Consider the following 54,170-nt stretch of genomic DNA (forward strand, 5'->3'; position numbering starts at 1 on the left):
CCTTTTCCAGGCTGCGCACGTTGATCTCGGTGTAAGGCGTTGCATTTATGCGTCGCAGCGGGCCCGTCCAGACCTCCACCGCGCGCAGCTTCGTATCCAGCGTGGCGCCTGCCTTGCTGATCGGGTCTGTCCAGGTGCCGCCGGTGGCCGACACCATCACGACCGTCTCCGCCGTGATCGATGCGGTGAAGGCGTACCCGCCGTCGGTACCGCTGCGCACCTCCTGCAACAGCGTCGTGCGTCCTTGGTTGTCCACGCTGAGCAACTGGACGGCGGCGCCGTTGACCGGGCCGGGCGCGATGTTGCCGGTGACGGTGGTTGTCGCGACGGGCGGGCTGGGCGTGCCGGGCGTCGAGTCACCACCGCCTCCGCCACCGCCGCCGCAGGCACTCAGCAGAACCGCCAGCGCGATGCCGGCACATTGTTTGATCGATCGCATTGTCTTTTCTCCCTGGCGTCGCAGTCGGGCCTGTTGGCTTGCCGCGCGGGAGCGAGTTTAAGGAAGGGGCATGCCGGGCGCGTTACGCTGCCGTGTCATCGAACCTGGAGCGCAGTGTGGGCATCGTGGTGTATTGGCTGGAAGGCGAGGGCGAAGAGGCCGCGCCCGTCTGCCAGCTGTTCGACAGCAAAGAGCTGACGCAGGCCCTGGCCTGGGCCGAGGACAGGCGCAGGCAGGGCCATCGCCATGTCAGCATCTCCACGGAGCTGGACGGCAGCATCGGCCGACCGGGTGTGTCGGCGGTGGAGGGCGGGCGCACGCCCGACGGCGAGGCCTACGAGTGGTCCAAGGCCGGCCGGGCCGGCAAGGTGCGCAGGCGCTGAAGCAGCGGTCTTCGGGCCGAGCGCCGGGCCGCTCCCGAACCGGCCCGCCGGGCGAGGGGCTTAAAACTTGTAGCCGAAGCCGACGGTCAGCAGGTTGTCGGTCTTCTTGGTGCCCGTCGGCACGCGGTCGCTGTAGCGGCTGGACAGGCCGGCGTTGAGCGTCCAGGCGCCGCTGATCGTCGTGGCCAGGCCGGCGTCGAAGGTGGCGCGGTCGCCGAGGTCACCGCCGCCGGGGTAGTAGACGAGACGCTGCTTCAGCGTGGTGGTCTCGCTGAGCTTGTGGCTGGATTCCTCGCCGAGCAGCACCTGCACGCCGTTGGCGTTGCTGCCGTCGGTGAGCTTGCTGGCGGTGTAGCCGAGACCGCCGAACACGTCCCAGCTGTTGGCCTCGTTCTTCACCAGGTGGTAGCCCACACCGCCCGTCAGGTTGTAGCGGTCGCGCACGCCGCCGGCCTTGTTGGTCTCGCCTTCGGCGGCGCCGAATGAGAACAACTGCGGGCCGAGATTGAAGTCGTAGCGGCCGCCCACGCGCAGCAGGTCGGCCGTGGTGGCGTTGATGCCGTCGACCTTGTTGCGACCGTAGTTGGCGAGGCCGTAGAGGCTGATCTTGTCCCGCGCGGTCGCGAGACTGGCGTTCGCGTTGGCGGACAGCGTGCGGCTGCTGCTGTTGCCGCTGGCGAAGGCGCCAGCGACGCTGAGCCCGCCGTGCCATTGGCCGTCGGGTGTGTCCTGGGCCAGGGTGGCCTGTGCGGTCAGGGCGAGCGTGAGGGTGAGGGTCAGGCGTTGCATGGGAGCGGGTGCGGGGAAAAACCGAAGTATCGCCAGCGACAGGCCGTGGCCCTCGCCTGGCGCTGATGGGTGTGCCGGGGTGCTTACCTAGAATGCCGGCATGAATTCCTTCCCTGTCGGCCCGGCGGTCGACGCTGCTCCCAGCCCCCTCCTGAAGAACCTCAACCCCGAGCAGCTTGCCGCCGTCACCGCCGCTGCGGAGCCCGCGCTGATCCTGGCCGGTGCCGGCTCGGGCAAGACGCGGGTGCTGACCACCCGCATCGCCTGGCTGTTGAACACGGGCCAGGTCAGCCCCGGCGGCATCATGGCCGTGACCTTCACGAACAAGGCCGCCAAGGAAATGCTGACGCGGCTGTCCACGATGCTGCCGTTCAATGTGCGCGGCATGTGGATAGGCACCTTCCACGGCCTGTGCAACCGCTTCCTGCGCGCGCACTGGAAGCAGGCCAACCTGCCGCAGGCCTTCCAGATCCTGGATGCCAGCGACACGGTGTCGGCCATCAAGCGCGTCATCAAGGCGATGAAGCTGGATGAAGAGCGCTTTGTCCCGAAGCAGGTCGGCTGGTTCATCGCCGGCTGCAAGGAAGACGCCCAACGCCCCGGTGACGTGGAGGTGCGCGACGACCAGACCAAGACGCTGGTCGAGATCTACGCCAACTACGAGGACCAGTGCCAGCGCGAAGGCGTCGTCGACTTTGCCGAGCTGATGCTGCGCAGCTACGAGCTGCTGCGCGACAACGCGGCCATCCGCGAGCACTACCAGCGGCGCTTCCGCCACCTGCTGGTGGACGAGTTCCAGGACACCAACAAGCTGCAGTACGCGTGGCTGAAGATGTTCGCCCCGCCCGGTGTGGACAACGGCCAGAGCCTGCTGGCCGTGGGCGACGACGACCAAAGCATCTACGCCTTCCGCGGTGCGCGCGTCGGCAACATGGCGGACTTCGAGCGCGAGTACCGCGTCAGAAAAGTCATCAAGCTGGAGCAGAACTACCGCAGCTTCGGCCACATCCTGGACGCCGCCAACGAACTGATCAGCCGCAACAGCCAGCGCCTGGGCAAGACGCTGCGCACCGACGCCGGCCTGGGCGACCCCATCCGCGTGCAGGAGGCGCCCAGCGACTTCGCCGAGGCGCAGTGGCTGATCGAGGAGATCCAGGGCCTGGTGCGCGGCGGGTTGGACCGGCAGCAGATCGCCATCCTCTACCGCAGCAACGCGCAGTCGCGGGTCATCGAGTCGGCGCTGTTCAATTCGGGCATCCCGTATCGGGTCTATGGCGGCCTGCGCTTCTTCGAGCGCGCCGAGGTGAAGCATGCGCTGGCCTATCTGCGGCTGCTGGAGAACCCGAACGACGACACCAGCTTCCTGCGCGTCGTCAACTTCCCGACCCGCGGCATCGGCGCCAAGACGCTGGAGAACCTGCAGGACGCGGCCAAGGCCTCGGGCCGCAGCCTGTACCAGAGCGTCAGCGCCATGAGCGGCAAGGGCGGCGCCAACCTGCTGGCCTTCACCAACCTCATCGACTCCACGCGCAACCTGACCCAGGGCATGACGCTGCGCGAGATCATCGAGCAGGTGCTGGAGACCTCGGGCCTGGCGGACTTCTACCGCACCGACAAGGACGGCGCCGAGCGGCTGGAGAACCTGGACGAACTGGTCAACGCGGCGGAGGCCTTCGTCATGCAGGAGGGCTTCGGCAAGAACGCGGTGGGCCTGCCGGTGGACGAGGTGGCCGAGTCAGGCACACCCGGCGCCGTGCCGGACGCCGAGACCGGCGAGATCATGTCGCCGCTGGTGGCCTTCCTGACCCACGCCTCGCTGGAGGCCGGCGACAACCAGGCCCAGGCCGGCCAGGACGCGGTGCAGTTGATGACCGTGCATTCGGCAAAGGGCCTGGAGTTCGATGCCGTGTTCATCACGGGCCTGGAAGAAGGCCTGTTCCCGCACGAGAACGCGATGTCCGACCACAACGGGCTGGAGGAAGAACGTCGCCTGATGTACGTGGCCATCACGCGGGCGCGCCAGAAGCTCTCCTTGAGCTTCTGCCAGACGCGCATGCTGCACGGCCAGACGCGCTACAACGTCAAGAGCCGCTTCTTCGACGAGCTGCCGGAAGCCGCGCTGAAGTGGCTGACACCGCGCAACCAGGGCTTCGGCTCGGGCTTTGCGCGTGAGTACCAGCAGGCCTGGGACCGTGGCTCGGGCCTCAAGGGCATGGTGGGCGCGGGCCGCGTCGAGAAGGCTGCCTGGGTGGAGCCGCCGGTGCCGGCCAGCATGAAGCAGAAGGTGTCGAACGAACACGGCGGCCTGCGCGTGGGCAAGGGCGTGTTCCACACCAAGTTCGGCGAAGGCGTGCTGCTGACGCTGGAAGGCGTGGGCACGGATGCCCGGGCGCAGGTGAACTTCGGCCGGCATGGCACGAAGTGGCTGGCGCTGTCTGTGGCGAAGCTGACGCCGATTGATTGATCAGATGCGGCCGGCGCCGTGCGATGGGTCGCGGTGCTGGTGTCGCACGACCAGAATGCGCAGGCCATTGCCTTTCATCGTGTAGATGACCGAGTACGGGAAATCGTGCAGCGGATAGCTGCGCCGCCCGTCGTCGGTCGGAGTGCCGAGGTCGGGCTGGCGCTCAATCAGTCGGGCGATGCGCTCGAACTCGTCGAGAAACCGCTCGGCGAGCCGCGCGCCGGCTTCGCGTCGATAAAAGCGGAACGCCGTCGCCAGCTCCGCTCGAGGGAGCCGATGAAGGGAGCGGTTCACCCGCGCTCGTTGCGCAACCCCGCCAGCGCGTCGTCAAGGGACTCGAACTCGGTGTCCGGGTCGGCGTCCCGCCTGGCGGCAACGGCATCCCAGGCGGCATCGCGCACGAGATCCGCATCCAGGCTGGCCACCACGCGGTCCAGCAGTTTTGCGCGCTGGGCCGGTGGCAGTTTCAGCACCTGGGCTTCCAAGGTTTCAAAGGTGGTGTCCATGGCGACTCCGGCAATTGCGACTGCGGGTGCTAGCTTGCCATAAGCTGCGGCCACCCGATCCCGGAGTGCGCTGTGACCCCATCTCTCACCGTCAACCAGCAGGCTTTGGCCGCCTTCCTGGCCACCGAATTTCCGCAGACCCGCTGCACGCTGGAGGCGCTGGACGAGGACGGCAGCGTGGTCGTTGCTCACGCCGTGAGCGAGTCGGAGCTGCGGCCGGGCGGCACGGTGTCGGGCCCGGTCATGATGGCGCTGGCCGACGTGGCGCTCTACGTGGCCATCCTGGCGCGCATCGGCATCGTGCCGCTGGCGGTGACGACGAACCTGTCCATCAACTTCCTGCGCAAGCCGCGCGCCGACCGGCGTGTCGTGGCCCGCTGCCGGCTGATGAAGTTGGGCAAGACGCTCGCCGTGGGCGAGGTGTGGATCTACTCGGAAGGCGAGGAAGAGCCGGTGGCTCACGCCACCGGCACCTACGCGCTCCCGAGGGAGCGCTAGCCCCTCACATTCAGCTGCCGATGCGGCCGCCGTCGTTCTTGGTGATCATCACCGTGGCCGAGCGCGGGCGGGCCGTGGCGCCACCGGCGCCGTAGCCGCTGTTGCCGGGCCAGTGGCTGGTGAACTTGCTCGGGTCGGACAGGGCCGACACGGGCGTGTCGTCACCCGGGTGCTGCACGTTGACGAACATCACCTTGCCGTCCGGCGACTCGCACATGCCGGTGATCTCGTTGTTGTTGGGGCCCACCAGGAAGCGCTTGAGCGTGGCGTCCGTCGGCTTCTTGCCCACCGGCGTCGTCACCGAGACCGTGCCGTAGTTCAGCGTCTGTGTGGCGCCGTCGCCCACCGTGCCGGGCAGTGCGGCCAGCATCATGCAGTTGGTGGTGTCGGTGAAGGCACCGTCGTCGGTCTGTATCCAGCAGATGCCGGTGCTGGGGCTGAACACCAGGCCGTCGGGGCTGGAGAAGTCCTGGTCGGCGGTCAGGCCGGACAGGTTGACGAAGCCGGGCGAGGCGGTGGACTCGGCGCCGAACAGGTAGACGTCCCAGTTGAAGCTGGCGGCACCGGGCTCGCCGCCGGTTTCCTTGATGCGCACGATGTGGCCGTTGACATTGCCCTGCTGGGTGGTCGAGACGTCCTTGATGTCGGAGTAGGCACGCGGGTTGGCGGCGTCGACCCGGGTCTGCGTGCCGGTCGGCGCGACGCGGCGGCTGCTGTTGTTGGTCATCGTCAGATAGACCTCGCCGCTGGTGGGATGGGTGCTGCACCACTCGGGGCGGTCCATCTTGGTGGCGCCCACGGCATCGGCGGCCAGGCGGGCGTGCATCAGCACGTCGCCATCGTTGGCGAACGCGTAGGTCGTGTAGCCGGCCACCGTGGGGTTGGCCATGCTCAGCTCGATCCAGTTGCCCGTGCCGTCGGCGTTGAACTTGGCAACAAACAGCTTGCCGCTGTCCAGGTATTTGTCGCCCGTGGCGACGCGGTCGGCGGGCGTGGCGTCGGCGGCCACCCAGTTGGCGCTGGAGACGAACTTGTAGACGTACTCACCCTGGGCGTCGTCGCCCATGTAGACGGCCAGCGGCTTGCCAGCCACCGGCTTGCTGAAGGCGGCGCTCTCGTGGGCATAACGGCCCAGTGCCGTGCGCTTCTTGATGACGGAGGCGGCGTTGTAGGGGTCGATCTCGGTGATGTAGCCCTGGCCGTTGATCTCGTGGCGGTAGTCGTCGCTGCCGTCGGCCGACACGCCGGTCACGCTGGTGTTCCAGCGCGCGTACTTGTCGGCGCTGCCGGCCGTCTCCCAGCCGTAGCGGCTGGCGGCGGCCGCCGTGGCGGTGGCGTTGCGGCCGTAGCGGGCCAGCGCCACGTTGGCGTTGGCGCTGCGGCGGGCGTTGTCGCCCATGGCGCGGAAGAAGTAGCCGGTCCAGTTCTCTTCGCCGGTCAGCAGCGTGCCCCAAGGCGTCTTGCCGGTGCCGCAGTTGTTCAGCGTGCCGCGGGTCTTGGTGGCCGCGGGCGAGAACTTGGTGACCAGCAGCGCATGGCCGCGCGCGGGGCCGGAGATTTCGATCTCGGTCAGGCCGGTGATGCGGCGGTTGAAGGCCGAATCCACCACCGAGGCGAACTTGCCGCCGGTCTTGCGGAACTCGACGATGGCCACGCCGTGGGCGTCCACCTCGATGTCAGCCTCGCTGGCCGGGCGCGGCAGGGCGGTCGGGCCCTTGGCGTGCAGGAACTGCGGCGTGATGTATTCGAAGTTCATGCCCAGCAGCGCGCGGTCGCTGCTGTTGGCGTCCGGCGTGCCGGTGGCCGACAGGCCGAAGTACTCCATGCCGTCATGGCAGTCGCCGGCGCGCTTGTCGAAGCCGCTGTCGGTGCCGTCGTTCTTGTAGGCCGACACGCCGGCGGCCATCGGGTCGCCGGTGGCGAACACGACGCTGGCCGTGTAGCCGGCCGGCACCGTGATGGTGTCGTTGAGGTTCTTGCTGACCGCCGCGAAGGACAGCAGTGTCTCGGTGGGCTTGGCTGGCTGGGCGGGCGCGGGGTTGTCGTCGCCGCCGCCACAGGCGGTCAGCGCCGTGGCGCCGAAGGCGGCGGTCATCGCGGTGCCGAAGCCGCCGCGCAGGATGTTGCGGCGGCTCAGGCGTGCCTGCAGCACGCTGTCAAAGCTGGGATTGGCGGAGCGGTTGGAATCTTCGTCGTCAAACGAGGCAGCGAGGGGCAGAACGGACGTGCCAGAAGAGCGGGACATGGATGTGACATCACGAGGGTTGGAACACAGCCGAACAGACTATGTGGCCTTCGTGAAATCACGATGAAACGCCCGTTGCAGGCGTCACCCTTCGCCGTTCAGTGGTCGAGCACGTCTTGCGGTGCGCCGAACATGAAGCAGTCGACGAAGCTGAAGTACAGCGACGCGTAGAACACCGCCCACAGCAGCATGCCGGCCACCATCATGAACATGGGTGCGGCCTGCAGCAGGCCGAGGATGGAGAACACCAGCGTGATCAGGCCGGACAGCGCCAGCAGCATGGCCACCCACAGCAGGCCGTTAAGCGCAAACGCGCCCTTGTTGCGCCACAGCGCCAGCGTGCTTGAGAACAGCGCCTGACCGACGCCGTGGCCGCCCCAGTGGATCAGCGCCGGTGCATGCCAGTAGGGAATGGACAGCAGCGTCAGGCCGCCGAAGCGCAGCAGTGCACCCCACAGGATGCGTGAGTCCCCGGCCGCCTTGGCGAACTCCTCGGGCGTGCCCTTGTTGGCCATCAGCTCCAGCACGGCCTGCGTCGCTTCGCCGTCCACGGCATTGGCCGCCAGGATGACACCCAGCGCCATCACCGCGAAGCTGGCGGCCAGCGTCAGCTGACGGTTGCGGCGCTCGGGCGTCAGCCGCAGCGGCGCGAGGAAGACGGCCGCCGTCGGCCGCTGTTTCTGCAGCACCAGGTGGGTCGCCAGCATGAAGCCCAGCGAGCACAGCGGGATGGCCATCAGCCCGAGCACCGGGCCGACGAAGGGCAGGGCGGACAACACCAGCGAGGCGAGCAGCGCCATGCCCATCAGCCCCAGGAAGACCAGTGGCTGGCGCTGGAAGACCTTGAAGCCGTGGCGTATCCACACCCTGCCGTTGCCCGCCGGCACCTGCTGCAGATGGAGCTGCATGGTCATTTGAGGGCCTCGTCGTGCAAGGCATGCCAGGGTTTGGCGATGCGTTCGCGCAGCACGCGCTCGAAATGGCTGGGGTCGTGCGCCTTCAGCAGCGAGGCCTCGCGCGGCAGGTGCAGGTCGAACAGGCGCGACACCCAGAAGCGCAGCGCGGCCGCGCGCAGCAGGGCCGGCAGCAGGCGGTGCTCGGCGCCGGACAGCGGCCGCACGCTCTCGTAGGCCGACACGAACACGGCGGCGCGCTCCTCGATGAGGCGGCCGCTGGTCAGGTCGATGCACCAGTCGTTCAGGCAGACGGCGATGTCAAACAGCCAGGTGTCGACACCGGCGAAGTAGAAGTCGAAGAAGCCGGTCAGCCGCTCGCGGCCCGGGCCCTCGCCGGGCTCGAACATGACGTTGTCGCGGAACAGGTCGGCGTGGATGGGCCCGGTGGGCAGATCGCCGTAGCGGGCCGATGCGGCAAGCTGCTCCTGGTAGGCCAGCTCGCTGTGCAGCAGCTCGGCCTGGTCGGCGGCCAGGAAGGGCAGCAGCTGCGGCACCACCTCACGCCACCAGGCCAGGCCGCGCAGGTTGGGTTGGTGCAGCGGGTAGTCCTTGCCCGCCAGGTGCATCCGGGCCAGCATGGCGCCGACCTGCTGGCAGTGGAAGGCGTCCGGCGCCATCTGGTGGCCGCCGTGCAGGCGGTCGACGATGGCTGCCGGCTTGCCGGCGACCTCGAAGAGGATCTCGCCGCTGCTGTCCGCATGGGGTGAGGGCACCAGCACGCCGCGCTGCGCCAGGTGCTGCATCAGCCGCAGGTAGAAGGGCAGTTGCTCGGCCGTCAGGCGCTCGAACAGCGTCAGCACATAGCGGTGCAGATGGCCGTCGGCCTGTGTGCAGTCGACAAAGTAGTTGGTGTTCTCGATGCCGGCACCAATGCCGCGCAGCGAGCTCAGGCTGCCGAGTTGGAGGTGGTCCAGCAGGGCTTGGGCCTGCTCGGCGCTGACTTCGGTGAAAACGGCCATGGGTCTGGAGAATTGGCGACCCGGGGGCCGCGCGCAATCAGAATTTGAGGACTTGCCAGACCCGCGTGCCCGAGCCGCTCTTGGGCAGGCCGGTGCCGGTGCCGCCGGCGGACTCGCGGCCCGCGTCGTTGACGACGATCTCGTAGTCCGGGGCCTTGGGCAGCTTGTTCTTCACCGTGACCTTCTTGGCCTCGCCGCGCACCTTCAGCTCCTCGATGCGCACCTGGTCGTCCTCGGCCACGGTCTTCTCGACCTTGGGCTCGGGCGGCGGGTCGGCGAGGGCTGCGGCGCTGAAGGCGGCGAGCAGGAGGAGTACGGCGGGGCGAAGCATGCGGGCGATTCTAGGTGGCCGAGAATCGCCGCCATGAGCAAACCCATCCTGCTGCTGGTCGACGGTTCCAGCTACCTCTATCGCGCCTTCCATGCCATGCCCGACCTGCGCGGGCCGGAAGGCCAGCCCACCGGCGCGGTGCGCGGCATGGTGGCCATGTTGAAGAAGCTGCAGACCGACATCGGCGCCGAGCACGCTGTCTGCGTGTTCGATGCCTCGGGCCCGACCTTCCGCGACGAGTGGTACCCCGAGTACAAGGCCCAGCGCTCGCCAATGCCGCCGGAGCTGCGCGCGCAGATCGAGCCCATCCACGAGGTCGTCAAGCTGCTGGGTTGGCCCACGCTGACGGTGCCGGGCGTGGAGGCGGACGACGTCATCGGCACGCTGTGCTGCATCGCGACCACGCAAGGACACCGCGTCATCGTGTCCACAGGCGACAAGGACTTGTCCCAGCTCGTCAACCCGGACGTGGAACTCATCAACACGATGAGCAACGAGCGGCTGGACGAGGCCGGCGTGCTGGCCAAGTTCGGCGTTCCGCCGAATCGCATCATCGATTACCTGACGCTGATGGGCGACACGGTGGACAACGTGCCGGGCGTGACCGGCGTCGGCCCCAAGACGGCGGCGAAGTGGATTGCCGAGTACGGCTCGCTGGACGGCGTCATCGCCGCCGCGCCGGCGATCAAGGGCAAGGCCGGCGAGAACCTGCGCGCCGCGCTGGACTGGCTGCCCATGGGCCGCAAGCTGGTGACCGTGAAGCTGGACTGCGAACTGGCCGAGCATGTGGTGGGCTGGCCGGCGCTGGAGGAGCTGGCCTTCCGCGATCCGGCCAAGGCCGAGCTGGCCGCGTTTTATACGCGCAATGGCTTCAAGGCCTGGCTGGAGGAGCTGACCGGCGAAGCGCCTGCGGCCAAGGCCAAGGCAACGCCGTCCGCCAACCCCGGCCTGTTCGACGAGCCCGAGCTGCCCGCCGGCGCCGCCGACGTGGCCCGCCAGTACGACACCATCCTGACCTTCGACCAGCTCGACGCCTGGATCGCCCGCCTGCGCGCAGCGCCCTTGTGCGCGCTGGACACCGAGACCGATTCGCTCGACCCCATGGCCGCGCGCATCGTCGGCATCTCGTTTGCCGACAAGCCCGGCGAGGCCGCCTACATCCCGCTGCACCACAGCGGCCCGGATGCGCCGGAGCAACTGCCCTTCGACGAGGTGCTGGCGCGGCTGAAGCCCTGGCTGGAGGACGAGTCCGCCAAGAAGATCGGCCAGAACCTCAAGTACGACCGCCACGTGCTGACCAACGCCGGCATCCACCTGGCCGGCGTGCAGCACGACACGTTGCTGCAGAGCTATGTGCTCGAAGCCCACAAGACCCACAACCTCGAAGCGCTGGCCGAGCGCCACCTCGGCCGCAAGGGCCTGAGCTACGAGGACTTGTGCGGCAAGGGTGCGCACCAGATCCCGTTCGCGCAGGTGAGCGTCGACAAGGCGACGACTTACTCGGGTGAGGACTCCGAGATGTGCCTGCAACTACACGGCGTGCTGTGGCCGCAGATCGAGGCCGACGCAGGCTTGCTGCGCATCTATCGCGACATCGAGATGCCCACGGCCGACCTGCTCGCCCGCGTGGAGCGCACCGGCGTGCTGATCGACGCCGGGCGGCTGCAGGCGCAAAGCCACGAGATCGGCCAGCGCCTGGTGCTGCTGGAGCAGCAGTGCTACGACATCGCCGGCCAGCCCTTCAACATCGGCAGCCCGAAGCAGATCGGCGACATCCTCTTCACCAAGCTGGGTCTGCCGGTCGTCAAGAAGACGGCCACCGGCGCGCCGTCCACCGACGAAGAAGTGCTGACCGAGCTGGCCGCCGACTTCCCGCTGCCGGCCAAGATCCTGGAGTACCGCGGCCTGTCCAAGCTCAAGAGCACCTACACCGACAAGCTGCCGCTGCAGATCAACGCCCAGACCGGCCGCGTGCACACCAACTACGCGCAGGCCGTGGCCATCACGGGGCGGTTGTCCAGCAACGAGCCCAACCTGCAGAACATCCCCATCCGCACGGCCGAGGGCCGGCGCGTGCGCGAGGCCTTCATCGCGCCCGAGGGCTGCCGCATCGTCAGCGCCGACTATTCGCAGATCGAGCTGCGCATCATGGCTCACATCAGCGAGGACCCGGGCCTGCTCAAGGCCTTCCAGGAAGGCCAGGACGTGCACAAGGCGACTGCCAGCGAGGTCTTCGGCGTGCCGCTGGCCGAGGTGTCCAGCGAGCAGCGCCGTTACGCCAAGACCATCAACTTCGGCCTCATCTACGGCATGGGCGCCTTCGGCCTGGCCTCGGCGTTAGGCATCGAGCAGAAGGCGGCCAAGGACTACATCGACCGCTACTTCACCCGTTTTGCCGGCGTGAAGACCTACATGGACGAGACCAAGGCCAGCGCGGCCGAGCTGGGCTACGTGTCGACCTTGTTTGGCCGCCGCATCTACCTGCCCGAGATCCGCGGCGGCAACGGCCAGCGCCGCGCGGGTGCCGAGCGCCAGGCCATCAATGCGCCCATGCAGGGCACGGCGGCCGACCTCATCAAGCTGGCCATGCTGGCCGTGCAGGCCGAGCTGGAGCGCACGGGCAAGCAGTCGCGCATCGTTATGCAGGTGCACGACGAACTGGTGTTCGAGGTGCCCGACGCCGAGCTGGACTGGATGCGTACCGAGGTGCCGCGCCTGATGGCTGGCGTGGCGGCGCTGAAGGTGCCGTTGCTGGCCGAGGTGGGCGTGGGCAGCAACTGGGAAGAAGCGCATTGATTTCCCATGTTCCCCAAAATGGGCAAAATACAGACATTGCCTATTCCGGAGGTCCCATGTCCGCCGTCCTCGAACAAGCCATTGCCGACCAGCTGCCCAGCGTTTCTGCCACGCAGCTCGTGGCCGGCATCCAGAAGGTCGGCCGCACGGTGGACACCCATGGCGCGGTGCTCATCACCAAGCATGACCAGCCGGCCTATGTGCTGATGTCGGTGGAGCGCTACCGCGAATTGCAGCGTGCCGCCGAGCCCGATCTGGGTGCTTTGAATGCCGAGTTCGACGCTTTGCTGGCGGGCATGCAAGGCAAGGCTGCCGCAATGGCCGAGGCCTTTGCGATGACGCCCGAGGCCCTCGGGGCGGCTGCGGTGCTTGCTGCCAAACCTCGCCGCAAGCGCGCCTGAGCCTTGCCGATTTTCGTGTTGGCCGGCGTCAACGGGGCCGGCAAGAGTTCAGTGGGCGGTGCGGCGCTCGCAGCCGCTGGCTCGCCATTTTTCAACCCCGACGTCGTGGCGGCGCGGTTGCGCCAGGAGCGCCCGGGCCTCTCCACCGAACAAGTGAACGGGCTGGCATGGGCGGCAGGGCGGCGCGGCCTGGAGAAGGCGCTGGCTGACGGCCTGACCTATGCCTTCGAGACGACGCTGGGCGGTACCAGCATCGCCAAACTGCTGCTGGAAGGCGCCCGCAGCGGCGCTGAGATCCACGTCTGGTTCGCCGGCCTGGCCACGCCCGAGCTGCATCTGCGCCGCATCGCGGCCCGCGTGGCGGCGGGCGGCCACAACATCCCCGAGGCCAAGGTGCGCGAGCGCTTCGACGCCAGCCGCAGCAACCTCGTCAAGCTGATGCCTCACCTGGCCAGCCTGCGCGTCTACGACAACAGCTTCGAGGCCGACCCGCGTGCCGGCAAGCGGCCCCGGCCGGTGCTGTTGCTGCAGATGCAGGCCGGCCGTGTCGTCGCCCACGCGGCGCTGGCCGTCATCCCCGCGTGGGCCAAGCCCCTGCTCGCGGCCGCGCTGCGTTGACTATCATCGGCGCCGACTAAGGGGGCGGGCGCGATGAGGGTTCTCCTGGTCGATGCGTTTCCGATGGTGCATGCCGCGAACGCCGGCATGCTCGTTCAGCAGTTCGGAGGCGCGCAGGTGCATGGTGTCGACAACGGCGCCGCTGCGTGGGCCGCGCTGGCCCAGGACCGGCCCGACGTCGTGCTGCTGGACCTGCGTGTGCCGGGCGGCATGGAGCTGCTGCAGCGCGCCACCGCGAGCAGCTGGTGACGCCCGTGATCGTCATCTCGGGTGGCGACGACGTGGCCGAGGCCTTGCGCATCATCAGTGCCGGCGCCATGGGCTATGTGCCCGAGCGCAGCGACCTGGACACGCTGGCGTATGCGCTGCGCCTGGTGCTGGCCGGCGGTACCTATGTGCCGCCGTTGCCGGCCACGCAGAAGGGCGCGCATGCGGCCGTGGTGACCGTGCCCGACTGGACCACACTGCCGCTGACGCCGCGCCAGAAGGATGTGCTGCGCCTGTTGACGCAGGGCCTGTCCAACAAGCTCATTGCGCGCGAACTGGGCGTCAGCGTCGAGACGGTCAAGGACCATGTCGCCGCGGTGCTGAAGGCGATGGGCGTCAGCTCGCGCACCCAGGCAGTCGTCGCGGCGGCGCAGAAACCCCGTTAGACCCGGATCGCGTCGATCGCGTCCAGCACCGCCTCGGCCGTGGCCGGCGCACGCAGCGGCGGGTCGCAACGCTCGGGCCCGCAGGCGGCGCAGGCGTCCTTGATCGCCAGCAGCGCCGCAAAGCCCAGCAGCAGCGGCGGCTCGCCGACGGCCTTGCTGCGGTGGATGGTTTCACTCGCGTTGGCGATGCCGAACAGCTCGGTGCGGAACTCGGGCGGGCAGTCGTTGGCGGTCGGGATCTTGTAGGTGCTGGGCGCGTGCGTCGTCAGCAGGCCCGTGACGGGGTGCCACACCAGCTCTTCCATCGTCAGCCAGCCCATGCCCTGGATGAAGCCGCCTTCGACCTGGCCGATGTCCAGCGCCGGGTTCAGGCTGGTGCCGACATCGTGCAGCAGGTCGGCACGCGTGATGCGGCTCTCGCCGGTCAGCGTGTCGACGACAGCCTCACAGACGGCGCCGCCCCAGGCGTAGTAGTAGAAGGGGTGGCCTTGCAGCTTGCTGCGGTCCCAGTGCAGGCCGGGCGTCGTGTAGAAGCCGTCGCTCCAGAGCTGCACGCGCTTCATGTAGGCGGCGGCGACGAGGTCGGGGAAGGACAGGCTATGCCCGCCGCCGCTGACCTGGCCGCCTTCAAACGCAATCAGTTCAGCCGCGCAGCCAAAGCGCTCGGCCGCGAAAGCCGCCAGCCGCAGCCTGATCTTGCGCGCCGCGTCCTGCGCGGCCTTGCCGTTCAGATCGCTGCCGGTGGACGCGGCGGTTGCCGAGGTGTTGGCGACCTTGCTCGTGTCCGTCGCCGAGCAGCGCACGTGATCCAAGGTCAGGCCCAGCTCATGCGCCACGACCTGGGCGACCTTGGTGTTCAGCCCCTGGCCCATCTCCGTGCCGCCGTGGTTCACCAGCACCGAGCCATCGGTGTAGACATGCACCAGCGCGCCGGCCTGGTTCAGGTGGACGACGTTGAAGGAGATGCCGAACTTGACCGGCGTGAAGGCCAGGCCTCTCTTCAGCACGCGGCTTGAGGCGTTGAACGCGTCGATCTCCGCGCGGCGTTCGGCGTAGCGGCTGCTGGCCAGCAGTTGGGCCGTCAGTGGTTGCGCGTGCAGCTCCTCGACCTGCTGGCCGTAGGGCGTCATGTCGTTGCCGGCCGTGTAGAAGTTGCGCTGGCGCACGGCCGTACCGTCCAGCCCCAACCGGCGCGCGATGCCGTCCAGGATCATCTCGACGGCGATGGCGCCCTGCGGCCCGCCGAAGCCCCGGAAGGCGGTGTTGCTCTGCGTGTTCGTCTTCGCGCAGTAGCCGTGCATGGCCAGGTGCGGCAGCCAGTAGGCGTTGTCGAAATGGCAGAGCGCGCGGGCCATGACGGGCGCAGAGAGATCGGCGCTGTGACCGGCGTTGGAGACCAGGTCGATGTCGACGGCGAGGATGCGGCCTTCAGCGTCGAAGCCCACGTCCCAGCGGTAGTCGAAGCCGTGGCGGCGGCCGGTGATGAGGAAGTCGTCATCCCGGTCCACGCGCAGCTTGACGGGCCGCTTCAGCTTCAGCGCGGCGATGGCTGCGACGCAGGCGAACACGGCCGATTGCGACTCCTTGCCGCCAAAACCGCCGCCCATGCGCCGGCACTGCACGACGACGCGATGAGCATGCCAGCCCAGCGCGTGGGCCACGAGTTGCTGCATCTCGCTCGGGTGTTGCGTCGAGCAATGCACCAGCACGCCGTCGCCGCCTTCCTGCGGCTGGGCCAGGCTGATCTGGCCTTCCAGGTAGAACTGCTCCTGCCCGCCCAGGCTCCACGTGCCTTGCAGGCGGTGCGGCGCGGTGGCGAGCTGCTCGGCCGGTTCACCGCGCGTCAAGTGCATGGGCGGCAAAACATACTGGCCGAGCGCATGGGCGGCCAGCGCCGTCAGCACCGGCGGCAGCGGCTCGGCCTGGATGACCTGCTTGGCCAGCGATGCCGCACGACGGGCGAGTTCGCGGTCGGTCGCGATGACGGCGAACACCGGCTGGCCGACGTAGCGCAGTTCGCCGTCGGCCAGGATGGGGTCGTCATGCAGCAGCGGGCCGCAGTTGTTCTCACCGGCAATGTCGGCCGCCGTCAGCACCGTGACGACGCCGGGCATCTTGCGGATGCGCTCAATGTCGATGCCCAGCAGCTTGCCGTGGGCGATGGGCGACAGGCCCAGTGCCGCATGCAGCGTGCCGGCGGGCTCGGGCAGGTCGTCGGTGTAGGGCGCGGCGCCGCTGACGTGCAGGTGGGCGGACTCATGCGGCAACGAGCGACCGACGACGGGCTCGTTGGCGACCAGGACTTCGCGCTTGTTCATTGATGCACCCTTCGCGCTTCGCGCTGTCCCGCCAAGCGGGAGCGAGCTTGCTTGGGACGGCCCGGCGCGGCGCTCATGCTGCCAACCTCGCGATACGCCAGACCGTCAGCGTGCGCCGGTCCAGACTTTCCAGCCACAGCTTGCGCAGCAGGTTCTGCGCGACCTTCATCCGGTAGCGGTCGGATGCGCGCACGTCGGTCATGGGCTTGAAGTCGTTGACCAGCGCGGCGGCAGCCGCTTCGGCCGTCGCTTCGACCCAGGGCTGACCGACGACCGCGGCCTCGGCCGCAGCCGCGCGCTTGACGATGGCCGCCATGCCGCCAAAGGCGAAGCGCGCCTGCTGCACCGTGCCATTGCGCAACTGCAGCGCCAGTACCGCGCAGACGGCGGAGATGTCACTGTCATGCCGCTTGGAGACCTTGTGCGCCGAGATGGCCCAGCTCGTGTCGGGCCGGGGCACATGCAGCGCCTCGACGAACTCGCCGGGCTGCAAGTCCTTCTTCATGTAGTCGAGATAGAAGTCTTGCAGCGGCAGGCGGCGCTGCTGCCCACCTTTGCGAAGCACCACGTCCGCGCCCAGGGCGATCAGGGCGGGTGCGCCGTCGCCGATGGGCGAGCCATTGGCGATGTTGCCGCCCAGCGTGCCGGCATGGCGCACCGGCGGCGAGGCGAAACGGCGCCACAGCTCCGCAAGAGACGGCGCCAGTTCCGTCAGCTGGCCCCAAGCGTCCTCCAGCGAGGCCGCCGCGCCTATCCACAGGCCCGGCTGGCCGTCGAAGTCCTCGGCGCGGATCTCGCGCAGCGCCTCGACGCGGCCGGTGTAGATCAGCGCCGGCAGTTCGCGGAACTGCTTGTTGACCCACAGGCCGATGTCGGTCGAGCCGGCCAACAACGTCGCCTGCGGGTAGGTCTCGCGCAGCAGCGCCAGGTCGGCAATGGTCTGCGGCGCGTGGAAGCGGTCGCCAGCGTGGCGGTAGTCCAGCGGTTCGTCGGTTGCCAGCTCGCGCAGCGCGGCGATGACGGGCTCGCGGTCGAGCAGCCGGGCGGGCGCGTCGAACATGCGCTCGCCGGCATCCAAGATGGGCCGGTAGCCGGTGCAGCGGCACAGGTTGCCGGCCAGCGCGTCGGCCAGCTCCTGGCGGTCCGGGCGCGTGCCGGCGGCCTGGTGGGCCTCGTAGCAGGCGGTCATCGTCATGACGAAGCCCGGTGTGCAGAAACCGCACTGCGAGCCGTGGCAGTCCACCAGCGCCTGCTGGGCAGGGTTGAGCACCTCGGGGCCGCCCAGGTCCTCCACGGTCAGCAGCGCGCGGCCATCCAGCGTGGGCAGTAATTGCGTGCAGGCATTGACATTGCGTAGCTGCAATTGCCCCGACGCATCCAGCTCACCCTGGATGACAGTGCAGGCGCCGCAGTCGCCCTCGGCGCAGCCTTCCTTGGTGCCGGTGCAGTGAGCGTGTTCACGCAGGTACTGCAGCACCGTCGTCGTCGTGGGCAGGCCGGCCACTTCGGTGACCTGGCCGCGATGGAAAAAACGGATGGAGCGGGTGTTCATGCTGGCCTCGATTGTCGAGGCTTGATCCAGAATTGCCATATGAGTTTTACTAACCAGAAAAACTTTCCCGACGCGCCCCGCCGCTGGGCCTTGCGGGGCGACCTGCTCGACTTCACGGCCGCACCCTGCTGGGGCGAGACCGAGTCCACGGCGGTGCGTTTCGACCGCGACCACTGGCTGCTGATCGAGGACGGCCGCATCGTCGGGCGCCAGGCTGCCGAGCCCGACGCCAGCTGGGCGCGCAAGGACCATGCCGGCCAGCTGGTGCTGCCGGGCTTCATCGACACCCATGTCCACTGTCCGCAGCTGGAGGTCATCGGCTCCTACGGCACCGAGCTGCTGGACTGGCTGGAGCGCTACACCTTCCCCAGCGAATGCGCCTTCGCCGACCCGGCGCGCAGCCGGGCGGGCGCGGAGGTTTTTCTCGACGCGCTGCTGGCCAGCGGCACCACCTCGGCCGTCGTTTTCGCCACGGTGCACAAGGTCTCGGCCGAGGCCTTGTTCGAAGGCGCAGCCGCACGCGGCATGCGCCTCATCACCGGCAAGGTGTTGATGGACCGCCATGCGCCCGACGGCCTGCGCGACGACGTGGTGCATGCCGAGCGGGAATGCACCGATCTGATCCAGCGCTTCCACGGCCGGGACCGCCTGGCCTACGCCGTCACCGTGCGCTTTGCGCCCACCAGCACGCCCGAGCAGCTCGCCATGGCCGGCGCGCTGTGCCGGGCCGACGCCAGCCTCTACATGCAGACCCATGTGGCCGAGAACCGCGCCGAGGTCGAATGGGTGGCCGAGCTCTTCCCCGAGGCACGCAGCTACCTGGACGTCTACGAGCGCGTGGGCCTGGTGCACGAGCGCGCGGTGCTGGCTCACGGCATCTGGCTGGACGATGCCGACAAGCGCCTCATTGCCGAGCGCGGCGCGCAGGTCGCGCACAGCCCGTCGAGCAATCTCTTCCTCGGCAGTGGCCTGTTCGACTGGCCGGGCGCGCCCTTCAACGTCAGCCTGGCCTCCGACGTGGGCGGCGGCACCAGCCTGAGCCTGCCGCGCAACATGCTGGACGCTTACAAGATCCAAGCGCTGCGCGGCGAGCGCTTGACCGCCTGGACAGCGCTGCACGCCAGCACGCGCGGCGCGGCCGAGGCGCTGCGCTTGAGCGGTGAGATCGGTGGTCTGTCGGTCGGCCAGACGGCCGACATCTGCGTGTGGGACTGGGCGAAAGGCCCCGTTGCCGAGGCTCGCGACGCAGCCGCACGCGAGCTGCACGAGCGCGTGTTCGCGTGGATGACGCTGGCCGACGAGCGCAACCTGGCGGCCTGTTACGTGGCCGGCCGTCAGCGCGTCTGACGGCCCATCCCGAGTGATCGCCGCTTCGTCGCGAGCCGGGTGAAGCGGGTGCCTGCACAGGCTACCGTGCGGCCAGTTCGTTCACAAGGAGTTCCGCGATGCTCGGCTTCCTGCTCTGGTGCATCCTGTTTGTCGTCTGCTGGCCGCTGGCCATCCTGGCGCTGCTGCTGTGGCCACTGGTGTGGCTGATCACTCTGCCGTTCCGATTGCTGGGCATCGCCGTCGACGGCGTGTTCGGCCTGTTGCGTGCCGTCGTCATGCTGCCGGCGCGCGTGTTGGGCGGGCGCTGAAGCGCTGCTACAAGGCCGCGAACGGCCTTTCCACGCCCCAGCGCCGGTAGAGCTCGGCGGCGCTGCCGCCACGCAGCCACTGCTCGTAGGCGAGGTCGTAGCGCCGGGACAGCGCTTCGCCGCTCGCGCTGCGAGCAAACGCCATGTGGCCATGCAGCACGTCCAGCGGCGGCGAGCAGCGCACGATGCCTTCGCCCAGGCCCAGCCGCTGCAGCACGGGCTGGCAGTTGCGGTCGTTGGCCGCGAACAGCTCGACCCGCTTGCGGGTCAGCATCTGCAGGCCGGCGTCCACGTTTTGCACCCAGGTCAGCTGCGCCATCAGCGGCTTCATGCGCTCGAAGCGGCTGCCATAGGCCCAGCCGCGCACGGCGGCCACCGGCATCTGCACCAGGCCGCCGTAGTCGCCCGCCCAGCGCTTCTCGTCGCCCTGGCGCGCATACCAGCTCATCGCGTCGGCATAGAAGGCGCGCACGCTGAACAGCATGCGGGCCTCGCGCTCCGGCGTGCGGTAGGGGCCGATGAGGATGTCGGCCTCGCCCTGCTCCACCATCAGCTGGGCACGGGTCCAGGGCATCCATTCCATGCGCAGGTTGTCGCCGAAGATCTGGCTCAGCAGCTCCACCGCCAGTCCCTTGGGCGGCTGGCCCTCGGCGCCCTCGAAGATGCGCGCGAACTGCGAACCCACGGCCCGCACCGGCGCGGCCCGCGCGGGCCCGGCCAGGCCCAACCCGCCCATGCAACCCAGCCCCGCTTGGCACCACTGACGTCGTGTCGGCATGCTGTCGATGATGCCCGTGCGCTCAGGGAATGTCGATGGAATGCAGACTGAGGCTGCGGCCCGCGCGGCGGTCCTCGAAGAAGCAGCGCAGCGTCTCACGCGTCGTCTTGAAGGCGATCTCGTCCCAGGGAATCTCGGCTTCGGCAAACAGCTGCGCCTCCAGCGACTCGGGGCCGGGGTTGAAGTCCAGCGAGCGCAGGCGGGCGTAGTAGAAAAGGTGGATCTGGCCCACCCGCACGACGTTGAGCACGGTGTAGAGCGGGCCCATTTCCACGTCGGCGCCGGCCTCCTCCTGCGTCTCGCGCAGCGCGCCTTCTGCGAGAGTCTCGCCCAGCTCCATGAAACCGCCCGGCAGCGTCCACAAGCCATGGCGCGGCTCGATGGCGCGGCGGCACAGCAGCACGCGACCGTCTTCTTCCCACACCGGCAGCGTGCCGACGACGTTCAGCGGGTTCTGGTAGTGGATGGCCTCACAGGCCGGGCAGACCGCGCGCTCGCGGTTGTCGTCCGCCGGGATACGGTAGTCCACGGCGGTGCCGCAGTTGGGGCAGTGCTTGAAGCGGCTAGGGAAGGGCATGCGGGCCAGTTTAGAAGCCTCAGAATGACCGGCCATGAAGCTCTACAACTACTTCCGCTCGTCCGCCTCCTGGCGCGTGCGCATCGGTCTGGCGCTCAAGGGGCTGGACTACGACTACGCATCCATCCATCTGGCGAAGAACGAGCAGTTCGCCGGGGCCTTCGCCAACCAGCAGGTCTCCCACCTCGTGCCGGCCCTGGTGCTGGACGACGGCCACTGGCTGAGCCAGTCCATGGCCATCCTCGAATACCTGGACGAGACCCACCCCGAGCCGCCGCTGCTGCCTCGCGATGCGCTCGGCCGCGCGCGGGTGAGGGCGCTGGCGCAGGACATCGGCTGCGACATCCATCCGCTCAACAACCTGCGCGTGCTGCGCTACCTGAAGAACGACCTCGGCCAGGCGCAGGACACGGTGGACCGCTGGTACCGACACTGGATCGCGACGGGCCTGGCCATCGTCGAGCAGCGGCTGGCCGGCACGGCCGGGCGCTTCAGCTTCGGTGACACGCCCGGGCTGGCGGACTGCCTGCTGGTGCCGCAGGTCTACAACGCCCAGCGCTTCGATTGCCCGCTGGACGACTACCCCACCGTGCTGCGCGTGAACGCCGCCTGCCTGCAACTGCCGGCCTTTGCCGGCACGCACCCGGATGCCTGCCCCGATGCAGCCTGACCCCCGATGGCTCCGGCCCGAGTGGCCCGGCGTGACCGCCTTCATGACCACACTGGGCCCCAACTTCGGCCGCAAGGCGGGCGACCCGGAGCAGGCGAGGGCGAACCGTGCCGGGCTGGTCGAGCTGCTCGGCGCGCGGCCCATTTTTCTCGACCAGGTCCATGGCGCCGACGTCGTGCGTCTGCGCGCCGACTGGCATGACGACAACGCGCCGCAGGCCGATGCCGCCGTGTCCACCGACCCCGACCTGGCCGTCGCCATCCTCGTGGCCGACTGCCTGCCAGTGCTTTTCACAGCGCCTGGCGGCGTGGCGGGCGCGCATGCCGGCTGGCGCGGGCTGGCGGCCGGCGTGCTGGAGAACACCGTGGCCGAGCTGTGTGCCGCCGCCGGCTGCGAGCCGCGTGAGGTGAAGGCCTGGCTGGGCGCCTGCATTGGCCCGCAGGCCTTCGAGGTCGGCCCGGAGGTCGTCACCGCCTTCGGCCGCGAGCCCGTCGCGCGGGACCAGCCCGGCTTCGTCTACCGCCCCGGCGACCAGCCTCGCTGGCTCGCCGACCTGCCCTTGCTGGCTCGCGAACGCTTGATGTCGGTCAATGTCACCCAAATCAGCGGCGGCGGCTGGTGCACGCTGACCGATGATTCACGCTTCTTCTCGTTCCGCGGCGAGTCCCGCGGCCGGCCTCGCGGGCGCATGGCCGCCTGCATCAGCCTCGGCCGCTAGTTCCGCTTGTTCCGCTGCACGCCGCCTGCGCTTGCGGCCCGGCGTGCCGAGGATGTACAGCAGCAGGCCCAGCGGCAGCACGCCATACAGGAGGAGCGTGACCAGGGCGCCGAAGAGGCTGCCCTGAGGGCTCATGGCTTCCGCTGCGGCCATCATCAGCACAACATAGACCCAGGCAATGGCTACGAGATACATGTGTCATGGGCACGTCAGAGCCCGGGTTTACAAGTTGGCCCCGCGTCGTCGGGATGTGGCAAGCTTATTGCAACGGACCGGCCGAGCAACGCAGAGGCGTCAGAGTTCCTAGGAGATACATGGCCACCCGCAAGAAGAACGACGCTGCCGCCGCCCCGCAGGCGCAGCAGCCGTTCGCAGACCTGATGCAGCAGATGACCCACCTGCCGCAGATTTCCCCCACCGTGCTGGCCGAACTGCAAGCCGACTATCTGAAGCAGGCCAGCCTGCTGTGGAACGCCTCGCTGGGCCAGGGCGAGGCGCCCGCCGTCGGCGACCGGCGCTTCGCGGCGCCGGAATGGCGGGCCAGCCCGATGGCCAGCTTCGTGACCCAGCTGTACCTGCTCAACGGCCGCGCGCTGCAGCAGATGGCCGCCGCCGTGGAGGCCGACGACAAGACCAAGGCGCGCATCCGCTTCGCCGTGCAGCAGTTCGTCGATGCCGCTTCGCCCAGCAACTTCCTGGCGTTGAACCCCGAGGCGCAGAAGCTCGCGCTCGACAGCAAGGGTGAGACGCTGGCCCGGGGCATGCAGCAGCTGTGGGGCGATGTGCAGCGCGGCCATGTCTCGCAGACCGACGAGAGCGCCTTCGAGGTCGGCAAGAACGTCGCCACCACGGCGGGCAACGTCGTGTTCGAGAACGAGCTGTTCCAGCTCATCGAATACACGCCGCTGACGGCGCAAGTGAAGGCCAGGCCGCTGCTGATGGTGCCGCCCTGCATCAACAAGTTCTACATCCTCGACCTGCAGCCCGACAACTCACTGATCCGTTATGCGGTGGCCGAGGGCAACCGCGTCTTCGTCGTCAGCTGGCGCAATCCGGACGAGTCGATCAAGCACTTCGGTTGGGACGACTACATCGGCACCGGCGCGATCGAGGCCATCCGGGTCGCGCAGGAGATCTCCGGCCAGAAGCAGATCAACACGCTGGGCTTCTGCGTCGGCGGCACCATCCTCGCGACCGCGCTGGCCGTGCTGGCCGCGCGCGGCCAGCAGCCGGCCGCCAGCGTCACGCTGCTGACCACGCTGCTGGACTTCGCCGACAACGGCATCCTGGACATCTTTGTCGACGAAGCCAGCGTGCGCCTGCGCGAGACCACGCTGAGCGCCCAGTCGCCCAAGGGGCCGCAGCTGCTGCACGGCCAGGAGCTAGCCACCACCTTCAGCTTCCTGCGCCCCAACGACCTGGTGTGGAACTACGTCGTCGGCAACTACCTCAAGGGCGAGGCGCCGCCGCCCTTCGACCTGCTGTACTGGAACGGCGACTCCACCAACCTGCCCGGGCCCATGTACTGCTGGTACCTGCGCCACACCTACCTGCAGAACGAGTTGAAGCAGCCGGGCAAGCTGACCGTCTGCGGCGAGAAGCTGGACCTGGGCGCCATCGAAGCGCCGGTCTACATCTACGGCTCGCGTGAGGACCACATCGTGCCCTGGACCAGCGCCTACGCCAGCACGCAGGTGCTGAAGGGCAAGAAGCGCTTCGTGCTGGGCGCCTCGGGGCATATCGCGGGCGTCATCAACCCGCCGCCCAAGCCGGGCAAGCCGCCCAAGCGCAGCCACTGGATCGCCAAGGGCGCCAGCCTGCCGGCCGATGCCGATGCCTGGTTCGCCAGCGCCACGGAACACCCGGGCAGCTGGTGGCCGGACTGGTCCGCGTGGCTGGCCAGCCATGCTGGCGAGCCCAAGCCCGCGCCCAAGACGCCGGGCAACCGCAAGTTCAAGGTGATCGAGCCCGCGCCCGGTCGCTATGTGAAGGTCAAGGCCTGATTTCAGTAAGGAGACTCCCATGAGCCAACAAGACATCGTCATCGTCGCCGCCGCGCGCACCGCCATCGGCAAGTTCGGCGGCACGCTCGCCAAGACGCCCGCCAGCGAGCTGGGCGCCGCCGTCATCCAGGACCTGCTGCGCCGCAGCGGCCTGGCTGCCGACCAGATCAACGAGGTCATCCTCGGCCAGGTGCTGACGGCCGGCGTGGGCCAGAACCCCGCCCGCCAGGCGGTCATCAAGGGCGGCCTGCCCCACGGCGTGCCCGCGTTCACCATCAACAAGGTCTGCGGCTCGGGCCTGAAGGCCGTGATGCTGGCCGCGCAGGCCATCCGTGACGGCGACAGCGACATCGTCATCGCCGGTGGCCAGGAGAGCATGAGCCTGAGCGCCCACGTGCTGCCGAATTCGCGCGACGGCCAGCGCATGGGCGACTGGAAACTGGTCGACACGATGATCACCGACGGCCTGTGGGACGTGTACAACCAGTACCACATGGGCATCACCGCCGAGAACATCGCCAAGAAGTACGGCATCACCCGCGAGCAGCAGGACGCGCTGGCCTTCGGCTCGCAGCAGAAGGCCGCCGCCGCGCAGGACGCTGGCAAGTTCAAGGACGAGATCGTCCCCTTCAGCATTGCGCAGAAGAAGGGCGACCCCATCGTGTTCGCGGCCGACGAGTTCATCAACCGCAAGTCCACCGCCGAGGCCCTGGCCGGCCTGCGCCCTGCGTTCGACAAGGCCGGCAGCGTGACCGCCGGCAATGCCTCGGGCCTGAACGACGGTGCCGCCGGCGTGGTCGTCATGACCGCCGCCAAGGCCGCGTCGCTGGGCCTGACGCCGCTGGCGCGCATCGCCTCCTACGCGTCCGCCGGCCTGGACCCCGCCTACATGGGCATGGGCCCCGTGCCCGCCGCCAAGCGGGCGCTGGAGCGCGCCGGCTGGAAGGCCGCCGACCTGGACCTGCTGGAGATCAACGAAGCCTTCGCCGCCCAGGCCTGCGCCGTGCACAACGAGATGGGCTGGGACACGAGCAAGGTCAACGTCAACGGCGGCGCCATCGCGCTGGGCCACCCCATCGGCGCCAGCGGCTGCCGCGTGCTCGTCACGCTGCTGCACGAGATGGTCAAGCGCGACGCCAAGAAGGGCATCGCGTCGCTGTGCATTGGCGGCGGCATGGGTGTCGCCCTGACTGTCGAGCGCTAAGACAAATCACCACTGAAGGAGACTGAACATGAGCCAAAAAGTAGCCTACGTCACGGGCGGCATGGGTGGCATTGGGACCGCCATCTGCCAGAAGCTCGCCAACGCGGGTTTCAAGGTCATCGCCGGTTGCGGCCCCAGCCGTGACGCGCAGAAGTGGCTGGATGAGCAGAAGGCCCAGGGCTTTACCTTCTACGCCTCGGTCGGCAACGTCGCCGACTGGGACTCCACGGTCGAGGCCTTCCAGAAGGCCATCGCCGAGCACGGCCCCATCGACGTGCTGGTCAACAACGCCGGCATCACGCGTGACCGCATGTTCCTGAAGATGAGCCCCGAGGACTGGAAGGCCGTCATCGACACCAACCTGAACTCCATGTTCAACGTGACCAAGCAGGTCGTGCCGGGCATGGTGGAAAAGGGCTGGGGCCGCATCATCCAGATCTCGTCGGTCAACGGCGAGAAGGGCCAGGCCGGCCAGACCAACTACTCGGCCGCCAAGGCCGGCATGCACGGCTTCACGATGGCGCTGGCGCAGGAGCTGGCCTCCAAGGGCGTGACGGTCAACACCGTCAGCCCGGGCTACATCGGCACCGACATGGTCAAGGCCATCAAGCCGGAGATCCTGGAGAAGATCGTCGCCACCATCCCGGTCAAGCGCCTGGGCAAGCCCGAGGAGATCGGCTCCATCGTCGTGTGGCTGGCCAGCGAGGATTCGGGCTTCTCGACCGGCGCCGACTTCTCCTGCAACGGCGGCATGCACATGGGGTGAGACAGGACCGAGCACAGCCCTGAGGGCTGTGCGACGCCCGGCGAACGCCCGCCCCATGCAAGGGGCGCGGCATGACGGCCCGGTTCTGCGCACGCTCGACAAGCCGGCTGTCATGCGCAGCCGGCTTTTTGTGGGCTCAGCGTTCCTGCGAAGGGAACCGCTCCGTCCTGCCGTCGGCATGCCGGGCGAAGCGGTCGGCCTCGTCGCCATGCACGGGCGCCGGGTCGGGCCAGGGCCAGCCACCGAACTGGGTGCGACGGTAGTCCTCGAAGGCCTGGCGCAGCTGCTGCTCGGTGTTCATGACGAAGGGCCCGTACTGCGCGACCGGCTCGCCGATGGGGCGGCCCTGCAGCATCAGCAGCTCGGCCGCTTCGGCGCCTTCGTTGACCAGCGTGACGGCGGCGCCCGCGCGCAGCTCCAGCGAGTGGCGCACGGCCACGGCCTGGCCGTCGATGGCCAGGCGGCTGCCGGCGAAGAAGTAGAGCTTGCGGCGCGTGCCGTCGCCCGTCGACGCTGGCAGCGTCCAATGCGCGCCCGGGGCCAGGCGCAGCGTCCAGATGGCCAGGTCCGCGTGCGGGCGCGAGGCCCACGAGTCCGGCGGCGGGCTCAGCGGCTCGGTCACCCCGCCGGGGACGGGCAGGGCGCCGGCGATGCAGACGACCTCGGTGGCCCGACCGGCATCGTCGGTGAAGCTGTGGCGCGGGATGTCCTGCGACCAGAACATCGTGAAATGCGGGTCCACCATCTTGCTGGCGGCCGGCAGGTTGAGCCAGATCTGGAACAGCTCCAGCGGGTTGGGCTGGGTCGTCTGCAACAGCGGGAACATCTCCGCGTGCACGATGCCCTTGCCGGCGGTGAGCCACTGCACGTCGCCACCGCCGAAGCGCGCACCGGCGCCGAGGGAATCGGAATGATCGATGCGGCCTTGGCGCACGATGGTCACCGTCTCGAAGCCGCGATGCGGGTGGGCCGGGAAGCCCGGCACCTGCTGGCCGTGGTACATGCTCCAGCCGCCTTGGCCGGAGAAGTCCGAGCCCATCTGGCGGCCCTTCAGCAGCGCGGCGTCCGGCCCGTAGCGGCCGTTGCCGGGCGGGTAGGCGTCGTCGTGGTGGACGCAGAACAGGAAGGGGTCGAGCGTGTCCCAGGGCATGGCCAAGGGCGCGATGGAGAGGATGGCGGGTGGCGGCGAGGCGTGGGTGGTCATGGTGCGTTCCTGAAGTGCCTGCACGCTAACCCGATTCGGGCTGTCCTTGAGTCGCTGCGTCAGTGAGGTGCCCACAGCGCCGGCTTGTTCACCATCAGGAAGAACACCGCCAGCATGGCCGCGAAGGCCGGGTAGCCCAGCCACTCCCAGGCTCGTTGCCAACGCCGGTATTGCACGGACAGCGGGCGGCGCCTGGCCAGCGCGGCTTCAACCTCGCGGGCCATCTTCAGCTGCAGCCACAGCACCGGCAGCCAGCAGGCGCCGGCCAGCGCGTAGAGCAGCAGCGATGCCAGCAGCCATGGCGTGCCCAGCGGCCAGCCGGCGCTGTGGGCGAGCCAGATGCCGGTGAGGGGCTGCACTAAGACCGCGGGTGTCGTGAACCACAGGTCGGCGCGCACGACGAGGCGGGCGACGATGGCGCGGGCTTCGAGGCTCTCGCTGCGGTTGGCGAAGAACAGGTAGAAAGCCGAGCCGAAGCCAGTGCCGACGAGCACGACGCTGGAGACGATGTGCAGCCATTTGATAAGCAGGTAGGTGTTCATGCCTGGGCTCCCTTCTCGCCCATCAGTGCCAGCAGCGCCAGCACCGGGAGGTTCTTCAGCAGCGCGCCGAGCGGGTCCAGCCACAGCGTGGGCACAAGGACGGTGGCGAGTAGCGTCATGCCGATGACGCCGGCGGCCGCGAGCCGGTAGGTGAGGGCGCCCGGCCGCAGCAGGAGCAGCAGGCCGATGGCGGCGTCCCAGGCGCAGCCGAGCAGCACCAGGGCCAGCGCGGCGCCAGCGGAGATGCCGGTGGCGTTCTGCAGCAGCGCGATGCCGGCCGCGCCGCCGTCGTGCAGGCTGGCCACCAGGGTGCCCCACCACAGCAGCACAAGGGACGCGCGAGCGATGTTCATCGGCTTCATGCCCAGGCCCCTTCCATCGCGTCGCGCAGCGGCCGGCTCAGGGGCGACTGTGCTTGCGGCTCGGAACTGTCGTGGGCGAGCAGCTCCAGCGCGGTGCTGCACCAGGGGCCCACCGCGACGAGGTCGCCCAGCCGGGCCGACGCGCGTGTCAGCGCCTGCGGCAGCTCGATGTGGCGGGCCGGGCCGCTGCCGCGCGCCAATCGGCGGCGGTCTATCCATTCAGCGACCGTTGCGGCCTCGGGGCCGACGGCCGTCCATGAAGCCAAGGGCTGCGGCGACAACAGCGCCGCGACGATGCCGGCGGCCAGGTCTTCCACGCGGATGGGCTGCACGCGGCAGCGCGCCACCTCGGCCGGCAGCGGCAGCCAGGGCAGGCGGGCGAGCAGGTCCAGCATGCGGCTGCTGATGCCGCCGACGCCGACGACGAGGCTGGGCCGCACGATGCAGGCGCGGCCGGCCAGTGCCACCTCGCCGGCATGCTTGCTGCGCGCATAGGCGCTGACGCCGCCGCACAGCGCCGACACGTGCACGAAGCGCGTGATGCCGGTGCCCTCGCAGGCCTGGGCCAGCGCGACGGGTGCGCGGTGGTGCAGCAGGTCGAGCAGGTCGGCCACGCCGCCGGCCTGATCGCGCAGGCAGCCGGCTGTATAGACAACGCCTTGCACGCCGGCCAGCAGCGGCTGCCAGGCTGCGGGCTGCTCCCAGTCGGTGATGGGACGCAAGTTGGCTCGCACGGCCTCATGCCCGGCCTCGGCCAGCGCGCGGCACAGATGGCTGCCGATGAAACCACCGGCGCCGATGACGAGGATCTTCATGGCTCAGACCCACCTGTCAGAGGCGGCGGTTGCAGCGATGGGGCTGCGAGGCGCCGCCACCGCGGGCTTGGCCAGCCGCGCTTGCACGGGTGTCCAGACGCGGTGGGTGATAAGGGCGATGCTGATGAAGCAGCCGCCCGCCGCCAACAGCAGTGCGCGGTGCACGGCGGCCAGCGGCTCGCCCTGGAAGTCGCCGAACAGCAGCGACAGCACCAGCGTGCCGGCCACGGCCAGCACATAGGCGCTGCGCACCCAGAAGTGCGCGCCGATGGCGCCCGGCATGGGCTCGACGCACAGCGCGTTCAGCACCGGCACGAGGATGGGTCGCAGATAGCTGATCGCGAGGATGGGGCCGGCGATGGCGATGAGCAGGGTGAGGGCGAAGTTCAGTTCAGACATGGTGCTCTCCTTGGGTTGAATTCAATGTGTTCGGCAGGCGCCGTCTGGCGCGCAGCTGCCGGCGTGCAGGTGCACGAACTTCAGCAGCCAGCGGGGCAGCCGGTAGCGATGGGTGGCCAGCCAGTCGTAGGCGGGGCGCGCCAGACGGGCCACGGCCGGAAGCCCCAGCGCAGCGGCGATGCGGTGATGGCCGGTCGCGGCATAGGCCGCCTGCACGGCCGGCACGCCGATGAGCCAGCTGCCGTCGGGCCGCTGCACATGCAGCCGCGCCATCAGCGCCGCCTGGGTCACGCCCAGCGCCGCAGCGTCGAAGCCGGGCACGGAGATGTCCACGAAGCGCAGCAACCCGGCCCGGTTGTCGCGCATCAGCACGCCCATCTCGCTGCGGCACAGCGGGCAGGCGCCGTCGTAGTAGACGGTGTGGAGGGTGTGGTTGGCTGTCATGGCTGTTATTTCTGTCAAAAGAGAAATTTCAGGGCAAAAAAAGAGGCCCGGCGGAGCCTCAGGGTTGGCGCGTCATCCCATGGGTGGCATCGGTGGCGTGACGGGGAAGACGCTGGGCGCCTCTGCAGCATCGGCTGGGCGCACGAAGCGCTGCACCTGGGCGCCCAGCCGCAGGATCTTCTCCAGCGTGGCGGGCGACAGCCGCAGCATCTCGTCGCTCCAGCTGCCCAGGGTCTGCATGAAGTCCAGCGTGCTGCGCAGCCGGTCCTGCATGTCGGGCGATTCCTTCTCCAGCGCCGGGTCGCGGGAGAGCTCGCGCAGCAGCGCGACGGTCGGGTCGAACTCGCGCTCCTTGCGCTGGCGCACGATGGTGCGGAACAGCTCCCACACGTCGCTGGACGTCTCGTAGTAGTCGCGGCGGTCGCCCAGCATCTGCGTGACGCGGATCAGCCGCCAGTTCAGCAATTCCTTCAGGCTGTTGCTGACGTTGGAGCGGGCCAACACCAGCGTGTCGGCGATGTCCTCGGCGTGCAGCGGGCGGCCTTGCACGAACAGCAGCGCGTGGATCTGCGCGACGCTGCGGTTGACGCCCCAGTTCGTGCCCATCTCGCCCCAGTGGACGATGAAGCGGCGGCTGATGTCGGTGAGTTCCATGGCGCCTAGCGTACCCTGCCTGAAATTTCTGTCAACACAGAAATTGATGTTCTTTTGGTGACCCGTGGCATCATGCGCGCGATTTTTTTCAGGAGAGCCGACATGGCGATGGATGTAGTCGATTACGAGATCAAGGGCGCCGAGATGCAGTTCGTCGAGGTCGAGCTGGACCCCGGCGAGGCGGCCATCGGCGAGGCCGGCTCGATGATGTTCATGGACGCGGCCATCACGATGGACACCGTGTTCGGCGACGGCTCCGCCAACCAGGGCGGTGGCTTCTTCGGCAAGCTGCTGGGCGCAGGCAAGCGGCTCATCACGGGTGAGTCGCTGTTCACCACGGTCTACACGAACAACGGCGCCGGCAAGCAGCGCGTGGCCTTCGCGGCTCCCTACCCGGGCAAGATCCTGCCGATGGATCTGCGCCAGCTGGGCGGCATGCTGATCTGCCAGAAGGACTCCTTCCTGTGCGCGGCCCGTGGCGTGTCGCTGGGCATCGCGCTGCAGCAGAAGCTGGGCGTCGGCTTCTTTGGCGGCGAGGGCTTCATCATGCAGAAGCTCGAAGGCGACGGCCTGGCCTTCGTGCATGCCGGCGGCACCGTCGTGCGCCGCACGCTGCAGCCGGGCCAGCGGCTGCTGGTGGACACCGGCTGCGTTGTGGCCTACACGCCCAACGTCAACTTCGAGATCCAGTACGTCGGCAAGATCAAGACGGCGCTGTTCGGCGGCGAAGGCCTGTTCCTGGCGCAGCTGACCGGCCCGGGCGAGGTCTGGCTGCAGAGCCTGCCGTTCTCGCGCCTGGCCTCGCGCATCTTCGCGGCGGCGCCGCAGAACGGTCGCGGTGGCCGTGAGGAGGGCTCGGTGCTCGGGGGCTTTGCCGGTGCGGGTGTGCTGGGCGGCCTGTTGGGTGGCGACAACGACGACTGAGCCCGCCGCTAAACTGATCCCGTGAGGGCGGCAGCTGCCGCCCTTTCTGCTTTCTGAGGACTTCCTGAATGTCTCGTCGCGGCGCTGTCGCTTGCCTGTTCGTCCTCCTGCTGCCGCTCGTTCAAGCCCATGCCCAGCAGGCGCGCCCGCCGGTGTTCGTGCTGAACTCGCTGAGCGCGGACATCGCCGTCGTCGAGCCGGAGAGCTTCACGGTCGTCAAGCGCATCCCGACCGGCAAGGAGCCGCACCACCTCTACTTGTCGCCCGACGAGAAGTCCCTCATCGTCGCCAACGCGCTGGGCGACTCGCTGACCTTCGTGGACCCGCGCACGGCCGAGGTCCAGCGCGTCGTGCGCGACATCTCCGACCCCTACCACCTGCGCTTCTCGCCGGACATGAAGTGGTTCGTGACGGCCTCCAACCGCCTGGACCGCGTGGACCTCTACCGCTGGCAGGGCAGCGGGGCAGCCGAGCCGCTGCTGCTCGTCAAGCGCATCTCGGCGCCCAGGACGCCCAGCCACCTGAACATCGACACCCGGAGCACGACGCTCTACGTCAGCCTGCAGGACAGCGACGAGTTGCTGGCCATCGACCTGGCGACGCAAGCCATCAAGTGGAAGACGCCGGTTGGCAAGATGCCGGCCGATCTCTACCTGACGCCGGACGACAAGCTGCTGCTCGTGGGCCTGACGGGCGACAGGTTCGTCGAGGTCTGGGACGTCAGCGGCGCCGCTCCCAAGCTGGCGCGGCGCATCGCGACCGGCAAGGGTGCGCATTCCTTCCGCGCCTGGGGCGACAAGCGCCACGTGCTGGTGTCCAACCGCGCCGGCAACACGATCAGCAAGATCGACCTCGCCACACTGACCGTCGTTGACCAATACCCCGCACCTGCCGGGCCGGACGACATGGAGCTGCTGAGCGATGGCAAGACGCTGCTGGTCACGTCGCGCTGGGCCGGCAAGGTCACGCAGATCGACACCGTCACGCGCAAGGTCGTGCGCCAAGTCAGGGTCGGCAAGTCGCCACACGGCATCTGGACGCTGGACCACACCCCTCGCCTATGAAAGCCTGGCTCCTGGCGCTGGCGGTCTCGACGGCGACGGCCTGTGCTCATGTTTCGGCAGCCTGCGACAAGCCGGTCTACCTGACCTTCGACACCGGCCACATGGGCGTCGCGCCGCTGATCGCGCAGACGCTGAAGAAGCACAACGCCCGCGCGACCTTCTTCCTCGCCAGCGAGCCGACCAAGACCGGCGGCACGACGCTGGACGAGACCTGGGCACCCTGGTGGCGCGAGCGCGTGGCCGAGGGCCATGACTTCGGCTCGCACACCTGGGCGCACGACATCTGGATGGCGGACCTGCCGGGTGCGGACGGCAAGGTCTCGCGCTTCCGCTTCCGCACCCAGGCCGGCGTGCAGAAGCCGGTCGTGCGCGAGCTGACGGCCGAGCAGTACTGCGCCAGCCTGAACCAGGTCGGCGAGCGCTTCAAGGCCATGACGGGCCAGCCGTTGGCGCCCCTCTTCCGCGCGCCGGCCGGGCGCACGTCGCCGGCCTTGCTCAGCGTGGCCAAGGCCTGCGGCTTCGCCCATGTCGGCTGGAGTGCCGCCGGCTTCCTCGGCGACGAACTGCCCAGCGGTGCGCATCCGAATGCGCAGTTGCTGGCGAAGGCGCTGCGCGACATCAAGGCCGGCGACATCCTCGTCGCCCACCTGGGCATCTGGGAACGCCAGGACCCCTGGGCGCCCGCCGTGCTGGAGCCGCTGATGACCGGCCTGCAGCAGCGCGGCCTATGCTTTGCGCCGCTGCGGGAACATCCGCGCTATTCGTCGCTCTTCAAGAAGCCGTGATCGACTGGCTCTCCAACACCTTCGACGCAATGCAACTGGCGCTGTACGAGAACGTCGTGCAGCCCGTCGTGTTCGGCCTGGGTTTCGGCAACCTGCTGGAGGACGCCTTCGATGCGACCGGCTGGCTGCTGCTGGGCCTGTTGCAGATAGCCTTCATCCTGGCCGGCGCCCGCCTGCTGGAAGGGCGCTGGCCGGTGGAGCCCGTCACCGACCGCGCCGCCGTGCGCGACGACGTGGTCTACACGCTGCTCCACCGCCTGGGCCTGGTGCGGCTGGCGATGTTCTTCAGCATCGAGCCGCTGTGGGACGGCATGGCCGGCGAGCTGCGCCTGGCCGGCCTGTCGACCTGGCAGCTCGACGCCATCTGGCCTGGCGTGACGGACATCGCCTGGGTCAGCCTGCTGCTCTACCTCGTTGTTTTCGACTTCGTCGGCTACTGGCTGCACCGCGGCCAGCATCATTTCAAAGCCTGGTGGGCGCTGCACAGCCTGCACCACAGCCAGCGCCAGATGACGATGTGGAGCGACAACCGTACCCACCTGCTGGACGACGTGCTGGTCGGCACCGCCTTCGCGCTGCTGGCCCGGCTGATCGGCGTGGAGCCGGGGCAGTTCGTCGCCATCACCGTCATCACGCAGCTGCACGAGAGCCTGCAGCACGCCAACGCGCGCGTCGGCTTCGGCGCTGTCGGCGAGCGGCTGCTGGTCAGCCCGCGCTTTCACCGGCTGCACCACAGCATCGGCATCGGCCATGAATCGGGCGGCAAGGGCACGCTGGGCGGCCACAACTTCGGCGTGCTGCTGCCGGTCTGGGACATGCTGTTCGGCACCAGCAATTTCGACCATCGCTTCGACCCCACGGGCGTGCGCGACCAGCTGCCCGAGGAGGGCGGCCGCGACTATGGCAGCGGCTTCTGGCAACAGCAGTGGCTGGGCTTGCGGCGCCTCTTTGCTTCGTTTGGAAAGGCCTCCTGATGCAAGGCGTGCAAAGCCTCGTCGACTCCTTCTGGCGCGCCGCCGCCTACTGCCTGCATCCGCGCGTCATCGCGCTGTCGCTGTTGCCGCTGCTCATCTGCGGCGTGCTGGTGTTCGGCTTCATGTTCTTCTTCTGGGAGGACGCCGTTGCCGGCGTGCGCGCCACGCTGGAGAGCTGGCGGCTCATCGAGAGCCTGCTGCACTGGCTGGACTCCTTCGGCCTGCAGTCCTTCCGCAGTGCTTTGGCCGCCGTCGTCGTGCTGGCCGGCGTGCTGCCGGTGGTCATCGTGCTGAGCCTGCTGCTGGTGGCGCTGTGCATGACGCCGGCCATCGTGCAACTGGTGGCCGAGCGTCGCTTCCCGCTGCTGGAGAAGAAGCGCGGCGGCACGCTGGCGCAGAGTGTGGCGGCCTCGCTGGGCGCGACGCTGCTGGCGCTGGTGCTCATCGTGTTGTCCATGCCGCTGTGGCTGATCCCGCCGCTGGTGCTGGTGCTGCCGCCGCTGATCTGGGGCTGGCTGACCTACCGCGTGTTCGGCTTCGACGTGCTGGCCGAGCACGCCTCGGCCGACGAGCGCCGTGCGCTGCTGAAGGCGCATCGCGCGCCGATGCTAGTCATGGGCGTGGTCTGCGGCTACCTGGGCGCGCTGCCGTCGCTGATCTGGGCCGTTGCCGGCGTGAGCGCCGTCATCTTTGCGCCCTTCGTCGTGCTGCTGGCCATCTGGCTCTACACGCTGGTGTTCGCCTTCTCCACCGCCTGGTTCACGCATTACGCACTGGCCGCCCTGCAGGCGCGCCGTGCGGCGGAGCCCGTCTTTGTCTCCGAAGTCCTCCCGGGAGCCTGAGCCCCATGCAAGTCGGCCTCATCATCATTGGCGACGAGATCCTGTCCGGCAAGCGCCGGGACTCGCACCTCGCCAAGTTCATCGAACTGCTGTCCGAACGCGGCATGCAGCTCGCATGGGCGCAATACCTGGGCGACGACCGCGAGCTGCTGACGGCCCGATTGAGCGAAGCCTTCGCCAGCGGCGACCTGGTGGTCAGCTGCGGCGGCATCGGCGCCACGCCGGACGACCACACCCGCCAGTCCGCCGCCGCCGCGCTCGGCCGGTCGCTGGCCCTGCACCCCGAGGCGCGCGAGCTGATCTGGCAGCGCGTGCAGCAGATGGCCGCCGAGCAGGGCAAGACGGTCGCCGCCGACGAGCCGGATACGCTGCGCCGCTTCGAGATGGGCGTCTTTCCCGAAGGCGCCGGCATCATCCCCAACCCTTACAACAAGATCCCGGGCTTCTTCGTCGGCAACGTGCACTTCGTGCCGGGCTTCCCGGTCATGGCCCATCCGATGATGGCCTGGGTGCTGGACCGCTTCCCCCAGCTGCACCGCCAGCCCGGCCTGACCGAGCGCTCGCTGATCGTGCAGGGCGCGATGGAAGCCAGCCTGACGCCGCTGATGGAAGCCGTCGAGGCCGAGTTCCCCGGCATCAAGGTCTTCAGCCTGCCGAGCGTCGACCATCCGCAATGGGGCAAGTGCATCGAGCTCGGCGTCAAGGGCGAGGCCGGCCAGCTCTCTCCCGCCTACGATGCGCTAAAACAGGGCGTTGTCCAATTTGGTGCAAGCATAAGCACCGAGCTGGTGCGCTAGTTCGGCCGTTGTCGACGGCAGTCCGCAGATAATGCCTTGTGCCAAAAAGCGAGTACCCATGTCGGTGCACTCTGGCATGCAAACTGCTTTGCTTTCTCTTGTGGCTGCGGGCGCCTGTGCGCACGCGGCGGCAACCCACCCACCCGATCCCGCTAGGAGCTTTTGATGGCCAAGACCGTCGCCGATGTGATGAACCTCGTGAAGGAGAACGAAGTCAAGTTCGTCGACTTCCGCTTCACCGACACCCGTGGCAAGGAGCAGCACGTCACCGTGCCGGTTTCCCATTTCGACGAAGACAAGTTCACGTCGGGCCATGCCTTCGACGGCTCCTCGATCGCCGGCTGGAAGGGCATCGAAGCCTCGGACATGCTGCTCATGCCCGATCCGAACACCGCCAACATCGACCCCTTCTTCGAAGAGCCGACGCTGATCCTGACCTGCGACGTCATCGACCCGACCGACGGCAAGGCCTATGAGCGCGACCCGCGTTCGCTGGCCAAGCGCGCCGAGGCTTATCTCAAGTCCTCCGGCCTGGGCGACACCGCCTACTTCGGCCCGGAACCCGAATTCTTCGTGTTCGACAGCGTGCGCTGGGGCAACGAGATGTCCGGCTCGTTCTTCAAGATCGAATCGGAAGAAGGCGCCTGGAATTCCTCCAAGGAATACGAGCACGGTAACTCCGGCTATCGCCCCACAGTCAAGGGCGGCTACTTCCCCGTGCCCCCGGTCGACAGCGGCCAGGACATGCGCTCGGAGATGTGCCTGATCCTCGAGCAGTGCGGCATCCCCGTCGAAGTTCACCACCATGAAGTGGCGAACGCCGGCCAGATGGAAATCGGCACGCGCTTCAGCTCGCTGGTCGAGCGCGCCGACTGGACGCAGCTGCAGAAGTACATCGTCGCCAACGTCGCCCATGCCTACGGCAAGACCGCGACCTTCATGCCCAAGCCCCTGGTCGGCGACAACGGCAGCGGCATGCACGTTCACCAGTCCGTCTGGAAGGACGGCAAGAACCTGTTCGCCGGTGACGGCTATGCCGGCCTGTCGGACTTCGCGCTGTACTACATCGGCGGCATCATCAAGCACGCCCGCGCGCTGAACGCCATCACCAACCCGGGTACGAACTCGTACAAGCGTCTGGTGCCCGGCTTCGAGGCCCCGGTGAAGCTGGCCTACTCGGCCAAGAACCGCTCGGCCTCGATCCGCATCCCCTACGTGGCCAACCCCAAGGGCCGCCGCGTCGAGGCGCGCTTCCCGGACCCGTCCGCCAACCCCTATCTGTGCTTCGCAGCACTGCTGATGGCTGGCCTGGACGGCGTGGAAAACAAGATCCACCCGGGCGAAGCCGCCACGAAGGACCTGTACCACCTGCCGCCGGAAGAAGACGCGAAGATCCCGACCGTCTGCCACAGCCTCGACCAGGCGCTGGAGTATCTGGACAAGGACCGCGCGTTCCTGACCAAGGGCGGCGTGTTCACCGACAGCTACATCGATGCCTACATCGACCTGAAGATGCAGGAAGTGACCCGCTTCCGCATGGCGACCCACCCGGTCGAGTTCGACATGTACTACGCGCTGTGATGTCCAACGGCAGCATCTGCGCTGCCGGGTCATCGACCGAGAGGGGCCGCCCGCGCGGCCCCTTTTTCATGCTCAAGCGAGCCTTGAGCCCTGAGCCACAATGTCCTGATGAATCGACCGTTGGCTTCGCTGCTCTTCGCCGTGGCTGTGGGCGCGCAGGCGCAGGGCACCGTTTACCGCTGCCCCGGGCCGCCGGTGCTCTACACCGACGCGCTGTCCGCCAAGGAAGCGATCGAGAAGGGTTGCCGCACGATCGAGGGCACGCCCATCACCGTCGTGCAGTCGCCCCGGCCGCGTGCAGGCGGGTCGGCGCCGGCGCCGGCCGCCGAAGGGGCGCGCAGTGGTGAAGGCCGCGTCGACGCCCAGCAGCAGCGCACGCGCGACGACGAGCGCCGCCGCGTGCTGCAGGCCGAACTGCGCCAGGCCGAGGACCGCCTCGCTGCCGCGCAGAAGGACTTCAACAACGGCCAGGGCGAACGCCGCGGCGACGAGCGCAACTACCAGAAGTACCTCGACCGCATGGCCGAGCTCAAGGACAACATCTCCCGTTACGAGGCCGATGTGCAGGCCCTCAAGCGCGAGATCAACAAACTTCCCTGAGGCGCCCCGGCGCCTCGGCGCCTCCTGATGGACACGACCCTGTTGCCGGACGAATTCGCCGGCCTTGACCTGCTCGCGACCATGGTGGTCGTCGTCAGCGCCGACGGCGAATGCCTGTTCGCCAATGCCGCCTTCGAGAACGCCATGCGGCTGTCGCGCCGCGCGGTGCAGAAATCCCAGCTGCCCGACTGGTTCGACGACTCCCAGCGCCTGGTCGAGACCCTCGCCGGCGTGGCCGCCAACCAGTACTCCAGCAGCCGCTTCGATGCCGTGCTGCGCCGGGGCGCCTGGGCCCACGAAGACGGCCTGCCCGTGCATGTCATCGTGTCGCAGATGGACCCGGCCGACGATGGCGAGCCGCGCGTGCTCGTCGAGCTCATCGAGATTGCCCAGCTGGCCCGCCAGGACCGCGACGAGCGCAACCTCGACCAGGTGCAGGCCACCAAGGAGCTGACACGCAACCTCGCCCACGAGATCAAGAACCCGCTGGGCGGCATCCGTGGCGCGGCGCAATTGCTGGCGCTGGAGCTGCAGGACGGCGACCCCGAGCTGACCGAATACACGCAGGTCATCGTCCACGAGGTGGACCGGCTGCAGAGCCTCGTCGACCGCCTGCTGGCGCCGCACCGCAAGGCGCAAGTCGTCGGCGACGTGAACATCCACGAGATCTGCGAGCGGGTCCGGGCGCTGGTGCTCATCGAGTACCCCAAGGGCCTGGACATCGCGCGCGACTACGACACCTCGCTGCCCGACTTCCGCGGCGACCGCGAGCAGCTGATCCAGATGACGCTGAACATCGTGCAGAACGCCGCCCAGGTGCTGCATTCGCGCATCGCCGCCGGCGACGCGCAGATCGTGCTGCGCACACGCGTCGCCCGACAGGTCACCGTCGGCAAGCAGCGCTGGCGCTTGGCACTGGAATTGCATATCGAGGACAACGGTCCCGGCGTCCCCGCCGAGATCCGGGATCGCATCTTCTTCCCCCTGGTCTCGGGGCGGGACGGCGGCTCGGGCCTCGGACTCACGCTTGCGCAGACGATCGCCCAGCAACACCAGGGCATGATCGATTGCGAAAGCGAGCCAGGCCTGACGAATTTCCGAATCACGCTGCCGTTGCCCTAACTCACAAGGTGAGCGGCGCGGCTGAGGACACGCATGAAATCCATCTGGGTTGTTGACGACGACCACTCGATCCGCTTCGTGCTCGAGAAGGCCCTGGCCCGCGAAGGCCTGCCGGTGCGGTCTTTTAGCAATGCGCGCGACATGCTCGCCGCGCTGGAAGACGATTCACCGCAGGTGCTCGTCTCCGACATCCGCATGCCGGGCGGCTCGGGGCTGGAGCTGCTGGCCAAGGTCAAGGCGCGCCTGCCGGCGCTGCCGGTCATCATCATGACCGCCTACTCCGACCTGGACAGCGCCGTGTCGGCCTTCCAGGGAGGCGCCTTCGAGTACCTGCCCAAGCCCTTCGACCTGCCCCGCGCCGTGGAGCTGATCCGCCGCGCGCAGGAAGAAAGCCAGCGCGAGGCCGGCGAGCAGGAGGCTGCCGCGCAAGTGCCCGAGATGCTGGGCCAGGCGCCGGCGATGCAGGATGTGTTCCGTGCGATTGGTCGGTTATCGCAGAGCAACGTCACCGTGATGATCACGGGCGAGAGCGGCTCGGGCAAGGAACTGGTGGCGCGCGCGCTGCACAAGCACAGCCCGCGCGGCGAAGGCCCGTTCGTGGCCATCAACACGGCGGCCATCCCGAAGGACTTGCTGGAGAGCGAACTCTTCGGCCACGAGCGCGGCGCCTTCACCGGCGCGCAGGCCTCGCGGCGCGGCCGCTTCGAGCAGGCCGATGGCGGCACGCTCTTCCTCGACGAAATCGGCGACATGCCCTTCGAGCTGCAGACGCGGTTGTTGCGTGTGCTGTCCGACGGCCAGTTCTACCGCGTCGGCGGCCACAGCCCGATGCGCAGCAACGTGCGCGTCATCGCCGCCACCCACCAGAACCTGGAAGAGCGCGTGCGCCAAGGCGTGTTCCGCGAGGACTTGTTCCACCGCCTCAACGTCATCCGCCTGCGCCTGCCGCCTCTGCGCGAGCGCAAGGAAGACATCGCCTCGCTGGCCCGCCACTTCCTGCAGCGCAGCGCGACGGAGCTGGGCGTCGAGCCCAAGCGCCTGTCCGATGCGGCGCTGGCGGTTCTCACTAACTTCGAGTTCCCCGGCAACGTGCGCCAGCTGGAGAACATCTGCCACTGGCTCAGCGTCATGGCGCCCAGCCAGACCGTCGAGCCCAAGGACTTGCCGGACGAAATCCAGCCCGGCTATGTCGCCGCGCCGTCGCTGAGCCAGTCAACGCATGCGCAGCCTGCTGCAGCGGTGACCGCAGCGCCGGTCGCCGCCGCGCCGGCCAGCACCAGCAGTGGCGAAGGCTGGCTGGCCGACATGGCCGCCGACGCCCGCGCCCGCCTGGCGGCCGGCGAGACCGACGTGTGGGATGCGCTGACCAAGCGCTTCGAAGCCCAATTGATCCTGACCGCCCTCGACATCACCCGCGGCCGCCGCATCGAGGCCGCGCAGAAGCTGGGCATTGGGCGGAACACGATCACGAGGAAGATTCAGGAGCTCGGGCTGGACGTTTGAGGTCCGAGCCGGCCCGCAATCCGTAGGTTGGGGTGAGCATCGCGAACCCCAACATCAGCAGCGGCGCGTTGGACCAGGTGGCGCGGCGAACTGCAGATAGGCGTTGGGGTTCACTGCGTTCACCCCAACCTACGGGCTGTCAAGTGGAGGACCGCACCTGCTCCCAGTGCTGACGAGTATTTGCGGCGATCTCGCAGTCGCAGTAGCCGCCGTTCTCCTCACACCAGTCAAACAGCGCCTCTGACTCGTCTTCCGTCAGACCCATGTCCGCCGTTGCTGCGGCAGCATGGGTGAGCGAGTGCGTACAGGACGCTGTTTCCAGGATCTGGTCAAGCCGATGGAAGAAGTGCTGGAGGCGGTCATCGGCAAGTGGGAAATTGGAGCGGGCCAACGCGCGCTGCTGCAGTCGCCATTCTTTGAGGCGCGCCTTCTTGTCGGTAGGGGTGCTGGACGTCATCGCGTCATGATGCTAATGGCCTGATACGCGCAATCCGATCAATACGATCGTCGCCAACCCAAACACCACCGTCAGCCCCCGCCAGAACAAAAGCGGATGCCTTTGCTGCAGCGGAGTCCGGTCCCGCTTCATGAACTCCGGCCCCGGCGCGTGCAGGTCATGCAGGAACTCCGACAACGCCTGCTGCCGCCGCGCCGCCTGCGGTTGCAGCGCCTTCTTCAGGACGCGATCCAGCCACTCCGGCAAGTCCGGTCGGCGCGTGCGCAGGGGCACGTATTGCAACTTGTGCAGGTCGCGCGCGCCGCGCATCTGGGGCACTTGCAGGCCGTAGGGCAGGGCGCCGGTCAGCATCTGGTAGATCAGCACGGCCAGCGAGAAAAGCTCGGCCACCGGTGAGCCGCCCTCGCCGGTGAAGTATTCCGGCGCCGTGTACTGCAGCGTGCCGGCCAGCTCCAGCGCGCGCGCGTCGCCGAGGCCTTCGCTGAGGCCCGCCACATGGGCCGAGGCCAGGTCGATGAGGATGACCGTGCCCTGGCGGTCGATCATCAGGTTCTCGGGCCGCAGGTCCTGGTGCAGCATCTCCTTGCGGTGCAGGGCCTGCAGGCTGCGGGCGATCTGGTCGGCGATGCCGCGCACCTCGTCCAGCCCCGGGCGCGGGTGGTCGGTCATCCACTGCGCCAGCGTCTGGCCGTGGATGAACTCGACGGCGGTGAACAGGTGCTCGCGCTTGCGCTCGGGCGGCGCGGCCTTGATGACGTGCGGGCTGTCGACGCGCCGGGCCACCCATTCCTCGGTGGCAAAGCGGTCCAGCTCACGGGCGTTGCCGGCGAGGTCGGCCGTGGGCAGCTTGAGCGCCCATTCCCGTCCGTCCGCGTCGACGGCCAGCACGACCTGGCTGCGCGCCGTCTGCTGCAGTTCGCGCACGACACGGTAGCCCTCGAAGTCCTGGCGTGGCGCGAGGTGGGGCGGCAGGCGCAAGCCGTCCCGGTTGACGGGCGCGGCGAGCTGGCGGGGCAGGGACTCGACGCGTGCCAGCATGACAGTCACGTTGTCCTGGCTGCCGCGCGCCAGCGCTGCCGCCACCAGCGCCTCGGCGGCGGCCTGCATGTCCTCACCATGCTGGACCAGCGTCTGCTGCACGACGGCGGCGTCCAGGAATTCGTAGGCACCGTCGCTGGCCAGCAGGAAGGTCTCGCCCACCTCGGTGGCCCAGCAGGCGTGGTCGATGTCGAGATGCGCGGTCACGCCCATCGCGCGGCCCAGGTAGGTCTGGCCGCCGTACAGGCGCACGCGGTGGTCCTGGCTCAGCTGCTCCAGCGCGCCGGCATGCACGCGGTAGACGCGCGTGTCGCCGACGTGCAGCAAGTGCACCTCGCGGCCCTTGAACACCAAGGCGCTGAAGGTGCAGACATGGCCGCGGTCCTTGTCGAAGCGGCCTTCGCCGCGCTGGCTTTCGGCATGCAGCCAGGCGTTGGTGGCGGCCAGCACGCAGTGCGCGGCGCGGCGCACCGTCCAGGCCTCGGAGGTGCCGTAGTAGTCCTCCAGGAAGCCGCGCACGGCGGCGGCGCTGGCGACCTGGCTGACCGGGCTGCTGCTGATGCCGTCGGCAATCGCCAGCGCAATGCCGCGCGAGCGGCGCTGCGCATCGGTTGGCTGGGCGACGCCGTGGAAGTCTTGGTTCAGCGGCTTGACGCCGGCCTCGGAGTGCTGGCCGACGGACAGCCGCAGCATCAGGAAAGGACTCGCTTAGGGGCCGTCTTGTAGTGCGTCGCGTACAGCGTCAGTCCCACGAAGGTGAGGCCGCCGACGAGGTTGCCGATGACGGTGGGGATCTCGTTCCAGATCAGGTAATCCATGATCGTGAAGTTGCCGCCCAGCATCAGGCCCGAGGGGAACAGGAACATGTTGACGATGCTGTGCTCGAAGCCCATGTAGAAGAACACCATGATGGGCATCCACATGCCGATGGCCTTGCCGGAGACGGACGTGGACATCATGGCGGCGACGACGCCGGTGGACACCATCCAGTTGCACAGCACGCCGCGCACGAACAAGGTCAGCATGCCCGCCGCGCCGTGCGCCGAGTAGCCGACCGTGCGGCCTTCGCCGATGTGGCCGATCTTCTGGCCTACCGCGTTGGGCCCCTCGCTGAAGCCGAACGTGAAGATGATGGCCATCAGCACGGCCACCGTCAGCGCGCCGGCGAAGTTGCCGAAGAACACCAGCGTCCAGTTGCGAAAGCACCCGCCCCAGGTGGCGCCGGGGCGCTTGTCCAGCACAGCCAGCGGCACCAGCGTGAACACGCCGGTCAGCAGGTCGAAGCCCATCAGGTAGAGCAGGATGAAACCGACCGGGAACAGCATGGCGCCGACCAGCGGGTTGCCGGTGTTGACGGTCACCGTGACCGCGAAGGCGGCGGCCAGCGACAGGATGGCGCCGGCCATGAAGGCGCGGATCAGCGTGTCGCGGGTGGACATCAGCAGCTTGGATTCACCGGCGTCCACCATCTTGGTGACGAACTCGGTAGGGACGACGTAGGCCATGGGCTTCTCTTTCGTTGAGGGTGTTCGGAATAACGCGCGCGCAAAGCACAGACGCCCCAGCCGTTGCGGCTGGGGCGTCTGCAGTTTTCGATGGTGCTCGTGGCCTCGTTGCCACGTGGGATCAGCCTCAGGCGCGCCTGAGGCGGTGGAGGATCAGTTCAGTGCAACAAGCACGCGGCCGTCCTGCACCTGCACGGCATGGGCGCGCACCGATTGCTCGGGCGCCTCCAGGCATTCGCCGGTGTTCAGGTCGAAGTGGTTCTTGTAGAGCGGCGAGGCGACGACGACACGCTCGCCCAGGTTGCCCACCAGGCCGCGCGACAGCACGCTGGCGCCGGAGCGCGGGTCGATGTTGTCGATGGCATGGAAGGCATCGGTGCCGACGCGGAAGACGGCCACATGGCGGCCGTCCACCAGCGCGGCGACGCCGGTGTTGGGCAGGATCTGGTCGACGTTGCAGATGGGGGTGAAGTTCATGTCGGCTCCTTGATCAGGCGGTGGCTGCTTCTTCACGCTCATCGGCGCGCTCATCGGGGCGTGCTGGGCGGATCTGCCCGCGCTCCTCCACGAAGATGATGTGCTCGTCCGCCTTGTCGCTGTTGACGAAGGAGCGGAAGCGCTGGCGCACCTCGGGCGTGTTGACGGCCGTCTTCCATTCGCATTGGTAGGTGTCGACGACAGCCTGCATCTGCGCTTCCAGCTCGGCACCCAGGCCCAGGCTGTCGTTGATGACGACGTCCTTCAGGTAGTCCAGGCCACCTTCGAGGTTGTCGCGCCAGGTGCTGGTGCGCTGCAGGCGGTCGGCCGTGCGCACGTAGAACATCAGGAAGCGGTCGATGAACTTGATCAGGTCGGCCTTGCTGAGGTCGCTGGCGATCAGCTCGGCGTGGCGCGGCTTCATGCCGCCGTTGCCGGCGACATAGAGGTTCCAGCCCTTTTCTGTCGCGATGATGCCCACGTCCTTGCCCTGGGCCTCGGCGCATTCGCGGGTGCAGCCGGAGACGCCGAACTTGATCTTGTGCGGCGCGCGCAGGCCCTTGTAGCGGTTCTCGATCTCGACGGCCAGGCCGACCGAGTCGTCCACGCCATAACGGCACCAGGTGCTGCCCACGCAGCTCTTCACGGTGCGCAGCGACTTGCCATAGGCATGGCCGCTCTCGAAGCCGGCGGCGATCAGCTCTTCCCAGATGAAGGGCAGCTGCTCGACGCGGGCGCCGAACATGTCGACGCGCGCACCGCCGGTGATCTTGGTGTACAGGCCGTATTTCTTGGCGACCTGGCCGACGGCGATCAGGCCATCGGGCGTGACCTCGCCGCCCGGCATGCGCGGCACGACGGAGTAGCTGCCATCCTTCTGGATGTTGCCGAGGTAGTAGTCATTGCTGTCTTGCAGCGCGGCCAGTTCGGGCTTGAGCACGAAGTCGTTCCAGCACGACGCGAAGATGCTCGCGGCGGCGGGCTTGCAGATGTCGCAGCCCAGGCCCTTGCCATGCTTGGCCAGCAGCTCGCTGAAGGTCTTGAGGCCACCCACGCGGATCAGGTGATACAGCTCCTGGCGCGAATGCGGGAAGTGCTCGCAGATGTGGTTGTTCACGGCCATGCCCAGCTTGGCCATCTGGAACTTCATGACCTGCGTGACCAGCGGCACGCAGCCGCCGCAGGTGGCGCCGGCCTTGGTGCAGGCCTTGATCTCGCCGATGGTCGTGCAACCCTCGCCCACGGCCGCGCAGATCTGGCCCTTGGTGACGTTGTTGCAGGAGCAGAGCTGGGCGCTGTCGGGCAGGGCGTCCGGGCCAATGCCCACCTTGGCCTTGCCGTCGCTGCTCGGCAGGATCAGGAACTCGGGGTCGGTCGGCAGCTTGATGCCGTTCAGCGCCATCTGCTGCAGCGTGCCGTACTCGGCCGCGTCGCCCACCAGCACGGCGCCCAGCAGGAACTGGCCGTCCTCGCTGACGACGATCTTCTTGTAGACCTGCTTGCGCTCGTCCACGTACTGGTAGCTGCGGCAGTTGGCCGTCTTGCCGTGGGCGTCGCCGATGCTGGCCACGTCCACACCCATCAGCTTGAGCTTGGTGGACAGGTCCGCGCCGGGGAAGGCGGCTTGGTCATCGCCGGTGATGTGGCGGGCAGCGACGCGGGCCATTTCGTAGCCGGGGGCCACCAGGCCATAGGTCATCTCGTTCCAGGCCGCGACCTCGCCGACGGCGTAGACGTTGCGGTCGCTGGTGCGGCAGTGGTCGTCGATGACGACGCCGCCGCGCGGGCCGATGGCCAGCACGCACTGGCGGGGCAGTTCGTCACGCGGGCGGATGCCGGCGGAGAAGACGATCATGTCGGTCTCCAGCCAGGTGCCGTCGGCGAACACCATGCGGTGGCGGGCCATCGCGCCGTCGGTGATCTCCAGCGTGTTGCGGCCGGTGTGCACCTGCACGCCGAGATCCTCGATCTTCTTGCGCAGCACGCGGCCGCCGCCTTCGTCGATCTGCACGGCCATCAGGCGCGGCGCGAACTCGACGACGTGTGTCTCCAGCCCCATGTCGCGCAGCGCCTTGGCGCATTCCAGCCCCAGCAGGCCGCCGCCGACGACGACGCCGGTCTTGGACACCTTGCCGCTGGCCTGCATGGCCTCCAGGTCCTCGATGGTGCGATAGACATGGCAGTGCGAACGGTCGCGCCCGGGCACCGACGGCACGAAGGGGTAGGAGCCGGTGGCCAGCACCAGCTTGTCGTAGCTGATGACCGAGCCGTCGGCCAGCGTGATGGTCTGGTCGCGCCGCTCAATGGCGACCGCCTTGGCGGCCAGGCGCAGTTGGAAGCCAGGGTTGTTCTCGAAGAAGCCAGCGGGCACCAGGGACAGGTCCTCGGCCGATTTGCCCGAGAAGAACTCGGACAGATGCACGCGGTCATAGGCCGGGCGCGGCTCCTCGCACAGCACCGTCACCTGCACGTCGGCGCCGGCGTGGCTCTCCGCGAGGCATTCGAGGAATTTCTGGCCCACCATTCCGTGGCCGATGAGGACGATGTGCATGGTCTGTTCTTGCGAAGCGGGCATCGCCGGCAGGCTGCGGTCGGCCCATCGGAGACGCCAATAAAAAAGGCCCCGCAAGCAGTTGGCTGCTCGGTCGGGGCCGGTCGTATGGGAGTCGCCACCGTTGGCGAAGGTTCCCAAGGGGCCGGCGCGTGCTCGACCTCTCAGGCTCTTCTTTGCAAGACGCATGCCTGCGGCCGGACGGGGCCCGTTCAAGGGCTTGGCTGGCCCCATCCCGGGGCTTGGCACTGGCGAGGTGCAGTGAATTGCACCTCGAATGGGCGGTTTGCCCCGTCAGCGGGCCGGGTGGTCCAGCATGACCTCCAGACCTTGCGCGTTCAGCTCGGCATCCATCGCCAGCCAGTCGGCCGCGTCGGCACCGGCCGGGTGCCCGTGTGCACGCAAACGCGCCAGATAGCCTCCCAGCAGGGCGGCCTTGAGCTGCTCGTGCCGGTCGGGTGCCGACCGAACCGACTCGGCCAGCGCCACCATCTCGTCCACCTGCACCAGCATCTCCGCCGCCAGGCGCTGCACTTCGGCCACGCTGCCGCCGATGCGGCCGTAGTGCGTCACCAGCATGGCCAGCGGCTCGGCGGCCAGCAGGCGGGCCACGGTCGCCTTCAAGGCCTCGGGCTCGAACTGCACCGGCGTGCTGGTCGGCAATATCCAGGCGCGGCCGTCCACGTCGAAGCCGCGGTAGGACAGGCCGAAGGTGTCGCCCGTGAACCAGCTGCGGCTGCGCGCGTCCCAGATCGCGTGGTGGTGCCTGGCATGGCCCGGCGTGTCGATGAGGCGCAGCGGCCGGCCGGCCAGCTGGATGACCTGCCCGTCGTGCGAGGCTTCGGCGCGCTCGGCCGGCACCGGCACCAGCTTGCCGTAGCTACGCTGCATTTCCTCTTCGCCGTAGACGGTCAGCGCGCTCAGCCAGAGCGCTTTCGGGTCCACCATGTGGCGCAGGCCCCGCGGGTGCACCAGCACGCGGGCTTGCGGCAGCGCCTGGGTCAATAGGCCCACGCCACCGGCATGGTCCAGGTGAACATGCGTCGGGATCACCCAATCCACCGCGTCGGTGCCGAGACCCAGTGCGGTCAAGGCCGCCAGCAGGCGGGGCACGGCGTGGTTGGTGCCGGTGTCAATGAAGGCGGCGTGGCCGTCCTCCACCATCAAGTAGGCGGCGTCGAAACGCGGGCGCTGGAAACCAGTGTCGATGGCGTAGATGCCGTGGCCGAGGTCTTCGAGGAAGTCGAGCATGGTCGGGTTTCTAGAATGGCCGGCACGATAGCCCAAGGAGGCCCAGTGGCCGTTCACGAGATTCTGAAGATGGGCGACCCGCGCCTGCTGCGCGTGGCCCAGCCCGTCACCGAGTTCGGCACGCCCGAGTTGAAGGCGCTGATCGCCGACATGTTCGAGACCATGGCCGCCGTCAACGGCGCCGGCTTGGCCGCGCCGCAGATCGGCGTCGACCTGCGCCTGGTCATCTTTGGCTATGCGACCAACGTGCGCTACCCGGACGCGCCGCCGGTGCCGCCCACCGTGCTCATCAACCCCGTCATCGAGGTGCTGGACGGCGGCCGCAGCGAGGGCTGGGAGGGTTGCCTGTCCGTGCCGGGGCTGCGCGGCGTCGTGGCGCGCGACGAGCGCATCCGCTACACCGGCTTCGATGCCGATGGCGCCGCCATAGCCCGCATCGCCGACGGCTTCCACGCCCGCGTCGTGCAGCATGAGTGCGACCACCTGGACGGCATCCTCTACCCCATGCGCGTCACCGACTTCACGCGCTTCGGCTTCGCGTCCGTGCTGTTCCCCGAACTGGACCCGAACGCCGACGACTGAACGCCGTCTTGAAACACTTGTAAGCGCGGTGCACCGCTGCAGCCTCGGCCGCGTTGCGCAGGCGCAAAGGAGCATCGGCTCATGACCACGTCCCCTGAATCCAAGCTCGTCATTTCGCGCCGCAGCTGGCGCATGCTGGCGCTGGCGCTGCTGGTGACCATCGCGCCCGCTGCCAAGGCGCAGGACGCCGACCGCGATCCGCCGTCGCGCGCCGCCCGTGTCGTCGAGGTCGTTGGCGACGCCTGGCTGTTCGACCCCGACACCCGCGAATGGACGCGCCTGACGCGCAACCAGACCGTCGCCGAGGGCGACCGCCTGCGCACCGACGAGCGCAGCCGCGTGTCGCTGCGCGTCGGCTCCACCAGCGTGTGGGTCGATGAGCGCAGCGACCTGGAGCTGAGCCAGCTCGACGACGGCCATACGCTGCTGCAGCTGGACCGCGGCGATGTCGCGCTGCGGCTGCGCACGGCCGAGAACGTGGCCGAGACGCGGCTGCGCACCCGCGAGGGCACGGCCCAGCCCGAGCGCGAAGGCCTGTACCGCGTCGAGCAGCTCGACCGCGGCACCAAGGTCTACGTGGTCCAGGGCCGCATGCGCTTCGATTGGGCCCGCAGCGCCGCACCGGTGTCTCTGGGCAGCGGCGAGCAGGCCGAGCTGTGGTGGCCCGACGGCCCGCGCGCCGAGCGCTCGGCGCTGTACAGCGATGGCTTTGGCGACTGGGTGCTGGCCGAGAGCCGCGAGGAGGGCGACCGGCCCGTGGCCCGCTACGTCTCCGCCGAGATGACCGGCGCCGAGGACCTTGACCGTTATGGCCGCTGGGAGACCGCGCCGGAGTACGGCACCGTGTGGATTCCCACCACCCACGTCACGGCCGACTGGGCGCCCTACCGCAACGGTCGCTGGGCCTGGTCGCGCCACTGGGGCTGGACCTGGGTGGACGACGCACCCTGGGGTTTCGCACCCTTCCACTACGGGCGCTGGGTGAGCTGGGGCGGGCGCTGGTGCTGGGCGCCGGGGCCGTATGTGCACCGGCCCGTCTATGCGCCGGCGCTGGTCGGCTGGATCGGCGGCTCGCATGTCAGCATCGGCATCAGCATCGGTGGCCGCACGCCGCCGCCGCGCTACGGCTGGTATCCGCTGGCGCCGCGCGAGGTCTATGTGCCGGGCTACCGCCACAGCCCGCGCTACGTCCACCGCGTCAACGACCCGCGCGACGTGCGCGACCCGGTGACCGTCAAGCGCCCGCACCGCTACCGCGACGCGCCCAACGCCGTCAGCACGCTACCCGTGGCGGGCGGCGCCATCGGGCCCATGCCCGTGCGCGGCCCCGACCGCCGGCCCGAGCCGGGGTGGAACCGCCCGCTGCCGACAGCGCCTGGTCGCGGCGACCTCGCGGCCATACTGCCTGCAGCGCCGGTGCGCCCGCCTCAGGCCGATCAACCCCGTCAGCGTGAACGCGACCGCGAGCCCGGCATGGGCTGGCGCAGCGACAACAACAACGGCCTGCCGCTGCGGCGCGAGACCAGGCGCGAACCCGAGGCCGGCCGGTCCCAGCCTGCCCCCGTGCAGATTCAGCCGCAGCAGCCCCCGCTGAGCCAGCAGACGGTGGTGCAACCGCAGCGGCCGGCGTTTGAGCAGCCGTCACGCGGCGGCGACGGCCCGTCATGGCGCATGCAGCAGCCGCAGCGGGAGGAGCGTCGTGAAGAGCGCCGGGAGGAACGTCGTGAGGAGCCGCGCCGTGTCCAGCCGATGCCGATGCCGCAGGCCGAGCCGCAGCGCAGCGTGCAGATGCCCGAGCGCCCGCCGATGATGGAGCAGCCGCGCCGCGTCGAGATGCCGATCCGCCAGGCGCCGCAGGAGCCACCGCGCATGCAGATGCCTGCGCCGCAACCGAGACCCCAGCCACAGGCGCAACCCCAGCCGCAGCCCCAGCCCCAGCCGGCCGCTCGTGCGGAAGGTCCGCAGCGCGGCAGCCGAGCCCCGGTGGCGGAGCGTTAAGAGCGCTACAGCAGCGGCTGCAGCGCCGGCCAGACGTTGTCCAGCATCGCCGGATGCGCCTTGGCCAGCGGGTGGATGCGGTCGGGCTGGAACCACTCCAGCGAATCCGCCCGGTCCGCGACGCCCTTGAGCAGGAAGGGCACGAGGCCGGCGCGCGTCGCCTTGGCCACCTCGGCGAACAGGCCTTCGAACTCGCGCCCGTAGGTGCCCCCGTAGTTGGGCGGCACCTGCATGCCCACGACGATGACCTTGGCGCCGGCCGCCTGGGCCGCGCGTGCCATCGCCAGCAGGTTGTCGCGCGTGCCGCTCAGTGGCAGGCCGCGCAGCGCGTCGTTGCCGCCCAGCTCCAGGATGACGATGGCCGGCTTGTGCGTGCGCAGCGCGGCGGGCAGCCGGCTGCGGCCGCCGGCCGTCGTGTCGCCGCTGATGCTGGCGTTGACGACGCGGTGCGGCTTCTTCTGTTGCGCCAGCCGCGCCTGCAGCAGCGCCACCCAGCCGGCGCCGGCCTTCAGACCGTACTCGGCCGACAGGCTGTCGCCGACGACCAGGATGACCGGTGCCTCGGCCGCCTTCGTCGCCGCAGCAACCCCTGACGTCCAGCTGGCCATCACCCCCAGGCTAAAGTGCGCCAACACCCCACGACGCCGCAGTCCCCACATGCCAGAAGCCCTTGTCCAAGTTGATCAGATCACCAAGCGCGTCCGCGACGCGACCGGGGAGCTGACGATTCTGCATGACATCAGCTTCGAGCTGACCGCCAGGGAATCCGTGGCCATCGTCGGCGCCTCGGGCTCGGGCAAGAGCACGCTGCTGGCCATCCTCGCCGGGCTGGACGTGCCCAGCAGCGGCACCGTCAAGTTGCGGGGTCAGGACCTCTTCACGCTGAACGAGGACCAACGCGCCGCCGTGCGCGCCCGCGAGCTGGGCTTCGTGTTCCAGAGCTTTCAACTGTTGCCCAATCTCACCGCGCTGGAGAACGTCATGCTGCCGCTGGAGCTACAGGGCGTGGGCGAGGCGCGCGAGCAGGCCGCGGCCATGCTGGGCCGCGTGGGCCTGGCCGAACGCCTGGGCCACTACCCGCGCGTGCTGTCCGGCGGCGAGCAGCAGCGCGTCGCACTGGCCCGGGCCTTCGTGCAGCGGCCGGCGCTGCTGCTGGCCGACGAGCCCACCGGCAGCCTGGACTTCGCCACCGGCGCGGCCGTGATGGAGTTGATGTTCGAGCTGAACCGCGAGGCCGGCACGACGCTGGTGCTGGTCACCCACGACCGCGAAATCGCCGCGCGCTGCGAGCGGCAACTGCGCATCGAGGCGGGCCGGTTGGCGGCATAAAAAAACCCGCCGGTTGGCGGGTTCTTTCGATTCGTCAGCGAGCGATCAGCGGCTGAACTTGTAGTCCGTCTTGGCCTTCTCGATCAGGCTGCGCTGGAACTCGGCACCCTTCTGCTGCTCGATGCGCTGCTTGATCTGCGCCTTGACGTCGTCGAAGGCGGGGAAGGTGGCGGCGCGGGTGTCTTCCAGCTTGATGATGTGGAAGCCGAACTGGCTCTTGACCGGCTCCTGCGTCATCTCACCCTTTTGCAGTGCCGTCATGGCCTTGCTGAACTCGGGCACGAAGTTGTTCGGGTTGGCGAAGTCGAGGTCGCCACCCTTTTCCGCAGATCCGGTGTCCTTGGAATTCTTCTTGGCCAGTTCCTCGAAGTTGCCGCCGGCCTTGATCTGGGCGATCAGCGCCTTGGCGTCTTCTTCCTTCTCGACCAGGATGTGGCGGGCGCGGTATTCGCTGCCGCTGTTGGCGGCCTTGAACTTGTCGTACTCGGCCTGAGCGTCGGCGTCGCTGACGGGGTTCTTGGCGCGGAAGTCTTCCATCAGGCCGCGCTCCAGCAGCATCTGGCGGGCCTGTTCCATCTGCGACTTGAACTCGGCGGTCTGCGGCAGGCCACGGGCTTCGGCGGCCTGCGTGACGATTTCGCGGCGGACGATCTCGTCGCGGACCTGGGCTTCCAGCTCCGGCGAGCGCTGTTGCTGACCGCTCTTGGTGACCTGCTGGATCAGCGCTTCCACGCGCGCCTTGGGCACGGGCTTGCCGTTGACGGTGGTGACGTTCTGCGCAGTTGCGGCAGCCGGCAGCAGGGCCGTGATGGTGGCCGCGACGACGGCGGCGAGCGCAAACTTCTTCATGGGTGGGGGATGTCTCAGGCTAAAAAAATAGCGCCCGACTGCGGGCGCGCGGTGCTGTCAAGAACGACCTTCAGGCGTCACCCGGTGCTCGGGCATCGATCGCCAGCGCGTGGATGCCGCGCTGCATCAGGTCGGACAAACAATGATAAACGAGGCGATGGCGGGCCACTCTTTGCAGGCCGGTAAAGCGGGCCGACACGAGGGTGACGTGAAAGTGACCGCCCTCGCGGGCGCCGGCGTGGCCGGCGTGGTCGGCACTGTCGTCGCGCAGGGTCAGCGCCGTCGGCGCCAGTTCGGCGCGCAGCCGCGCCTCGATCTCGGCGGCGATGCTCACGACTTGCTTTCCTGTTCCTCTTGCGGCAGGTGCTTGCCGAGATAGAGGCTTTGCGCGAGCGTGAACAGCACGATCAGGCCCGTGACGCCGAACACCTTGAAGTTGGCCCAGGCCGACGTGGAGAAGTTGTAGGCCACGTAGAGGTTGAGAACACCCATCGCGGCGAAGAACAGCACCCAGGCGAAGTTGAGCCGGGCCCAGACGGGGTCGGGCAGCGGCAGTTGCGCGCCGAGCATGGCCTTGAGCAGGTTCTTGCGGAAGACCGCCAGCGAGATCCACAGCGTCAGCGCCATGGCCCAGTACAGGCCGGTGGGCTTCCACTTGATGAAGGTCTCGTTGTGGAACCAGACCGTGGCGCCGCCCAGCACGACGACCAGCGCCAGGCTGATCCACAGCATCAGGTCGATTTTCTGGCCGCGCAGCTTGAGGACGAGCGCCTGGGCCAGCGTCGCGAGCATGACGACGACGGTGGCCAGCAGCACCGGTGCCTCCTTGGCGCCGACGATGCCGCCCTGCACGAGGAAGCCGAAGTGCTGGGTCGCGAACGCGGCGGCGGCTTCGGGGTTGCTCTCGGCGCCCTTGAAGGCGACGAAGAAGAGGATCAGCGGGAGGAAGTCGAGCAGGAGCTTCATGCGCCAGGATTTTCGTCGACGAAATCGATGGAAGCCGAGTTGATGCAATAGCGCTCGCCGGTCGGCTCCGGGCCGTCCGGGAAGACGTGGCCCAGGTGGCTGCCGCATTTGTTGCAACGCACCTCCACCCGCACCATGCCGTGGCTGCGGTCGACGATGCGCTCGATGACCTCGCTGTTGACCGGCGCCCAGTAGCTGGGCCAGCCGCAGCCGGCGTCGAACTTGGTGTCGGCCTCGAACAGCGGCGTGCCGCAGCCGATGCAGTTGTAGTGGCCGGCCTTGAAGTGGTCCCAG

At 68.6% G+C, this 54,170-nt stretch carries 58 protein-coding genes (2 of these 58 running past the window's edge); 28 read left to right on the forward strand and 30 right to left on the reverse strand.

Annotated elements, in window-relative coordinates:
* On the reverse strand, positions 1–439 hold the 5' end (the start) of the coding sequence (locus ACG00Y_RS24560) for a hypothetical protein (RefSeq protein WP_394483534.1). Its footprint begins 1,895 nt before the window's first position; only the first 439 of its 2,334 coding nucleotides appear in the window; its start codon is at positions 437–439; the stop codon falls past the left edge of the window.
* 92 nt (positions 440–531) lie between these two features.
* On the opposite strand from ACG00Y_RS24560, the gene ACG00Y_RS24565 reads away from it, so the two are divergent.
* Positions 532–822: a hypothetical protein gene (locus ACG00Y_RS24565; protein ID WP_394483536.1), complete on the forward strand. Its 291-nt coding sequence runs from the start codon at positions 532–534 to the stop codon at positions 820–822.
* Between the two features lie 60 nt (positions 823–882).
* On the opposite strand, the gene ACG00Y_RS24570 is transcribed toward ACG00Y_RS24565, so the two are convergent.
* On the reverse strand, positions 883–1,611 hold the full coding sequence (locus ACG00Y_RS24570) for a DUF481 domain-containing protein (protein ID WP_394483538.1): 729 nt from the start codon (positions 1,609–1,611) through the stop codon (positions 883–885).
* Between the two features lie 100 nt (positions 1,612–1,711).
* On the opposite strand from ACG00Y_RS24570, the gene ACG00Y_RS24575 reads away from it, so the two are divergent.
* On the forward strand, positions 1,712–4,075 hold the full coding sequence (locus ACG00Y_RS24575) for a UvrD-helicase domain-containing protein (protein ID WP_394483540.1): 2,364 nt from the start codon (positions 1,712–1,714) through the stop codon (positions 4,073–4,075).
* Here the strand turns inward: ACG00Y_RS24575 and ACG00Y_RS24580 are convergent, their stop codons facing one another.
* Both ACG00Y_RS24580 and ACG00Y_RS24585 read right to left on the reverse strand, forming a co-directional pair.
* Complete coding sequence (locus ACG00Y_RS24580) at positions 4,076–4,369, reverse strand: type II toxin-antitoxin system RelE/ParE family toxin (protein WP_394483542.1); 294 nt, start codon at positions 4,367–4,369, stop codon at positions 4,076–4,078. It abuts the gene before it with no gap.
* Complete coding sequence (locus ACG00Y_RS24585; protein WP_394483544.1) at positions 4,366–4,581, reverse strand: addiction module protein; 216 nt, start codon at positions 4,579–4,581, stop codon at positions 4,366–4,368. The genes ACG00Y_RS24580 and ACG00Y_RS24585 overlap by 4 nt, the downstream gene beginning before the upstream one ends.
* Positions 4,582–4,653: 72 nt before the next feature.
* Here ACG00Y_RS24585 and ACG00Y_RS24590 point away from each other — a divergent pair, with 72 nt between their 5' ends.
* The gene (locus tag ACG00Y_RS24590) at positions 4,654–5,079 is read left to right on the forward strand and encodes a PaaI family thioesterase (protein WP_394483546.1); all 426 of its coding nucleotides are present in this window, start codon (positions 4,654–4,656) and stop codon (positions 5,077–5,079) included.
* Between the two features lie 10 nt (positions 5,080–5,089).
* Here ACG00Y_RS24590 and ACG00Y_RS24595 read toward each other — a convergent pair whose 3' ends face one another.
* The 4 genes from ACG00Y_RS24595 to ACG00Y_RS24610 all read right to left on the reverse strand — a co-directional run bounded on the left by ACG00Y_RS24595 (position 5,090) and on the right by ACG00Y_RS24610 (position 9,570).
* Positions 5,090–7,324 carry a PhoX family protein gene (locus ACG00Y_RS24595; protein WP_394483548.1) on the reverse strand — a complete coding sequence of 745 codons (2,235 nt, stop codon included), beginning with the start codon at positions 7,322–7,324 and terminating at the stop codon, positions 5,090–5,092.
* Between the two features lie 98 nt (positions 7,325–7,422).
* Positions 7,423–8,238, reverse strand: a complete 816-nt coding sequence (locus tag ACG00Y_RS24600) for a BPSS1780 family membrane protein (RefSeq protein WP_394483550.1) — start codon at positions 8,236–8,238, stop codon at positions 7,423–7,425.
* A complete protein-coding gene (locus tag ACG00Y_RS24605) occupies positions 8,235–9,239 on the reverse strand; it encodes a homoserine kinase (RefSeq protein ID WP_394483552.1) in 1,005 nt (334 codons plus the stop codon). The genes ACG00Y_RS24600 and ACG00Y_RS24605 overlap by 4 nt, the downstream gene beginning before the upstream one ends.
* 37 nt (positions 9,240–9,276) lie before the next feature.
* The gene (locus tag ACG00Y_RS24610) at positions 9,277–9,570 is read right to left on the reverse strand and encodes a hypothetical protein (RefSeq protein WP_394483553.1); all 294 of its coding nucleotides are present in this window, start codon (positions 9,568–9,570) and stop codon (positions 9,277–9,279) included.
* A gap of 33 nt (positions 9,571–9,603) precedes the next feature.
* Between ACG00Y_RS24610 and polA the strand changes: the two genes are divergently transcribed.
* The 5 genes from polA to ACG00Y_RS24635 are packed head-to-tail and all read left to right on the forward strand — an operon-like array spanning position 9,604 to position 14,038.
* Complete coding sequence (polA, locus tag ACG00Y_RS24615; protein WP_394483554.1) at positions 9,604–12,366, forward strand: DNA polymerase I; 2,763 nt, start codon at positions 9,604–9,606, stop codon at positions 12,364–12,366.
* A 56-nt stretch (positions 12,367–12,422) separates the two neighbouring features.
* Positions 12,423–12,767 carry a type II toxin-antitoxin system prevent-host-death family antitoxin gene (locus ACG00Y_RS24620; RefSeq protein ID WP_394483555.1) on the forward strand — a complete coding sequence of 115 codons (345 nt, stop codon included), beginning with the start codon at positions 12,423–12,425 and terminating at the stop codon, positions 12,765–12,767.
* 3 nt (positions 12,768–12,770) lie between these two features.
* Positions 12,771–13,385 (forward strand): ATPase, encoded by a 615-nt coding sequence (locus ACG00Y_RS24625; RefSeq protein WP_394483556.1) that lies wholly within the window; start codon positions 12,771–12,773, stop codon positions 13,383–13,385.
* A 33-nt stretch (positions 13,386–13,418) separates the two neighbouring features.
* The gene (locus tag ACG00Y_RS24630) at positions 13,419–13,634 is read left to right on the forward strand and encodes a helix-turn-helix domain-containing protein (RefSeq protein WP_394483557.1); all 216 of its coding nucleotides are present in this window, start codon (positions 13,419–13,421) and stop codon (positions 13,632–13,634) included.
* Entirely contained in the window at positions 13,631–14,038 is a 408-nt protein-coding gene (locus ACG00Y_RS24635; RefSeq protein WP_394483558.1) for a LuxR C-terminal-related transcriptional regulator, read from the forward strand. Before ACG00Y_RS24630 ends, ACG00Y_RS24635 begins: the two co-directional genes overlap by 4 nt.
* On the opposite strand, the gene xdhB is transcribed toward ACG00Y_RS24635, so the two are convergent.
* Positions 14,035–16,356: a xanthine dehydrogenase molybdopterin binding subunit gene (xdhB, locus tag ACG00Y_RS24640; protein WP_394483559.1), complete on the reverse strand. Its 2,322-nt coding sequence runs from the start codon at positions 16,354–16,356 to the stop codon at positions 14,035–14,037. The genes ACG00Y_RS24635 and xdhB overlap by 4 nt on opposite strands.
* A gap of 73 nt (positions 16,357–16,429) precedes the next feature.
* Positions 16,430–17,908: a xanthine dehydrogenase small subunit gene (gene xdhA, locus ACG00Y_RS24645; protein WP_394483560.1), complete on the reverse strand. Its 1,479-nt coding sequence runs from the start codon at positions 17,906–17,908 to the stop codon at positions 16,430–16,432.
* 39 nt (positions 17,909–17,947) lie between these two features.
* On the opposite strand from xdhA, the gene guaD reads away from it, so the two are divergent.
* Complete coding sequence (gene guaD, locus ACG00Y_RS24650) at positions 17,948–19,255, forward strand: guanine deaminase (RefSeq protein ID WP_394483561.1); 1,308 nt, start codon at positions 17,948–17,950, stop codon at positions 19,253–19,255.
* Between the two features lie 98 nt (positions 19,256–19,353).
* On the forward strand, positions 19,354–19,545 hold the full coding sequence (locus ACG00Y_RS24655) for a hypothetical protein (RefSeq protein ID WP_394483562.1): 192 nt from the start codon (positions 19,354–19,356) through the stop codon (positions 19,543–19,545).
* 7 nt (positions 19,546–19,552) lie between these two features.
* Here ACG00Y_RS24655 and ACG00Y_RS24660 read toward each other — a convergent pair whose 3' ends face one another.
* A complete protein-coding gene (locus tag ACG00Y_RS24660) occupies positions 19,553–20,323 on the reverse strand; it encodes a substrate-binding periplasmic protein (RefSeq protein ID WP_394483564.1) in 771 nt (256 codons plus the stop codon).
* 22 nt (positions 20,324–20,345) lie between these two features.
* A complete protein-coding gene (locus ACG00Y_RS24665) occupies positions 20,346–20,900 on the reverse strand; it encodes an NUDIX hydrolase (RefSeq protein WP_394483566.1) in 555 nt (184 codons plus the stop codon).
* A gap of 34 nt (positions 20,901–20,934) precedes the next feature.
* On the opposite strand from ACG00Y_RS24665, the gene maiA reads away from it, so the two are divergent.
* From maiA to phbB, 5 genes are all read left to right on the forward strand, one after another.
* Positions 20,935–21,570, forward strand: coding sequence for a maleylacetoacetate isomerase (gene maiA / locus ACG00Y_RS24670; protein ID WP_394483568.1), 636 nt, complete (start codon positions 20,935–20,937; stop codon positions 21,568–21,570).
* Positions 21,571–21,613: 43 nt separating this feature from the next.
* A complete protein-coding gene (locus ACG00Y_RS24675) occupies positions 21,614–22,288 on the forward strand; it encodes a purine nucleoside phosphorylase YfiH/LACC1 family protein (protein ID WP_394483570.1) in 675 nt (224 codons plus the stop codon).
* Between the two features lie 380 nt (positions 22,289–22,668).
* Positions 22,669–24,291, forward strand: a complete 1,623-nt coding sequence (gene phaC, locus ACG00Y_RS24680; RefSeq protein WP_394483853.1) for a class I poly(R)-hydroxyalkanoic acid synthase — start codon at positions 22,669–22,671, stop codon at positions 24,289–24,291.
* Positions 24,292–24,310: 19 nt separating this feature from the next.
* Complete coding sequence (locus ACG00Y_RS24685) at positions 24,311–25,495, forward strand: acetyl-CoA C-acetyltransferase (RefSeq protein ID WP_394483572.1); 1,185 nt, start codon at positions 24,311–24,313, stop codon at positions 25,493–25,495.
* Between the two features lie 28 nt (positions 25,496–25,523).
* On the forward strand, positions 25,524–26,261 hold the full coding sequence (gene phbB, locus ACG00Y_RS24690; protein WP_394483574.1) for an acetoacetyl-CoA reductase: 738 nt from the start codon (positions 25,524–25,526) through the stop codon (positions 26,259–26,261).
* Positions 26,262–26,397: 136 nt separating this feature from the next.
* Here phbB and ACG00Y_RS24695 read toward each other — a convergent pair whose 3' ends face one another.
* The 7 genes from ACG00Y_RS24695 to ACG00Y_RS24725 form a co-directional block, all read right to left on the reverse strand.
* Entirely contained in the window at positions 26,398–27,465 is a 1,068-nt protein-coding gene (locus tag ACG00Y_RS24695; protein WP_394483576.1) for a pirin family protein, read from the reverse strand.
* A gap of 59 nt (positions 27,466–27,524) precedes the next feature.
* Complete coding sequence (locus ACG00Y_RS24700) at positions 27,525–28,007, reverse strand: DUF2269 family protein (protein ID WP_394483577.1); 483 nt, start codon at positions 28,005–28,007, stop codon at positions 27,525–27,527.
* Positions 28,004–28,360, reverse strand: coding sequence for a DoxX-like family protein (locus tag ACG00Y_RS24705; protein ID WP_394483579.1), 357 nt, complete (start codon positions 28,358–28,360; stop codon positions 28,004–28,006). Before ACG00Y_RS24705 ends, ACG00Y_RS24700 begins: the two co-directional genes overlap by 4 nt.
* Before the next feature lie 5 nt (positions 28,361–28,365).
* The gene (locus ACG00Y_RS24710; RefSeq protein ID WP_394483581.1) at positions 28,366–29,184 is read right to left on the reverse strand and encodes an NAD-dependent epimerase/dehydratase family protein; all 819 of its coding nucleotides are present in this window, start codon (positions 29,182–29,184) and stop codon (positions 28,366–28,368) included.
* A 3-nt stretch (positions 29,185–29,187) separates the two neighbouring features.
* Positions 29,188–29,583 carry a hypothetical protein gene (locus ACG00Y_RS24715; RefSeq protein WP_394483583.1) on the reverse strand — a complete coding sequence of 132 codons (396 nt, stop codon included), beginning with the start codon at positions 29,581–29,583 and terminating at the stop codon, positions 29,188–29,190.
* A gap of 21 nt (positions 29,584–29,604) precedes the next feature.
* The gene (locus tag ACG00Y_RS24720) at positions 29,605–30,027 is read right to left on the reverse strand and encodes a thiol-disulfide oxidoreductase DCC family protein (RefSeq protein ID WP_394483585.1); all 423 of its coding nucleotides are present in this window, start codon (positions 30,025–30,027) and stop codon (positions 29,605–29,607) included.
* A 72-nt stretch (positions 30,028–30,099) separates the two neighbouring features.
* Positions 30,100–30,681 (reverse strand): GbsR/MarR family transcriptional regulator, encoded by a 582-nt coding sequence (locus ACG00Y_RS24725; RefSeq protein ID WP_394483587.1) that lies wholly within the window; start codon positions 30,679–30,681, stop codon positions 30,100–30,102.
* A gap of 102 nt (positions 30,682–30,783) precedes the next feature.
* On the opposite strand from ACG00Y_RS24725, the gene ACG00Y_RS24730 reads away from it, so the two are divergent.
* The 10 genes from ACG00Y_RS24730 to ntrC all read left to right on the forward strand — a co-directional run bounded on the left by ACG00Y_RS24730 (position 30,784) and on the right by ntrC (position 40,873).
* A complete protein-coding gene (locus ACG00Y_RS24730; RefSeq protein ID WP_394483588.1) occupies positions 30,784–31,605 on the forward strand; it encodes a TIGR00266 family protein in 822 nt (273 codons plus the stop codon).
* 68 nt (positions 31,606–31,673) lie between these two features.
* Positions 31,674–32,669: a YncE family protein gene (locus tag ACG00Y_RS24735; protein ID WP_394483590.1), complete on the forward strand. Its 996-nt coding sequence runs from the start codon at positions 31,674–31,676 to the stop codon at positions 32,667–32,669.
* The gene (locus tag ACG00Y_RS24740) at positions 32,666–33,454 is read left to right on the forward strand and encodes a polysaccharide deacetylase family protein (protein WP_394483592.1); all 789 of its coding nucleotides are present in this window, start codon (positions 32,666–32,668) and stop codon (positions 33,452–33,454) included. The genes ACG00Y_RS24735 and ACG00Y_RS24740 overlap by 4 nt, the downstream gene beginning before the upstream one ends.
* Positions 33,454–34,428: a sterol desaturase family protein gene (locus ACG00Y_RS24745; RefSeq protein WP_394483855.1), complete on the forward strand. Its 975-nt coding sequence runs from the start codon at positions 33,454–33,456 to the stop codon at positions 34,426–34,428. Before ACG00Y_RS24740 ends, ACG00Y_RS24745 begins: the two co-directional genes overlap by 1 nt.
* Positions 34,428–35,270 carry an EI24 domain-containing protein gene (locus ACG00Y_RS24750; protein WP_394483594.1) on the forward strand — a complete coding sequence of 281 codons (843 nt, stop codon included), beginning with the start codon at positions 34,428–34,430 and terminating at the stop codon, positions 35,268–35,270. Before ACG00Y_RS24745 ends, ACG00Y_RS24750 begins: the two co-directional genes overlap by 1 nt.
* Before the next feature lie 5 nt (positions 35,271–35,275).
* Positions 35,276–36,067: a competence/damage-inducible protein A gene (locus ACG00Y_RS24755; protein WP_394483596.1), complete on the forward strand. Its 792-nt coding sequence runs from the start codon at positions 35,276–35,278 to the stop codon at positions 36,065–36,067.
* A gap of 165 nt (positions 36,068–36,232) precedes the next feature.
* Positions 36,233–37,648: a type I glutamate--ammonia ligase gene (glnA, locus tag ACG00Y_RS24760; RefSeq protein WP_394483597.1), complete on the forward strand. Its 1,416-nt coding sequence runs from the start codon at positions 36,233–36,235 to the stop codon at positions 37,646–37,648.
* A gap of 108 nt (positions 37,649–37,756) precedes the next feature.
* Positions 37,757–38,248, forward strand: coding sequence for a hypothetical protein (locus ACG00Y_RS24765; RefSeq protein WP_394483598.1), 492 nt, complete (start codon positions 37,757–37,759; stop codon positions 38,246–38,248).
* Positions 38,249–38,275: 27 nt separating this feature from the next.
* Positions 38,276–39,370, forward strand: a complete 1,095-nt coding sequence (gene glnL / locus ACG00Y_RS24770) for a nitrogen regulation protein NR(II) (RefSeq protein ID WP_394483600.1) — start codon at positions 38,276–38,278, stop codon at positions 39,368–39,370.
* A 33-nt stretch (positions 39,371–39,403) separates the two neighbouring features.
* The gene (gene ntrC / locus ACG00Y_RS24775; protein ID WP_394483601.1) at positions 39,404–40,873 is read left to right on the forward strand and encodes a nitrogen regulation protein NR(I); all 1,470 of its coding nucleotides are present in this window, start codon (positions 39,404–39,406) and stop codon (positions 40,871–40,873) included.
* A gap of 139 nt (positions 40,874–41,012) precedes the next feature.
* On the opposite strand, the gene ACG00Y_RS24780 is transcribed toward ntrC, so the two are convergent.
* From ACG00Y_RS24780 to ACG00Y_RS24805, 6 genes are all read right to left on the reverse strand, one after another.
* Positions 41,013–41,330, reverse strand: a complete 318-nt coding sequence (locus tag ACG00Y_RS24780; RefSeq protein WP_394483603.1) for a DUF2695 domain-containing protein — start codon at positions 41,328–41,330, stop codon at positions 41,013–41,015.
* 12 nt (positions 41,331–41,342) lie between these two features.
* A complete protein-coding gene (locus ACG00Y_RS24785; protein ID WP_394483605.1) occupies positions 41,343–43,061 on the reverse strand; it encodes a bifunctional protein-serine/threonine kinase/phosphatase in 1,719 nt (572 codons plus the stop codon).
* Entirely contained in the window at positions 43,061–43,873 is an 813-nt protein-coding gene (locus tag ACG00Y_RS24790; protein ID WP_394483607.1) for a formate/nitrite transporter family protein, read from the reverse strand. Before ACG00Y_RS24790 ends, ACG00Y_RS24785 begins: the two co-directional genes overlap by 1 nt.
* 153 nt (positions 43,874–44,026) lie before the next feature.
* A complete protein-coding gene (gene nirD / locus ACG00Y_RS24795) occupies positions 44,027–44,350 on the reverse strand; it encodes a nitrite reductase small subunit NirD (protein WP_394483608.1) in 324 nt (107 codons plus the stop codon).
* Between the two features lie 13 nt (positions 44,351–44,363).
* Complete coding sequence (gene nirB / locus ACG00Y_RS24800) at positions 44,364–46,901, reverse strand: nitrite reductase large subunit NirB (RefSeq protein ID WP_394483610.1); 2,538 nt, start codon at positions 46,899–46,901, stop codon at positions 44,364–44,366.
* 294 nt (positions 46,902–47,195) lie between these two features.
* Positions 47,196–48,152 (reverse strand): MBL fold metallo-hydrolase, encoded by a 957-nt coding sequence (locus tag ACG00Y_RS24805; RefSeq protein ID WP_394483612.1) that lies wholly within the window; start codon positions 48,150–48,152, stop codon positions 47,196–47,198.
* A 45-nt stretch (positions 48,153–48,197) separates the two neighbouring features.
* Between ACG00Y_RS24805 and def the strand changes: the two genes are divergently transcribed.
* Both def and ACG00Y_RS24815 read left to right on the forward strand, forming a co-directional pair.
* On the forward strand, positions 48,198–48,734 hold the full coding sequence (def, locus tag ACG00Y_RS24810) for a peptide deformylase (RefSeq protein ID WP_394483614.1): 537 nt from the start codon (positions 48,198–48,200) through the stop codon (positions 48,732–48,734).
* 81 nt (positions 48,735–48,815) lie between these two features.
* Positions 48,816–50,732: a DUF6600 domain-containing protein gene (locus ACG00Y_RS24815; protein WP_394483616.1), complete on the forward strand. Its 1,917-nt coding sequence runs from the start codon at positions 48,816–48,818 to the stop codon at positions 50,730–50,732.
* Positions 50,733–50,737: 5 nt separating this feature from the next.
* On the opposite strand, the gene ACG00Y_RS24820 is transcribed toward ACG00Y_RS24815, so the two are convergent.
* Positions 50,738–51,340: an arylesterase gene (locus tag ACG00Y_RS24820; RefSeq protein WP_394483618.1), complete on the reverse strand. Its 603-nt coding sequence runs from the start codon at positions 51,338–51,340 to the stop codon at positions 50,738–50,740.
* 49 nt (positions 51,341–51,389) lie between these two features.
* On the opposite strand from ACG00Y_RS24820, the gene ACG00Y_RS24825 reads away from it, so the two are divergent.
* The gene (locus ACG00Y_RS24825) at positions 51,390–52,061 is read left to right on the forward strand and encodes an ABC transporter ATP-binding protein (RefSeq protein WP_394483620.1); all 672 of its coding nucleotides are present in this window, start codon (positions 51,390–51,392) and stop codon (positions 52,059–52,061) included.
* Positions 52,062–52,106: 45 nt separating this feature from the next.
* On the opposite strand, the gene ACG00Y_RS24830 is transcribed toward ACG00Y_RS24825, so the two are convergent.
* The 4 genes from ACG00Y_RS24830 to msrB all read right to left on the reverse strand — a co-directional run.
* A complete protein-coding gene (locus ACG00Y_RS24830) occupies positions 52,107–52,910 on the reverse strand; it encodes a peptidylprolyl isomerase (RefSeq protein WP_394483622.1) in 804 nt (267 codons plus the stop codon).
* Positions 52,911–52,980: 70 nt separating this feature from the next.
* On the reverse strand, positions 52,981–53,244 hold the full coding sequence (locus ACG00Y_RS24835) for a BolA family protein (protein WP_394483624.1): 264 nt from the start codon (positions 53,242–53,244) through the stop codon (positions 52,981–52,983).
* Positions 53,241–53,876 (reverse strand): septation protein A, encoded by a 636-nt coding sequence (locus ACG00Y_RS24840; RefSeq protein WP_394483625.1) that lies wholly within the window; start codon positions 53,874–53,876, stop codon positions 53,241–53,243. The genes ACG00Y_RS24835 and ACG00Y_RS24840 overlap by 4 nt, the downstream gene beginning before the upstream one ends.
* On the reverse strand, positions 53,873–54,170 hold the 3' portion of the coding sequence (gene msrB, locus ACG00Y_RS24845; RefSeq protein ID WP_394483627.1) for a peptide-methionine (R)-S-oxide reductase MsrB. 125 nt of this gene lie beyond the right edge of the window; the window shows 298 of its 423 coding nt (coding positions 126–423); its start codon lies off the right edge, out of view — the gene reads right to left on this strand; it ends in the stop codon at positions 53,873–53,875. Before msrB ends, ACG00Y_RS24840 begins: the two co-directional genes overlap by 4 nt.

The sequence above is a fragment of the Pelomonas parva genome (assembly GCF_043555835.1).
GTDB classification, from domain to species: Bacteria; Pseudomonadota; Gammaproteobacteria; order Burkholderiales; family Burkholderiaceae_C; genus Pelomonas; species Pelomonas parva.

Coding starts and splice junctions, on each gene's coding strand:
- ACG00Y_RS24755 (WP_394483596.1), top strand. CDS start 35,276: ATGCAAGTCGGCCTCATCATCATTGGCGACGAGATCCTGTCCGGCAAG.
- xdhA (WP_394483560.1), bottom strand. CDS start 17,908: ATGAACACCCGCTCCATCCGTTTTTTCCATCGCGGCCAGGTCACCGAA.
- ACG00Y_RS24660 (WP_394483564.1), bottom strand. CDS start 20,323: ATGCCGACACGACGTCAGTGGTGCCAAGCGGGGCTGGGTTGCATGGGC.
- ACG00Y_RS24685 (WP_394483572.1), top strand. CDS start 24,311: ATGAGCCAACAAGACATCGTCATCGTCGCCGCCGCGCGCACCGCCATC.
- ACG00Y_RS24575 (WP_394483540.1), top strand. CDS start 1,712: ATGAATTCCTTCCCTGTCGGCCCGGCGGTCGACGCTGCTCCCAGCCCC.
- ACG00Y_RS24790 (WP_394483607.1), bottom strand. CDS start 43,873: ATGGCCTACGTCGTCCCTACCGAGTTCGTCACCAAGATGGTGGACGCC.
- nirB (WP_394483610.1), bottom strand. CDS start 46,901: ATGCACATCGTCCTCATCGGCCACGGAATGGTGGGCCAGAAATTCCTC.
- ACG00Y_RS24725 (WP_394483587.1), bottom strand. CDS start 30,681: ATGGAACTCACCGACATCAGCCGCCGCTTCATCGTCCACTGGGGCGAG.
- ACG00Y_RS24610 (WP_394483553.1), bottom strand. CDS start 9,570: ATGCTTCGCCCCGCCGTACTCCTCCTGCTCGCCGCCTTCAGCGCCGCA.
- ACG00Y_RS24700 (WP_394483577.1), bottom strand. CDS start 28,007: ATGAACACCTACCTGCTTATCAAATGGCTGCACATCGTCTCCAGCGTC.
- ACG00Y_RS24805 (WP_394483612.1), bottom strand. CDS start 48,152: ATGCTCGACTTCCTCGAAGACCTCGGCCACGGCATCTACGCCATCGAC.
- ACG00Y_RS24630 (WP_394483557.1), top strand. CDS start 13,419: ATGAGGGTTCTCCTGGTCGATGCGTTTCCGATGGTGCATGCCGCGAAC.
- ACG00Y_RS24785 (WP_394483605.1), bottom strand. CDS start 43,061: ATGCTGCGGCTGTCCGTCGGCCAGCACTCCGAGGCCGGCGTCAAGCCG.
- ACG00Y_RS24600 (WP_394483550.1), bottom strand. CDS start 8,238: ATGACCATGCAGCTCCATCTGCAGCAGGTGCCGGCGGGCAACGGCAGG.
- ACG00Y_RS24695 (WP_394483576.1), bottom strand. CDS start 27,465: ATGACCACCCACGCCTCGCCGCCACCCGCCATCCTCTCCATCGCGCCC.
- ACG00Y_RS24585 (WP_394483544.1), bottom strand. CDS start 4,581: ATGGACACCACCTTTGAAACCTTGGAAGCCCAGGTGCTGAAACTGCCA.
- xdhB (WP_394483559.1), bottom strand. CDS start 16,356: ATGAACAAGCGCGAAGTCCTGGTCGCCAACGAGCCCGTCGTCGGTCGC.
- ACG00Y_RS24710 (WP_394483581.1), bottom strand. CDS start 29,184: ATGAAGATCCTCGTCATCGGCGCCGGTGGTTTCATCGGCAGCCATCTG.
- ACG00Y_RS24780 (WP_394483603.1), bottom strand. CDS start 41,330: ATGACGTCCAGCACCCCTACCGACAAGAAGGCGCGCCTCAAAGAATGG.
- glnL (WP_394483600.1), top strand. CDS start 38,276: ATGGACACGACCCTGTTGCCGGACGAATTCGCCGGCCTTGACCTGCTC.
- ACG00Y_RS24840 (WP_394483625.1), bottom strand. CDS start 53,876: ATGAAGCTCCTGCTCGACTTCCTCCCGCTGATCCTCTTCTTCGTCGCC.
- guaD (WP_394483561.1), top strand. CDS start 17,948: ATGAGTTTTACTAACCAGAAAAACTTTCCCGACGCGCCCCGCCGCTGG.
- ACG00Y_RS24750 (WP_394483594.1), top strand. CDS start 34,428: ATGCAAGGCGTGCAAAGCCTCGTCGACTCCTTCTGGCGCGCCGCCGCC.
- polA (WP_394483554.1), top strand. CDS start 9,604: ATGAGCAAACCCATCCTGCTGCTGGTCGACGGTTCCAGCTACCTCTAT.
- maiA (WP_394483568.1), top strand. CDS start 20,935: ATGAAGCTCTACAACTACTTCCGCTCGTCCGCCTCCTGGCGCGTGCGC.
- phbB (WP_394483574.1), top strand. CDS start 25,524: ATGAGCCAAAAAGTAGCCTACGTCACGGGCGGCATGGGTGGCATTGGG.
- ACG00Y_RS24570 (WP_394483538.1), bottom strand. CDS start 1,611: ATGCAACGCCTGACCCTCACCCTCACGCTCGCCCTGACCGCACAGGCC.
- nirD (WP_394483608.1), bottom strand. CDS start 44,350: ATGAACTTCACCCCCATCTGCAACGTCGACCAGATCCTGCCCAACACC.
- ACG00Y_RS24730 (WP_394483588.1), top strand. CDS start 30,784: ATGGCGATGGATGTAGTCGATTACGAGATCAAGGGCGCCGAGATGCAG.
- ACG00Y_RS24605 (WP_394483552.1), bottom strand. CDS start 9,239: ATGGCCGTTTTCACCGAAGTCAGCGCCGAGCAGGCCCAAGCCCTGCTG.
- ACG00Y_RS24620 (WP_394483555.1), top strand. CDS start 12,423: ATGTCCGCCGTCCTCGAACAAGCCATTGCCGACCAGCTGCCCAGCGTT.
- ACG00Y_RS24595 (WP_394483548.1), bottom strand. CDS start 7,324: ATGTCCCGCTCTTCTGGCACGTCCGTTCTGCCCCTCGCTGCCTCGTTT.
- ACG00Y_RS24825 (WP_394483620.1), top strand. CDS start 51,390: ATGCCAGAAGCCCTTGTCCAAGTTGATCAGATCACCAAGCGCGTCCGC.
- phaC (WP_394483853.1), top strand. CDS start 22,669: ATGCAGCAGATGACCCACCTGCCGCAGATTTCCCCCACCGTGCTGGCC.
- ACG00Y_RS24820 (WP_394483618.1), bottom strand. CDS start 51,340: ATGGCCAGCTGGACGTCAGGGGTTGCTGCGGCGACGAAGGCGGCCGAG.
- ACG00Y_RS24735 (WP_394483590.1), top strand. CDS start 31,674: ATGTCTCGTCGCGGCGCTGTCGCTTGCCTGTTCGTCCTCCTGCTGCCG.
- ACG00Y_RS24655 (WP_394483562.1), top strand. CDS start 19,354: ATGCTCGGCTTCCTGCTCTGGTGCATCCTGTTTGTCGTCTGCTGGCCG.
- ACG00Y_RS24815 (WP_394483616.1), top strand. CDS start 48,816: ATGACCACGTCCCCTGAATCCAAGCTCGTCATTTCGCGCCGCAGCTGG.
- ACG00Y_RS24715 (WP_394483583.1), bottom strand. CDS start 29,583: ATGTCTGAACTGAACTTCGCCCTCACCCTGCTCATCGCCATCGCCGGC.
- ACG00Y_RS24720 (WP_394483585.1), bottom strand. CDS start 30,027: ATGACAGCCAACCACACCCTCCACACCGTCTACTACGACGGCGCCTGC.
- ACG00Y_RS24740 (WP_394483592.1), top strand. CDS start 32,666: ATGAAAGCCTGGCTCCTGGCGCTGGCGGTCTCGACGGCGACGGCCTGT.
- ACG00Y_RS24675 (WP_394483570.1), top strand. CDS start 21,614: ATGACCACACTGGGCCCCAACTTCGGCCGCAAGGCGGGCGACCCGGAG.
- ntrC (WP_394483601.1), top strand. CDS start 39,404: ATGAAATCCATCTGGGTTGTTGACGACGACCACTCGATCCGCTTCGTG.
- ACG00Y_RS24765 (WP_394483598.1), top strand. CDS start 37,757: ATGAATCGACCGTTGGCTTCGCTGCTCTTCGCCGTGGCTGTGGGCGCG.
- ACG00Y_RS24665 (WP_394483566.1), bottom strand. CDS start 20,900: ATGCCCTTCCCTAGCCGCTTCAAGCACTGCCCCAACTGCGGCACCGCC.
- ACG00Y_RS24705 (WP_394483579.1), bottom strand. CDS start 28,360: ATGAACATCGCTCGCGCGTCCCTTGTGCTGCTGTGGTGGGGCACCCTG.
- glnA (WP_394483597.1), top strand. CDS start 36,233: ATGGCCAAGACCGTCGCCGATGTGATGAACCTCGTGAAGGAGAACGAA.
- ACG00Y_RS24830 (WP_394483622.1), bottom strand. CDS start 52,910: ATGAAGAAGTTTGCGCTCGCCGCCGTCGTCGCGGCCACCATCACGGCC.